This is a genomic window from Kitasatospora sp. NPDC057500 (assembly GCF_042802195.1).
Lineage (GTDB): Bacteria > Actinomycetota > Actinomycetes > Streptomycetales > Streptomycetaceae > Kitasatospora.
Window position 1 is genome coordinate 1 of record NZ_JBHVER010000029.1, and the last position, 54,638, is coordinate 54,638.

Annotated in this window: 43 protein-coding genes, 2 tRNA genes and 1 pseudogene; 37 read left to right on the top strand and 9 right to left on the bottom strand. The window is 74.1% G+C overall.

All coding sequences use genetic code 11. The features are described 5' to 3' along the window. Nucleotides 1-25 precede the first annotated feature (25 nt). The 4 genes from ACFU74_RS09335 to ACFU74_RS09350 all read left to right on the top strand — a co-directional run bounded on the left by ACFU74_RS09335 (nucleotide 26) and on the right by ACFU74_RS09350 (nucleotide 6,167). Nucleotides 26-1,357 (top strand): FtsW/RodA/SpoVE family cell cycle protein, encoded by a 1,332-nt coding sequence (locus ACFU74_RS09335; RefSeq protein WP_380754203.1) that lies wholly within the window; start codon nucleotides 26-28, stop codon nucleotides 1,355-1,357. 11 nt (nucleotides 1,358-1,368) lie between these two features. Beyond that, the gene (locus tag ACFU74_RS09340; RefSeq protein ID WP_380754206.1) at nucleotides 1,369-2,871 is read left to right on the top strand and encodes a penicillin-binding transpeptidase domain-containing protein; all 1,503 of its coding nucleotides are present in this window, start codon (nucleotides 1,369-1,371) and stop codon (nucleotides 2,869-2,871) included. 244 nt (nucleotides 2,872-3,115) lie between these two features. Further along, nucleotides 3,116-4,603: an amino acid permease gene (locus tag ACFU74_RS09345; RefSeq protein WP_380754208.1), complete on the top strand. Its 1,488-nt coding sequence runs from the start codon at nucleotides 3,116-3,118 to the stop codon at nucleotides 4,601-4,603. A gap of 124 nt (nucleotides 4,604-4,727) precedes the next feature. After that, a complete protein-coding gene (locus ACFU74_RS09350; protein WP_380754210.1) occupies nucleotides 4,728-6,167 on the top strand; it encodes a glycosyltransferase 87 family protein in 1,440 nt (479 codons plus the stop codon). A gap of 38 nt (nucleotides 6,168-6,205) precedes the next feature. Here the strand turns inward: ACFU74_RS09350 and ACFU74_RS09355 are convergent, their stop codons facing one another. Together ACFU74_RS09355 and ACFU74_RS09360 are read right to left on the bottom strand one after the other, a co-directional pair. After that, nucleotides 6,206-7,978 (bottom strand): penicillin-binding transpeptidase domain-containing protein, encoded by a 1,773-nt coding sequence (locus ACFU74_RS09355; protein ID WP_380754213.1) that lies wholly within the window; start codon nucleotides 7,976-7,978, stop codon nucleotides 6,206-6,208. A 202-nt stretch (nucleotides 7,979-8,180) separates the two neighbouring features. After that, a complete protein-coding gene (locus ACFU74_RS09360) occupies nucleotides 8,181-10,091 on the bottom strand; it encodes a dolichyl-phosphate-mannose--protein mannosyltransferase (RefSeq protein ID WP_380754215.1) in 1,911 nt (636 codons plus the stop codon). Between the two features lie 106 nt (nucleotides 10,092-10,197). Here ACFU74_RS09360 and rsmI point away from each other — a divergent pair, with 106 nt between their 5' ends. The 8 genes from rsmI to ACFU74_RS09400 all read left to right on the top strand — a co-directional run bounded on the left by rsmI (nucleotide 10,198) and on the right by ACFU74_RS09400 (nucleotide 18,935). Further along, complete coding sequence (gene rsmI / locus ACFU74_RS09365) at nucleotides 10,198-11,079, top strand: 16S rRNA (cytidine(1402)-2'-O)-methyltransferase (protein ID WP_380754218.1); 882 nt, start codon at nucleotides 10,198-10,200, stop codon at nucleotides 11,077-11,079. A gap of 278 nt (nucleotides 11,080-11,357) precedes the next feature. Further along, nucleotides 11,358-11,828, top strand: coding sequence for a hypothetical protein (locus tag ACFU74_RS09370; RefSeq protein ID WP_380754220.1), 471 nt, complete (start codon nucleotides 11,358-11,360; stop codon nucleotides 11,826-11,828). 106 nt (nucleotides 11,829-11,934) lie between these two features. Next, nucleotides 11,935-13,554, top strand: coding sequence for a methionine--tRNA ligase (gene metG / locus ACFU74_RS09375; protein ID WP_380754223.1), 1,620 nt, complete (start codon nucleotides 11,935-11,937; stop codon nucleotides 13,552-13,554). A 43-nt stretch (nucleotides 13,555-13,597) separates the two neighbouring features. Beyond that, nucleotides 13,598-14,476: a TatD family hydrolase gene (locus ACFU74_RS09380; RefSeq protein WP_380754225.1), complete on the top strand. Its 879-nt coding sequence runs from the start codon at nucleotides 13,598-13,600 to the stop codon at nucleotides 14,474-14,476. Nucleotides 14,477-14,546: 70 nt separating this feature from the next. Then, nucleotides 14,547-15,146 (top strand): Uma2 family endonuclease, encoded by a 600-nt coding sequence (locus ACFU74_RS09385; RefSeq protein WP_380754228.1) that lies wholly within the window; start codon nucleotides 14,547-14,549, stop codon nucleotides 15,144-15,146. Between the two features lie 28 nt (nucleotides 15,147-15,174). Beyond that, complete coding sequence (gene rsmA / locus ACFU74_RS09390) at nucleotides 15,175-16,044, top strand: 16S rRNA (adenine(1518)-N(6)/adenine(1519)-N(6))-dimethyltransferase RsmA (protein WP_380754231.1); 870 nt, start codon at nucleotides 15,175-15,177, stop codon at nucleotides 16,042-16,044. A gap of 10 nt (nucleotides 16,045-16,054) precedes the next feature. Further along, nucleotides 16,055-16,990: a 4-(cytidine 5'-diphospho)-2-C-methyl-D-erythritol kinase gene (locus ACFU74_RS09395; protein WP_380754234.1), complete on the top strand. Its 936-nt coding sequence runs from the start codon at nucleotides 16,055-16,057 to the stop codon at nucleotides 16,988-16,990. Nucleotides 16,991-17,090: 100 nt separating this feature from the next. Continuing rightward, on the top strand, nucleotides 17,091-18,935 hold the full coding sequence (locus tag ACFU74_RS09400) for an ABC-F family ATP-binding cassette domain-containing protein (RefSeq protein ID WP_380754237.1): 1,845 nt from the start codon (nucleotides 17,091-17,093) through the stop codon (nucleotides 18,933-18,935). A gap of 22 nt (nucleotides 18,936-18,957) precedes the next feature. Here ACFU74_RS09400 and ACFU74_RS09405 read toward each other — a convergent pair whose 3' ends face one another. After that, nucleotides 18,958-20,946 carry an FUSC family protein gene (locus tag ACFU74_RS09405; RefSeq protein ID WP_380754240.1) on the bottom strand — a complete coding sequence of 663 codons (1,989 nt, stop codon included), beginning with the start codon at nucleotides 20,944-20,946 and terminating at the stop codon, nucleotides 18,958-18,960. A gap of 414 nt (nucleotides 20,947-21,360) precedes the next feature. Here ACFU74_RS09405 and ACFU74_RS09410 point away from each other — a divergent pair, with 414 nt between their 5' ends. The 9 genes from ACFU74_RS09410 to ACFU74_RS09450 all read left to right on the top strand — a co-directional run bounded on the left by ACFU74_RS09410 (nucleotide 21,361) and on the right by ACFU74_RS09450 (nucleotide 31,803). Continuing rightward, complete coding sequence (locus ACFU74_RS09410) at nucleotides 21,361-21,912, top strand: hypothetical protein (RefSeq protein WP_380754243.1); 552 nt, start codon at nucleotides 21,361-21,363, stop codon at nucleotides 21,910-21,912. Nucleotides 21,913-21,952: 40 nt separating this feature from the next. Next, nucleotides 21,953-23,635, top strand: coding sequence for a WXG100 family type VII secretion target (locus ACFU74_RS09415; protein WP_380754246.1), 1,683 nt, complete (start codon nucleotides 21,953-21,955; stop codon nucleotides 23,633-23,635). Between the two features lie 100 nt (nucleotides 23,636-23,735). After that, nucleotides 23,736-25,109, top strand: coding sequence for a type VII secretion-associated serine protease mycosin (mycP, locus tag ACFU74_RS09420; RefSeq protein ID WP_380754249.1), 1,374 nt, complete (start codon nucleotides 23,736-23,738; stop codon nucleotides 25,107-25,109). Between the two features lie 123 nt (nucleotides 25,110-25,232). Beyond that, nucleotides 25,233-26,567 (top strand): MFS transporter, encoded by a 1,335-nt coding sequence (locus ACFU74_RS09425; RefSeq protein WP_380754252.1) that lies wholly within the window; start codon nucleotides 25,233-25,235, stop codon nucleotides 26,565-26,567. Between the two features lie 64 nt (nucleotides 26,568-26,631). After that, nucleotides 26,632-26,704: transfer RNA gene (locus ACFU74_RS09430), tRNA-Thr, on the top strand. A 218-nt stretch (nucleotides 26,705-26,922) separates the two neighbouring features. Next, nucleotides 26,923-27,591, top strand: coding sequence for a LuxR C-terminal-related transcriptional regulator (locus ACFU74_RS09435; protein ID WP_380754255.1), 669 nt, complete (start codon nucleotides 26,923-26,925; stop codon nucleotides 27,589-27,591). Between the two features lie 195 nt (nucleotides 27,592-27,786). Then, a complete protein-coding gene (galE, locus tag ACFU74_RS09440) occupies nucleotides 27,787-28,749 on the top strand; it encodes a UDP-glucose 4-epimerase GalE (RefSeq protein ID WP_380754258.1) in 963 nt (320 codons plus the stop codon). A gap of 320 nt (nucleotides 28,750-29,069) precedes the next feature. Then, nucleotides 29,070-30,086: a LuxR C-terminal-related transcriptional regulator gene (locus ACFU74_RS09445; RefSeq protein ID WP_380754261.1), complete on the top strand. Its 1,017-nt coding sequence runs from the start codon at nucleotides 29,070-29,072 to the stop codon at nucleotides 30,084-30,086. A gap of 88 nt (nucleotides 30,087-30,174) precedes the next feature. Next, a complete protein-coding gene (locus ACFU74_RS09450) occupies nucleotides 30,175-31,803 on the top strand; it encodes a polysaccharide biosynthesis protein (protein ID WP_380754263.1) in 1,629 nt (542 codons plus the stop codon). Nucleotides 31,804-31,831: 28 nt separating this feature from the next. Here the strand turns inward: ACFU74_RS09450 and ACFU74_RS09455 are convergent, their stop codons facing one another. Further along, nucleotides 31,832-32,326, bottom strand: coding sequence for a MarR family transcriptional regulator (locus tag ACFU74_RS09455; protein ID WP_320435994.1), 495 nt, complete (start codon nucleotides 32,324-32,326; stop codon nucleotides 31,832-31,834). A gap of 110 nt (nucleotides 32,327-32,436) precedes the next feature. Here ACFU74_RS09455 and ACFU74_RS09460 point away from each other — a divergent pair, with 110 nt between their 5' ends. Beyond that, a complete protein-coding gene (locus ACFU74_RS09460; RefSeq protein WP_380754266.1) occupies nucleotides 32,437-33,231 on the top strand; it encodes a trans-aconitate 2-methyltransferase in 795 nt (264 codons plus the stop codon). A gap of 25 nt (nucleotides 33,232-33,256) precedes the next feature. Here ACFU74_RS09460 and ACFU74_RS09465 read toward each other — a convergent pair whose 3' ends face one another. Beyond that, entirely contained in the window at nucleotides 33,257-33,859 is a 603-nt protein-coding gene (locus ACFU74_RS09465) for a TetR/AcrR family transcriptional regulator (protein WP_350551889.1), read from the bottom strand. 173 nt (nucleotides 33,860-34,032) lie between these two features. After that, the gene (locus ACFU74_RS09470) at nucleotides 34,033-35,103 is read right to left on the bottom strand and encodes a fatty acid desaturase (RefSeq protein WP_380754269.1); all 1,071 of its coding nucleotides are present in this window, start codon (nucleotides 35,101-35,103) and stop codon (nucleotides 34,033-34,035) included. Nucleotides 35,104-35,346: 243 nt separating this feature from the next. Here ACFU74_RS09470 and ACFU74_RS09475 point away from each other — a divergent pair. The 8 genes from ACFU74_RS09475 (at nucleotide 35,347) to ACFU74_RS09510 (ending at nucleotide 41,767) form a co-directional block, all read left to right on the top strand. Beyond that, nucleotides 35,347-35,420, top strand: a tRNA-Gln gene (locus tag ACFU74_RS09475). A gap of 171 nt (nucleotides 35,421-35,591) precedes the next feature. Further along, on the top strand, nucleotides 35,592-37,061 hold the full coding sequence (gene glmU / locus ACFU74_RS09480) for a bifunctional UDP-N-acetylglucosamine diphosphorylase/glucosamine-1-phosphate N-acetyltransferase GlmU (RefSeq protein ID WP_380754272.1): 1,470 nt from the start codon (nucleotides 35,592-35,594) through the stop codon (nucleotides 37,059-37,061). A gap of 203 nt (nucleotides 37,062-37,264) precedes the next feature. Continuing rightward, nucleotides 37,265-38,242: a ribose-phosphate diphosphokinase gene (locus ACFU74_RS09485; protein ID WP_380754275.1), complete on the top strand. Its 978-nt coding sequence runs from the start codon at nucleotides 37,265-37,267 to the stop codon at nucleotides 38,240-38,242. Between the two features lie 285 nt (nucleotides 38,243-38,527). Then, nucleotides 38,528-39,118 carry a 50S ribosomal protein L25/general stress protein Ctc gene (locus tag ACFU74_RS09490; RefSeq protein WP_380754278.1) on the top strand — a complete coding sequence of 197 codons (591 nt, stop codon included), beginning with the start codon at nucleotides 38,528-38,530 and terminating at the stop codon, nucleotides 39,116-39,118. 108 nt (nucleotides 39,119-39,226) lie between these two features. After that, nucleotides 39,227-39,808, top strand: a complete 582-nt coding sequence (pth, locus tag ACFU74_RS09495; RefSeq protein WP_380754281.1) for an aminoacyl-tRNA hydrolase — start codon at nucleotides 39,227-39,229, stop codon at nucleotides 39,806-39,808. Nucleotides 39,809-40,039: 231 nt separating this feature from the next. Further along, nucleotides 40,040-40,312: a hypothetical protein gene (locus ACFU74_RS09500; RefSeq protein WP_380754284.1), complete on the top strand. Its 273-nt coding sequence runs from the start codon at nucleotides 40,040-40,042 to the stop codon at nucleotides 40,310-40,312. A 119-nt stretch (nucleotides 40,313-40,431) separates the two neighbouring features. Further along, nucleotides 40,432-40,968, top strand: a complete 537-nt coding sequence (locus tag ACFU74_RS09505) for a SigE family RNA polymerase sigma factor (RefSeq protein WP_380754287.1) — start codon at nucleotides 40,432-40,434, stop codon at nucleotides 40,966-40,968. A 424-nt stretch (nucleotides 40,969-41,392) separates the two neighbouring features. Continuing rightward, entirely contained in the window at nucleotides 41,393-41,767 is a 375-nt protein-coding gene (locus tag ACFU74_RS09510; protein ID WP_380754290.1) for a hypothetical protein, read from the top strand. Between the two features lie 66 nt (nucleotides 41,768-41,833). Here ACFU74_RS09510 and ppc read toward each other — a convergent pair whose 3' ends face one another. Beyond that, nucleotides 41,834-44,632, bottom strand: coding sequence for a phosphoenolpyruvate carboxylase (gene ppc, locus ACFU74_RS09515; RefSeq protein WP_380754293.1), 2,799 nt, complete (start codon nucleotides 44,630-44,632; stop codon nucleotides 41,834-41,836). Between the two features lie 276 nt (nucleotides 44,633-44,908). Between ppc and ACFU74_RS09520 the strand changes: the two genes are divergently transcribed. Continuing rightward, nucleotides 44,909-46,186, top strand: a complete 1,278-nt coding sequence (locus ACFU74_RS09520) for a sensor histidine kinase (RefSeq protein ID WP_380754296.1) — start codon at nucleotides 44,909-44,911, stop codon at nucleotides 46,184-46,186. Nucleotides 46,187-46,197: 11 nt separating this feature from the next. Here ACFU74_RS09520 and ACFU74_RS09525 read toward each other — a convergent pair whose 3' ends face one another. Then, the gene (locus tag ACFU74_RS09525; RefSeq protein WP_380754314.1) at nucleotides 46,198-46,689 is read right to left on the bottom strand and encodes an SUKH-3 domain-containing protein; all 492 of its coding nucleotides are present in this window, start codon (nucleotides 46,687-46,689) and stop codon (nucleotides 46,198-46,200) included. A gap of 144 nt (nucleotides 46,690-46,833) precedes the next feature. Next, complete coding sequence (locus tag ACFU74_RS09530) at nucleotides 46,834-47,298, bottom strand: YwqJ-related putative deaminase (protein ID WP_380754299.1); 465 nt, start codon at nucleotides 47,296-47,298, stop codon at nucleotides 46,834-46,836. Nucleotides 47,299-47,688: 390 nt separating this feature from the next. Here ACFU74_RS09530 and ACFU74_RS09535 point away from each other — a divergent pair, with 390 nt between their 5' ends. From ACFU74_RS09535 to ACFU74_RS09560, 6 genes and pseudogenes are all read left to right on the top strand, one after another. After that, nucleotides 47,689-48,852: a Gfo/Idh/MocA family protein gene (locus ACFU74_RS09535; protein ID WP_380754301.1), complete on the top strand. Its 1,164-nt coding sequence runs from the start codon at nucleotides 47,689-47,691 to the stop codon at nucleotides 48,850-48,852. Further along, entirely contained in the window at nucleotides 48,849-49,829 is a 981-nt protein-coding gene (locus tag ACFU74_RS09540; RefSeq protein ID WP_380754304.1) for an NAD-dependent epimerase/dehydratase family protein, read from the top strand. Before ACFU74_RS09535 ends, ACFU74_RS09540 begins: the two co-directional genes overlap by 4 nt. 69 nt (nucleotides 49,830-49,898) lie before the next feature. Beyond that, on the top strand, nucleotides 49,899-51,047 hold the full coding sequence (locus ACFU74_RS09545) for a DegT/DnrJ/EryC1/StrS family aminotransferase (protein WP_380754306.1): 1,149 nt from the start codon (nucleotides 49,899-49,901) through the stop codon (nucleotides 51,045-51,047). Nucleotides 51,048-51,111: 64 nt separating this feature from the next. Continuing rightward, nucleotides 51,112-52,227, top strand: a complete 1,116-nt coding sequence (locus ACFU74_RS09550) for a DegT/DnrJ/EryC1/StrS family aminotransferase (protein WP_380754309.1) — start codon at nucleotides 51,112-51,114, stop codon at nucleotides 52,225-52,227. 155 nt (nucleotides 52,228-52,382) lie between these two features. Beyond that, nucleotides 52,383-53,384 (top strand): SMI1/KNR4 family protein, encoded by a 1,002-nt coding sequence (locus tag ACFU74_RS09555; protein ID WP_380754311.1) that lies wholly within the window; start codon nucleotides 52,383-52,385, stop codon nucleotides 53,382-53,384. Nucleotides 53,385-53,453: 69 nt separating this feature from the next. Beyond that, nucleotides 53,454-54,638, top strand: a pseudogene (locus tag ACFU74_RS09560) (hypothetical protein); the annotation flags it as partial.

The following is a 54,638-nucleotide window of genomic DNA, read 5'->3' on the forward strand; positions in this document are numbered from 1 at the left end:
TGGACGGTCCGTGGCGACTCCCCCCGTGACGAGGACCGCCGGCCGGCCGCGCCGGACCGTGCCGGCCCGGCGCAACACCGAACTCGCGCTCGTCCTGGCCGCCGTGCTGGCCGCGGTGCTCGGCTACGCCGCGGTGGGCCTGACCATCGACGGCACGGTGCCCGCCGACGCGGGCCAGTACGGGGCCGCGCTCGGCGTGCTCGCGCTGCTGGCGCACGGCGCGGTCCGCTGGAAGGCGCCGTACGCGGACCCGCTGCCGCTGCCGATCGCGCTGCTGCTGAACGGCGTCGGACTGGTCGTCATCTACCGTCTCGACCGGGCCACCCCGGGCGATGCGGCGTCCGCCCAGCTGCTCTGGTCCGCGCTCGGGGTGGGCCTGTTCATCCTGGTGCTGCTCCTGCTGCGGGACCACCGGCGGTTGCAGCGCTACGCCTACATCGGGGCGCTGGCGGCCCTCGTCCTGCTGGTGCTGCCGGTCTTCTTCCCACCGGTGTACGGCTCGCGGATCTGGATCACCGTCGGGCCGCTCTCGCTCCAGCCGGGGGAGTTCGCCAAGGTGCTGCTGGCGGTGTTCTTCGCCGCCTACCTGGCGGTGCACCGGGACGCGCTGGCGCTCACCGGGAGGCGGGTGCGGCGGTTCAGGCTGCCGCCCGGGCGGGTGCTCGCGCCGGTCCTGGTGATCTGGGCGGCCTTCGTCGGGGTGCTGGTGCTGGAGACCGACCTCGGCACCTCGCTGCTGTTCTTCGGCCTCTTCGTGGTGATGCTGTACGTGGCCACCGCGCGGACCGGCTGGATCGTCATCGGGCTGTTCCTGGCCGCGGTGGCGGCGGTCGGGGTGGGGTGGCTCTCGCCGCACGTGCACAGCCGGGTCGACGACTGGCTGGACCCGCTCGGCTCGATCGCCGAGGGCCGCGGCGCCAACCAGATCGCCCAGTCGCTGTTCGCCTTCGCCTGGGGCGGCGAGCTGGGCACCGGGCTGGGCAACGGGCACTCGGCGCTGATCGGCTTCGCCGCGAAGTCCGACTTCATCCTCGCCACCATCGGCGAGGAGCTGGGGCTGGCCGGGCTGTTCGCGGTGTTCCTGCTGTACGCGCTGCTGGTCTCGCGCGGGTTCCGGACCGGGATCGCGCTGCGCGACCCGTTCGGGCGGCTGCTGGCGATCGGGCTGGCGGCGCTCGTCGGCCTCCAGGTGTTCGTGGTGGCGGGCGGGGTGCTCGACCTCATCCCGCTGACCGGGATGACCCTGCCGTTCGTCGCCCAGGGAGGCTCCTCGGTGGTGACCAACTGGATCGTCGTCGCGCTGCTGGTGCGGATGAGCGACCTCGCCCGGCGGCCGGTCCCCGGGGAGGCGCGGTGAGGCGGCGGCGGGTGACGGGCCGGGCCGGTGACGGGCCGCAGGGGCTGCCGGGGATCGCCGTCACCGGGCGCCGGGCCGGCACCTTCTGCCTGCTGCTGATCGTGGCGCTCTGCGCCCAGGCCACCCGGGTGCAGGTGTTCCGGGCGGACGGGCTGAACCACAACAGCGCCAACCAGCGGCTGGTCATCGAGCGCTACTCGCAGCCGCGCGGCGGCATCCTGGTGGGCGCCGACCCCGTCACCGGCTCGGAGGCCACCGGCGGCCGGTTCGACTTCAAGCGCACCTACACCGACGGGCCGCTGTTCGCGGCCGTCACCGGCTACTCCTCGCAGACCTACGGCAACACCCAGCTGGAGGGCACCGAGGACGCGCTGCTCTCCGGCACCGACGACCGGCTGTCGGGCTGGGCGGTGTGGGACGCGGTGGCCCGGCGGCAGAACCCCGGCGGGAACGTCCGCACCACCATCGACCGGGCCGCCCAGGAGGCGGCGGTGCGCGGCCTCGGCGGGCAGCAGGGCGCGGTCGCCGCGATCGAGCCGGCCACCGGGCGGATCCTGGCGCTGGCCTCCACCCCCGCCTACGACCCCGGGAGCTTCGCCGGGACCTCCGCCGAGGACCAGGAGGCCTGGAACCGGTTGCAGGCCGACCCCGACCGGCCGATGCTCAACCGGGCACTGCGCCAGACGTACCCGCCCGGCTCGACGTTCAAGGTGGTGACCGCGGCGGCGGCGCTGGAGAGCGGCGTGGTCGTCGACATCGAGGCGCCGACCGACGCGCCGTACCCCTACGTCCTGCCGGGCACCGGCACGCCGCTGGTCAACGACACCCCGGCCTGCGACGAGCCCGGCCTGTCGCTGGACACCGCGATGACGCTCAGCTGCAACAGCGTGCTCGGGTACCTCGGGGTGCGGGTCGGGCTGGAGCGGATGGCCGCGACGGCGGAGGCGTTCGGCTTCAACGAGTCCCGGCTGGACACCCCGGTGCGGGCGGTCCGCTCCGTCTTCGACACCCGGATGGACGACTCGCAGTTGGCGCTCTCCTCGATCGGCCAGTTCGACACCGCCGCCACCCCGCTGGTGATGGCGATGGTCGCGGCGGGGGTGGCCAACAACGGCACCGTGATGCGTCCACAGCTTGTGGACGGACTGACCAGGAGCGACGGCGCCACCGTGCAGCTGATGCGGCCCGCCGTGTTCCGGCAGGCGATGAGCCCGGGCACCGCCGGGCAGGTGCGGCGGCTGATGACCGACGCGGTGGAGAACGGCACCGGGCGCGCCGCCCGGATCCCCGGCGCGGTGGTCGGCGGGAAGACCGGCACCGCCGAGCACGGGGTGGACAACAGCGGGACGCCGTACGCCTGGTTCATCGCCTGGGCGGGCCCGGCCGGCCCGGACGCGGTGCCGCCGGTGGCGGTCGCCGTGGTGATCGCGGACAGCGAGGCGGCCGAGGTGACCGGAGGCGGCCTCGCGGCCCCGGTCGCCCGTGCGGTGATGCAGGCGGTGCTGGCCGGGTGAGCCCCTTACCGGCCGCTCCGGCCTGCCGGGCTAGCCGTTCGACGGAAGATGCGCCGTCTGCGAAGTGTCCGGTTTGTGCATGCTGGTGCGACGGTTCGTACAATGCGCTCCGCCGGACTGTTCGTTTGCGACACTGGTCTTTTCGCGGGGTACTGCCCATCTTTGTTCGGTTGGTCCCCGATGACACCCCTCGGCGCGTCGAGTGACCGGCCGCTAGGAACCCCCGCTCAGAAAGACCCTCGTTTTGGCCAGCAACACGCTCGGCTCACGCCTCCTCAGGCGCAAGCCCGTCACCACCCTGATCGCCGAGGCCGAAGGCCGCGACGGCCTGCCCGCCGGTGCGCCCGAGGAGGGCGGACGTTCCGGCATCCACCTGCGCCGCACGATCGGGCTCTGGCAGCTGTCCGCGATAGGAATCGGCGCCACCATCGGCACCGGCATCTTCTTCGTGCTGACCAGCGCCGTGCCGTCGGCCGGCCCCGCCGTCATCCTGTCCTTCGTGATCGCCGCGGTCACCGCCGGCCTCACCGCGCTCTGCTACGCCGAGATGGCCTCCGCGATCCCGGTCTCCGGGTCGTCGTACTCCTACGCGTACGTCACCCTCGGCGAGGGCGTCGCCTTCGCGGTCGGCATCTGCCTGCTGATGGAGTACGGCGTCTCGGCGTCCGCGATCGCGGTCAGCTGGGCCGAGTACCTCAACAAGTTCCTCGACCTGGCCTTCGGCTTCCAGCTCCCCGAAGTGCTCACCGGCGCGCCCGACGAGACCCACTGGTTCAACCTGCCGGCACTGCTGCTGGTCGCCATGGTCTGCTTCCTGCTGATCCGCGGCGTCAGCGAGTCGGTCAAGGTCAACGCGGCCATGGTGGCCATCAAGGTCCTCATCCTGCTGCTCTTCGTGGGCGTCGCGATGACCGGCTTCCACTCCGGCAACCTGACCCCGTTCATGCCGCTGGGCATCGGCGGCGTCCAGGTCGCGGCCTCCACCATCTTCTTCTCCTTCATCGGCCTGGACGCCGTGTCCACCGCCGGCGAGGAGGTCAAGAACCCCCGGCGCACCCTGCCGACGGCGATCATCATCTCGCTCGTCGTGGTCACCCTGCTGTACATCCTGGTGGCCCTCGCGGGCGTCGGCGCCCAGCCGTGGGAGAAGTTCGAGGGCCAGGAGGCGGGCCTCGCCCAGATCCTCCAGGACATCACCGGGCAGAGCTGGCCGGCCATGCTCTTCGCGGTCGGCGCGATCATCTCGATCTTCTCGATCACCCTGGTGGTCATCTACGGCCAGACCCGGATCCTGTACTCGATGGGCCGTGACGGCATGCTGCCCAAGCGCTTCGCCGAGCTGTCGCCGCGCACCGGCACCCCGGTCTGGAACACCATCGTGGTCGGCCTCGGGGTCGGTGCGCTGGCCGCCTTCGTCCCGCTCCGGGTGCTCGCCGACATCACCAGCCTGGGCACCCTGATCGCCTTCTCGGTGGTCGCGATCGGCGTGATCGTGCTGCGCCGCACCCAGCCCGACCTGCCGCGCGGTTTCAAGGTGCCGGGCTACCCCGTCGTGCCGCTGATCAGCGTCGGCTTCTGCGCCTACCTGATCAGGGGCCTGCACACGGACACCTTCGTGGCGGGCGGGATCGCCCTGGTGCTCGCGGTGGCGGTGTACTTCGGCTACAGCATCAAGCACTCCAAGCTGGAGCGGGCGGACCGGCAGGCCGAGGCCGGCACCAGGGTCGGCTGAGCGCGGTGCGCCGTCGACGGGGCCGTCCGGGGGAATCGCACCCCCGGCGGCCCCGTCCGGATCGGTGCGGACCGGCTTCGCCGACTTGGCGACAGCGCGCCGCCCCCGGCCATAACCTTCCACCATGGTGAGCACCCGCACGCCCGGTCATTCCCGCCCGCGCGGCCGCTTCACCGGCCGGGGCGCGACCCCGACGACCCCGGCGCCGGTCGTTTCCCGGGCCGTTCCCCCCACTGTCTCCCCGGCCGTCTCCCGGGCTGCTTCCCGCGACCGGGCCCGCCGTCCGTTCCCCCGCCAGCGCGGCCGCCGCGGCCCGGCGCGCTCCTCCGGCCGGCTGAAGCCGACCGCACTGGCCGCGCACCGGGGCGTCCAACTGCTCGGCTGCCTGGTCGCCGCCGGCTGGGCGGCCGGCTTCCCGCTCGTCTCCGACCTGCCCAACCAGCGGCTGTGGGGCACCCTCGCCGCGCCCGCCTACCTGCTCGCCGGGCTGTTCTGCGTGGTCCTGCCGCGCCGCGTCGCCGCCCGGGCCGCGGCGGCGACGGCCCTGCTGGGCGCCGCGCTGGTGCCGCTCGTGGTCCTGGTGCTCCAGGGCCGCCACCAGTCCGAGGTGATGGTGGTGGAGCGCTCCGCACACCTGCTGTTCAACACCGGCAGCCCGTACCTGCCGCACCCGGTGGTGGTCACCGACTACAACCCCTACCTGCCGGCGATGTCGCTGTTCGGGGTGCCGCACACCCTCCTCGGCGAGGGCACCGCCCTCGCACGGCTGGCCGGCGACGCCCGGGTCTGGTTCGCGCTGGCCTTCGCCGCCTGCCTGCTGGCGAGCTGGCGGCTGCTGCGGCCCACCCGGGACCGCGCGCCGCTGCTGCCCCTGGCCGTGCTCACCGCCTCGCCGCTGGTCGCGCTGGCGCTGGTCGGCGGCGGGGTGGACCTGCCGCTGATCGGGCTCTGCTGTCTGGCCATGGCGCTGGCCGAACGGGACCGGACCGTCGCCGCCGGGCTGGTGCTCGCCCTGGCCGGGAGCCTGAAGTGGACGGTCTGGCCGGCGGTGCCGGTGGCCGTGCTGCTGCTCTGGCGGCTCTACGGGCGGCGGCCGGCCGCCCGGGCCGGGCTGACCGCGCTCGGGGCGGCGTCCGCCGTCATGGTGCCGTACGTCCTGGCGCGGGCCGATGAGCTGCGCGAGCAGGTGGTGCGCTTCCCGCTCGGGCTGACCGCGATCCAGACGCCGGCCGGCAGCCCGCTGCCGGGCAAGGTGCTGGCCGGGTTCGGGCCCAACGGGCACATCGCCTCGCTGGTGCTGCTGACCGTCGGCGGGCTGGGGGTGACGGTCTGGCTGCTGGCCCGGCCGCCGGTCTCCGCGATCGCCGCCGCCGACCTGCTGGCCGGCGGGCTGGCGGTCGCCTTCATGCTGGCCCCGGCCGGGCGGTTCGGCTACCTGGCACTGCCGGCCGTGCTGATGATCTGGCCCCGGCTGGCCGCCCGGCGGTGGAGCGCCCGCCCGCCCGTCCCGGCGGCCCGCCCGCCGGCACACGCGGAGCCCGCCCTGCCGACGACGGCGCGGTAGGACGGGCCCCGCCCCGGAGGCGGGCGGGCGAGTGGCTGTCAGCGGTTGCCGGCGGCCTTGATGATCGAGGCGACGGCGGGGCCGGCGGCGTCCACGCCGTGGCCGCCGCCCTCGACCTCGGCGGCGACCGCGAGGTCGCCCCGGTAGGCGGTGAACCAGCTGTTGCTGGTGGCGATGCCGGTGGCCTCGGCGGAGCCGGTCTTGGCGCCCGCGTTGTCGGAGATCCCGGCCATCACGTCCTTGGCGGTGCCGCCGGTGGCGGTGGCGGCCATCATCTGGCGGAGCTTGCCGGCGACGTCGGGGGTCATGTCGCGGGCGGCCTTCTGCTGCGGCAGTTCGGCGACCAGCACCGGCTGCTTGAAGGTGCCGCTCTGCACGGTGGCCGTGATCGAGGCGATGGCCAGCGGGTTCATCTGGACCTTGCCCTGGCCGATCGACTGCATGGCCTGCTCGTCCTTGTTGGTGCCGGCGTCCGGGATCACCGCGTCGAAGCTGGGCAGACCGGTCTGCCAGTTCAGGCCGATGCCGTAGACGTCCTTGGCGGTGGTGGTCAGCGCGCCCGGCTTGAGGCTGGCCAGGCCCTGGTCGATGAAGGCGGTGTTGCAGGACATCATGAAGTCCTGCTGGAGGGTGTTGTTCGGGAACGGGTCCGGGAACGAGTTCGGGATCTTCTTCGGGTTGCTGCTCAGGACCGGGCAGGGCACCGGGGTCTCCGGGTTGATGCCGGCCTCCAGCAGGGCGGTGGAGGTGAGGATCTTCAGCGTCGAACCCGGGGCGAGCTGGCCCTGGAAGGCCCGGTTGAGACCGGTGACCGGCGCGTTGGCGAAGGCCAGGACCTGGCCGGTGCTCGGCTCGATGGCGACGATCGAGCCCTTCTTGCCGCCCAGGTCGGTCATCGCCTTCTCGGCGGCGGCCTGGAGGTTGGCGTCGATGGTCAGCTTGAACGGCTTCGGGGGCTTGGGGTCGACGATGGTGAACAGCCGGTCGGGGGTGCTGTTCTGGTCGGCCGGGTTGGTGATCACCACACCGGTGCCGCTGTCGCTCTGGTCCTTGTTCTGGTCCGCGAGCAGCTTGGCGACCTTGGCCTGCACCGTGGCGACCAGCGGGGTGATCGAGGGGCTGTTCAGCGCCTTGTTGTTGCGGTCCACCACGTTGCCCGCCAGCGGGGGCAGCGGCTGGACGGAGATCGTCTCGCCCGCGGCCAGGTGCGGGTGGATCACCGAGGGGGCCCAGTGCACGGCCGGGGTGTCGTCGCTCATCTTCACGACGCCGAGGAAGCCGCTGTAGTCCCAGACCCGGTTGGTGCCCTCGAACTCGGCGCGGGCCTTGAAGCCCATCAGCGTCCCGGTCGGGGCGGCGGACGCGGTGGCGGAGGGCGAGGCGGAGACGGCCAGGGGGTCGGTGGCGGTGTTGCTCGGCGTGGCGGGGGCCGTGGTCTTGGCGGGGGAGGGGGTGCCGGTCGCCGAGGCGAACGCCGCCGGGGTGGCCGGGCCGGCCGGCGCCAGGGTGAGGGCGCTCGGCTTCACCTGCTCCTGGAACGCGGTCAGCGCGGTGGTCGCGGCCGCCGGGTCGTCGGTCAGCGACGCCGCCTTGGCGATGTCGCCGGCCGCCCAGGCCTCCAGGAAGTCCTTGGCCCCGGCCGCGGCCTGCTCGGCGGTCGGCGGCTCGGCGACCACGGTGCGCTGCTTCTTGGCCGCCGGCGCGTCCTTGTCGTCCGAGCCGCCGACGAGGCTGTACGCCCCGTAGCCGCTGGCGGCGAGCATGGCGACGGCCACGCCGGTGATGATGCCGGTCTTCGCGCCATTGCGCATGGTGAGGTTCCCCCAAGGGTCAGGCGATCGGGCCGCAGCCGGAGGGTGGCCGGATGCGCGTTCGGAGCCCAGCCTAGGCAGCCGGGCTCCGTGCACCGACGAAGGGACCGGGTCTTGTGACGGTTCTGGTACGTGCCGCACACCACTCCGGTACCCTTCGCCGCCCCGTCCCGTCCCGCCCTCGGGCCGACGGCGGGACGCGTCAGATCCAGGTGTTGAACCACATCCGTCGGCGCCAGTCCTCCATCGGGATCGTCTCGCCGGTGTACAGGGGGTGGAAGAAGAGGAAGTTCCACATGATCAGCAGGACCACCAGGCCGCCCGCCGCGGCGCCGATGATCCGCCGGTCCCTGGAGGCCCCGGGCGGTCCGATGATCGCGCCCACCAGCATGGTCACGGCGAGCACCAGGAACGGGACGAAGCAGACCGCGTAGAAGAGGAAGATCGTCCGCTCCTGGTAGGCGAACCACGGCAGGTAGCCGGCGGCCAGGCCGCAGAGCACCGCGCCGGCCCGCCAGTCGCGCCGGGCCGCCCACCGCCACAGGCAGTAGACCAGGGCGATCACGCCGGTCCACCAGAGCAGCGGGGTGCCGATGCCCAGCACCTCGCGGGCGCACTCGTTCACCTCGCAGCCGGCCGCCCCCAGCTTCGGGGACTCGTAGAAGAAGGAGACCGGCCGGCCCAGCACCAGCCAGCTCCACGGGTTCGACTCGTAGGTGTGCGGGTCGCTCAGGTGGGTGTGGAAGTCGTAGACCGTCGAGTGGTAGTGCCAGAGCGAGCGCAGGCCCTCCGGGATCCACGGGTAGTCGGTGGAGCGGCCGACCGCCCAGTCACGGCCGTAGCCGCCCTGGTTGGGCACGGTGCTGCTGGCGAACCAGCCCCACCAGGAGGTGATGTAGACGACCACCGAGGTCACCACGATCGAGACGAAGGCGGGCCCCGCGTCCCGGGCCAGCGTCCACAGGTACGGGCGCTCGGCGCCGGCCAGTCGGCGCGATCCGACGTCCCACAGCACCGTCAGCAGGCCGAAGGCGGCCGCCACGTACAGGCCGCTCCACTTGGTCGCGCAGGTCAGGCCGATGCAGACGCCGGCCGCGATCCGGTACGGGCGCCAGCCCAGGTTCATCCGGCGGGCGAACTCCGGGTCCGGGAGGCCGCCGCGGGCTTCGAGGCGGGCGGCGATCCCGGCCCGGGTGCGGTCGCGGTCCAGCAGCAGGCAGCCGAAGGCGGCGAGGATCCAGAACATCACCACCAGGTCCAGCAGCGCGGAGCGGCTCATGACGAAGTGCAGGCCGTCCACCGCGAGCAGCAGGCCCGCCACGCAGCCCAGCAGGGTGGAGCGGAACAGCCGGCGGGCGATCCGGGCCACCATCAGCACCGAGAGGGTGCCGAGCAGGGCCACCGCGAACCGCCAGCCGAAGGGATTCATCCCGAACAGCTGGATGCCGGCGCCGATGATCCACTTGCCGACCGGAGGGTGGACCACGTAGGAGGGGTCCGGCCGGTACGGGGCCGGTTCGCCCGCCATGATCTTCTCGTTGGCGCCGTCCGGCCAGCTGATCTCGTAGCCGCCGTGCCAGAGCGCGTAGGCGTCCTTGGCGTAGTACGTCTCGTCGAAGACGACCGCGTTCGGCGTGCCGAGGTCGCTGAACCGCAGCGCGCCGGCGAACAGCGCCACCGCGAGCGGGCCGAGCCAGCCGGCCCAGCGGACCAGCCAGGACCAGAGCGGCTCCGGCAGGGACAGGCCCACGCGGAGCAGCAGGGGGGAGGGCGGCACCCGCTTCGGGGTGACGCCCGGGCCGTCCGGCATCGGCGGGACCAGGCGCTCGGCCAGGGTCGCGGCGGGCGGCGGCGCGTAGCCGAAGCGGGCCAGGCCGCGCAGCCAGGCAGGGCGGGGCGGCGGGGGTATGGAGCCGCCGTCGCTCCCTCCTCCGCCGTCGCCGCCGTCGCCGCCGGGCCCGCCCGGCGGGTCGTCGGGACCCGCGGTGCCGTCCGGGTCGCGGGGGCCGGGCAGGGCGGGTGACGGCTGGTCCGTCAGGACCGGCACGCCGACGTCACCCCGCGCGGTGTGGTCTGTACCAGTGGGCGTCTGCGCCGCCGTGTCGCCGTTCATCAGCCACATCGTAGGGGCGCATCGTGAGCCTGCCGAGGCTCCCTTCGAAGCTGCCCGAATCGTCACCAAAAGCGCCCGGCGGCCGGTTGCTGGAAGGATGGGGTCCGTGACAGGAGTACTCGTACTGGCAGGCACCCCCATCGGCGACGTCGCGGACGCCCCGCCCCGGCTGGTCGCCGAGCTGGCCACCGCGGACGTGATCGCGGCGGAGGACACCCGGCGGCTGCGCCGGCTCACCCAGGCGCTCGGGGTGACCCCGGCCGGGCGGGTGGTCTCCTACTTCGAGGGCAACGAGGTCGGGCGCACCCCCGAACTCGTCGAGGCGCTGCTCGGCGGGGCCCGGGTGCTGCTGGTGACCGACGCCGGGATGCCGTCCGTCTCCGACCCCGGCTACCGGCTGGTGGCCGCCGCCGTCGAGGCCGGCGTCAAGGTGACCGCGGTGCCCGGGCCGTCCGCGGTGCTCACCGCGCTGGCGCTGTCCGGGCTGCCGGTCGACCGGTTCACCTTCGAGGGCTTCCTGCCGCGCAAGAGCGGCGACCGGTCCCGGCAGCTGGCGTCGGTCGCCGCCGAGCCGCGCACCATGGTGTTCTTCGAGGCCCCGCACCGGATCGCCGAGGCACTCGCCGCGATGGCGCAGGCGTTCGGCCCCGAGCGGCCCGCGGCCGTCTGCCGCGAGCTGACCAAGACCTACGAGGAGGTCCGGCGCGGGCCGATCGGCGAGCTGGCGGCCTGGGCGGCCGAGGGCGTCAAGGGTGAGATCACGGTGGTCGTGGCGGGTGCGCCGCCGGCCGCGCCGCAGGAGCTGACCCCGGCCGAGCTGGCCCGGCTGGTGGCCGTCCGGGAGGAGGCCGGCGAGCGCCGCAAGGAGGCGATCGCGGCGGTCGCGTCCGAACTGTCGGTGCCCAAGCGGGAGGTGTTCGACGCGGTCGTGGCGGCCAAGAACGCCGCAGCGGGAGGCGTCGGACGGGCGGCCGGCGAACCGTCCTGAGGTGGCCGCGACAAGCTGCTGAGCTGCGGGTACGCACCGTTCGTCGACGATGTGCCGCAGCGCTCGCGGGCGCGTACCGTGGAGAGAAGGCCCCGGGTAAACACCCGTCGAGCTGAAGCTTCGGTCGAGGTTTCCGGAGAGGACCCACCCTTTCGTATAGGGATTCCCAACCCGCCTCCAAGTCTTCACAAGACGGGCATCGCCCGGGGTGTTCCGGGCATTTCCTGGGATGGAAAGACCCAGCCGGGCGAGCGCCCGGCGGGCGCTGGGAGACGGCTATGAGCGAGACGATCGGTAGCCCCCGCGGCGGCAACGCCCTGAGCGACCCCGGCCCGAGCGGCACCGGCCGGGCAGGCCGGACGCACACTCCCGTCGAGACCGTCCGGGAGGCCTACTCCTTCGCGTGCCTGAGCTGCGGGTACGGCTGGGAGCAGGCGTACGACATCGAGCACCGCACGGCCCGGGACGGGCATGTGGTCGTCGAGTACCACGCCAACGGAGTCCGGGTGCCGTCGCCGCTGCTGAAGCCGACCTGCCCGGGCTGCGGCGGCCACACCGTGCGGATCATGCGCGAGGGCCGGGTGGGAGCTGCCGACCAGTCCTGGCAGCACGCCCCCGGGTACGCGGGGCACGCCGAGCCGCCCGCCGCGGCCGGGATGTCCGGTTCGGCGCGGACGGCGGCCACGCCGGTGCGGACCGCCCCGGCCGGCGGCCGCTGGGCCCGGTTCTGGGCGCGGATGCGGGGCTGAGGGGCGGCCGGGCCGGAGCGACGGCGGCCCGCCGGTCCGGGCGGCCCCCGGACCGGCGGGCCTCGCGGTCGGGGGGCGGGCACCGGCCCGACTAAGCTTGCGGACCATGGCCGCCACTGCAGAGCACAGCACCACCGGGGGCACCACTCCCGCGTACTACGTCACCACCCCGATCTACTACGTCAACGACCGCCCCCACCTCGGCCACGCGTACACCACCGTGGCGGGCGACGTGCTGACCCGCTGGCACCGCCAGCGCGGCGAGAAGGTCTGGTACCTGACCGGCACCGACGAGCACGGTCAGAAGATCCTGCGCACCGCCGAGGCCAACGGCGTCACCCCGCAGGAGTGGTGCGACAAGCTGGTCGAGGAGGCCTGGAAGCCGCTCTGGCAGCACCTGGAGATCGCCAACGACGACTTCGTCCGCACCACCCAGGAGCGGCACACCGCCCGGGTGCAGGAGTTCGTCCAGGACCTGTACGACAAGGGCGAGATCTACAAGGGCGGCTACTCCGGCCCGTACTGCGTCGGCTGCGAGGAGTACAAGCTCCCCGCCGAACTGCTCGACGGCGCCACCGAGGGCGAGAAGCTCTGCCCGATCCACAAGAAGCCGGTCGAGTGGCTGGAGGAGGAGAACTACTTCTTCCGCCTCTCCGCGTACGGCCCGAAGCTGCTGGAGTTCTACGCCGAGAACCCCGGCTTCATCGCCCCCGAGACGGCCCGCAACGAGGTGCTGCGCTTCGTCGAGCAGGGGCTGCAGGACCTCTCCATCTCCCGCTCCACCTTCAACTGGGGCGTCCCGCTGCCCTGGGACGAGAAGCACGTCCTGTACGTGTGGGTGGACGCGCTGCAGAACTACATCACCGCGGCCGGCTACGGCGCCGACCCCGAGCGGTTCGCCGAGCTGTGGCCGGCGTCGGTGCACCTCGTCGGCAAGGACATCCTGCGCTTCCACGCGGTGATCTGGCCCGCGATGCTGATGGCCGCGGGCCTGCCGCTGCCGAAGCGGGTCGTCGCCAACGGCTGGCTGATGGTCGGCGGCGAGAAGATGTCCAAGTCCAACCTGACCGGCATCGCCCCCACCGACCTCACCTCGCACTTCGGCGTGGACGCCTACCGCTACTACTTCCTGCGGGCGATCCCGTTCGGCACCGACGGCTCGTTCTCCTGGGAGGACTTCACCGCCCGGTACACCTCCGAGCTGGCCAACGACTTCGGCAACCTCGCCTCCCGGGTGGCGGCCATGGTCGGCAAGTACTTCGACGGCGCGCTGCCGGCCGAGGCGGCGCCGGGCGAGGCCGAGCGGGCCGTCGCGGAGGGCCTCGCGGCGGCGGTGGCGACGGCCGACCGGAAGATCGGCGAGGAACTGGACTTCGCGGGCGGGCTCGCGGCGGTCTTCGACTTCGTCAAGCAGGTCAACGGCTACCTCACCGAGCAGGAGCCGTGGAAGGTCGCCAAGGACGACTCGGCCGAGGGCCGGGACCGGCTGGCCACCATCCTCTACACCGCGGCCGAGTCGCTGCGGGCAACCGCCGTGCTGCTCAACCCGGTGATGCCGAGTACCGCCGAGAAGCTCTGGGCCTCGCTGGGCGCCGAGGAGGGCCTCGGCGCGCTCGCCGCGCAGACCGTGGCCGAGGCGGCGCGGTGGGGCCGGCTGCCCGTCGGTGCCACCGTCACCAAGGGCGAGATCCTGTTCCCCCGCCTTGAGGAGAAGCCGGCCTCCTGAGGCCGACGGAGTCCGGCCCTCCGGGGCCGGAGAAGGACGACTGATGCCGAAGAAGGACGACGACCGGTCCACCCCGCCGCCGCTGCCCGCCCCGCTGGCGGTGGCGGTCGCCGACTCGCACACCCATCTGGACATGCAGTCCGGCACCCCCGAGGAGGGCCTCGCCAAGGCCGCCTCGGTCGGCGTGGCCACCGTCGTCCAGGTCGGCTGCGACGTGCCCGGCTCGCGCTGGGCCGCCGACCTGGCGGCCCGGTTCGAGCAGGTGCACGCCGCCGTCGCCCTGCACCCCAACGAGGCGCCGCGGATCTTCCTCGGCGACCCCGACGGCTGGTCCGGGCAGCGGCGCGAGCCCGGCGGGCAGGGCGCGCTGGACGCGGCGCTGGCCGAGATCGACGACCTCGCGGCGCTGCCGCAGGTCGTCGCGGTCGGCGAGACCGGCCTCGACTACTTCCGCACCGGGCCGGAGGGCGTGGAGATCCAGAAGGAGTCGTTCCGCCGCCACATCGCGATGGCCAAGCGGCACGGCAAGGCCCTGGTGATCCACGACCGGGACGCCCACGAGGACGTCGTCGCCGTCCTGCTGGAGGAGGGCGCCCCGGAGCGGACCGTCTTCCACTGCTACTCCGGCGACGCCGAGATGGCCAAGGTCTGCGCCGAGCACGGCTGGTACCTCTCCTTCGCCGGCCCGGTCACCTTCAAGGCCAACCAGCCGCTGCGCGACGCCCTGGCCGCCACCCCCCTCGACCGGATCCTGGTCGAGACCGACGCCCCCTTCCTCACCCCCCACCCCTACCGCGGCCGCCCCAACGCCCCGTACCTCATCCCGGTCACCGTCCGCTCGATGGCGGACACCCTGGGCCTGTCGGAGGACGAGCTCGCCGGGGCGATCGCGGAGAACACGGCCCGGGCCTTCGGGTACTGATCCGGTCGAACGAACGTCGGGTTCCGGAGGAACGGTTCGGCACTCGTGACGGCTGCCTAGGCTGGCTAGCATGAGTGCAGTGAGGGAGGTGGCGATGACCGCCGAGCCGATCGACTGGATGAACCCGCCGTCCCAGGGCTGGACGTACGAGCAGGTCAGGGAAATCGACCTGCCGTTCGATTGGGATCTGGTGGACGGAGCCGTCGTGGTCCGAGGGATGACCAGGTGGTGGCATGATCAGGTGCGGGATCAGCTACTGATCGCGTTGTCCGGTGCGCGCACCGCACCTCATGTCGTCAATGTCGAGCGCTGTGTGCTGCTCGACGACTACAACACCGCCAAACCCGATGTTGTGGTCGCCGACAAGTCCGGCCTCGACTTCTTCGAGCTGGAGTGCATCCCGCCCGCGTCGGTGGTCCTGGCGGTCGAGGTGGTTTCACCTGGTTCCCAGGTTGCGGACCGGTTCCGCAAGCCCGGGCAGTACGCCGACAAGGGCATCCCGTACTACTGGCGGGTCGAGCGCAGCCTCGACGACCTCCCGATCGTCCACGAGTTCCACCGGGACGAGGAGAAAGGCGTCTACCTTCCCGTCGCCCAGCACGAGGGCATGCTGCGCACCACCGTCCCCTACCCCGTCGAGATCGACCTCGCGGCGGTCGTCGAGCTGTGAGGGGGCCGCGCGCCCGTATCCTTGGCGGGTGAGCACCACCGATCCCACCCCTGACAGCAATCTGCTCGGCGCCGCGGACATCCGGGCGCTGGCGGACGCGTTCGGCGTGAAGCCGACCAAGCAGCGCGGGCAGAACTTCGTCATCGACGGCAACACCGTGCGGCGGATCGTCCGGGCCGCGGAGGTGACCGGGGAGGACGCGGTGGTCGAGGTCGGGCCCGGGCTCGGGTCGCTGACGCTCGCGCTGCTGGAGACCGCCCGGCACGTCACCGCCGTGGAGATCGACCCGGTGCTGGCGCGGCACCTGCCGGACACCGTCGCCGCCCGGATGCCCGGCAGGGCCGACGCGTTCGACCTGGTGTTCAGCGACGCCATGCTGGTCACCGAGCTGCCCGGCCCCGCGCCGACCGCGCTGGTCGCCAACCTGCCGTACAACGTGGCCGTGCCGGTGCTGCTGCACATGCTCGCCACCTTCCCCAGCATCGAGCGCACCCTGGTCATGGTGCAGAGCGAGGTCGCCGACCGGCTCGCCGCCAAGCCCGGCAACAAGGTGTACGGCGTCCCCTCGGTCAAGGCCAACTGGTACGCCGACGTGAAGCGGGCCGGGGCCATCGGCCGCAACGTCTTCTGGCCCGCCCCCAACGTCGACTCCGGACTGGTCTCGCTGATCCGCCGCGAGCCGCCGCAGACCACCGCGAGCCGCGAGGAGGTGTTCGCGGTCGTCGACGCCGCGTTCGCCCAGCGCCGCAAGACCCTGCGGGCCGCGCTGGCCGGCTGGGCCGGCTCCGCGGCCGGCGCCGAGCAGGCGCTCGCCGCCGCCGGGATCGACCACAGGCTGCGCGGTGAGATGCTCACCGTCGAGCAGTTCGCCGCCATCGCCGAGCACAAGCCGGAGTAAGGGTCTTCCAGTGAGCGTCACGGTCCGCGTACCCGCCAAGGTCAACGTCCAGCTCGGGGTCGGCGGACTGCGCGCCGACGGCTTCCACGACCTCGCCAACGTCTTCTTCGCGGTCGCCCTCGGCGACGAGGTGACGGCGACGGCGGGCGAGCCCGGCACGGGCGTCACCCTCGGCTGCACCGGGCCGGACGCCGACGCCGTCCCGCTGGACGACAGCAACCTCGCCGCCCGCGCCGCCCGGCTGCTGGCCGCCCGGCACGGCCTGGCCGCGCCCGACGTCCGGCTGGACATCGCCAAGGCCATCCCGGTGGCCGGCGGCATGGCAGGCGGCAGCGCCGACGGCGCGGCGGCACTGGTCGCCTGCGACGCGCTGTGGGGGCTGAACACCCCCACCGAGGTGCTGCTGGAACTGGCCGCCGAACTCGGCTCCGACGTGCCGTTCGCCCTGGTCGGCGGCGTCGCCCTGGGCCGCGGCCGGGGCGAGATCCTGGAGCCGCTGCCCGTCACCGGCAGCTACCACTGGGTCTTCGCGGTCGCCGACGGCGGCCTGTCCACCCCCGCCGTGTTCCGCGAGTGCGACCGGCTGCGCGAGGAGGACGGCACCGGCTCCAGCGACACCGAGGTGCCCACCCCCGACGCCGACCCCGCCCTGCTCGCCGCCCTCGCCGACGGCGACGCCGTCGCGCTGGCCGCCGCGCTCGCCAACGACCTCCAGCCGGCCGCCCTGTCGCTGCGCCCGGCCCTCGCCGACACCCTCCGGGCCGGCACCGAGGCCGGCGCGCTCGGGGCGCTGGTCTCCGGCTCCGGGCCGACCTGCGCCTTCCTGGCCAAGGACGCCGACGCCGCCGAGGCCCTCGCCGCCGCGCTGCGCGCCTCCGGCAGCTGCCGGGCCGCGCACGCCACCCACGGCCCGGTGCCCGGCGCCGCCGTGGTCGCGGAGGCGTGACGGCCGATCGATCGGGCGGGTACCGGGGGCGGGCCCACTAGGCTGGGAGGCTCCGGGCTCCGCCCGAGCCCGGACCGTCGAACCCAGGAGCGCAGCACACGTGGCCGTCAACCTCGCCACCATCGAGTCCGTCACGAAGGTCTACGGCACCCGGGCCCTTCTGGACGGGGTCAGCCTCGGCGTCAGCGAGGGCGACCGGATCGGCGTCGTCGGACGCAACGGTGACGGCAAGACCACCCTGATCCGGATGCTCGCCAAGCTGGAGGAGCCCGACGGCGGGCGGATCACCCACGCCGGCGGCGTGGAGATGGCCGTCCTCACCCAGCACGACTCGCTGGACCCGACCGCCACCATCCGGCACGAGGTCATCGCCGACCGGGCGGACCACGAGTGGCTCGGCGACGCCCGCATCCGCGACATCATCGAGGGCCTCTTCGGCGGCCTCGACCTGCCCGGCTTCCCCGACGGCCTGGACACCGTCATCGGCCCGCTCTCCGGCGGCGAGCGCCGCCGGATCGCCCTCGCCCGGCTGCTGCTCGGCTCGCCCGACCTGATCGTGCTCGACGAGCCCACCAACCACCTCGACGTCGAGGGCATCGCCTGGCTCGCCCGGCACCTCCAGAACCGCCGCTCCGCGCTCGTCTGCGTCACCCACGACCGCTGGTTCCTCGACCAGGTCTGCACCCGCATGTGGGACGTCCAGCACGGCTCGGTGCACGAGTACGAGGGCGGCTACTCCGACTACGTCTTCGCGCGTGCCGAGCGCTCCCGGATCGAGGCCACCGAGGAGCAGAAGCGCCAGAACCTCGCCCGCAAGGAACTCGCCTGGCTGCGCCGCGGCGCCCCCGCCCGCACCTCCAAGCCCCGCTACCGGATCGAGGCCGCCAACGCGCTGATCGCCGACGTCCCCGAGCCGCGCGACAAGAGCGAGCTGATGAAGTTCGCCAACGCGCGCCTCGGGCGCACCGTCTTCGACCTGGAGGGCGTGACGGTCAAGGCCGGCCCCAAGCTGCTGCTGGAGAACCTCACCTGGCAGCTCGGCCCCGGCGACCGGATCGGCCTGCTCGGCGTCAACGGCGCCGGCAAGACCTCGCTGCTGCGCGCGATGCGCGACGCCTACGCCTCCGAGGGCGACGTCCAGCCCGCGTCCGGCGTCGTCAAGGTCGGCAAGACGGTGCGCCTCGCGTACCTCTCCCAGGAGGTCGCCGAGCTGGACCCGGCCACCCGGGTGCTGCAGGCCGTCGAGCAGGTCCGCTCCCGGGTCGACCTCGGCAAGGGCCGGGAGATGAGCGCCGGGCAGCTCTGCGAGCAGTTCGGCTTCGGCAAGGACAAGCAGTGGACGCCGGTCGGCGACCTGTCCGGCGGCGAGCGGCGCCGGCTCCAGCTGCTGCGGCTGCTGATGGACGAGCCCAATGTGCTGTTCCTCGACGAGCCCACCAACGACCTCGACATCGAGACGCTCAACCAGCTGGAGGACCTGCTCGACGGCTGGCCCGGCTCGATGGTCGTCATCAGCCACGACCGCTTCTTCATCGAGCGGACCACCGACGTGACGTACGCGCTGCTCGGCGACCGGCGGATGCGGATGCTGCCGAACGGCGTCGACGAGTACCTGGAGCGGCGCGCCGCGATGGCCGCCGCCGCAGCCGCGGCCGCTTCCGCCGGTGCGGCCGCCGCCTCGGGCGCGGCGGCCCCGGCGGCCGGCGGGGAGGCCGGGGCGTCCGCGCTGTCCGGCGGGGACCTGCGGGCGGCCAAGAAGGAGATGCAGAAGCTGGAGCGGCAGATCACCAAGCTGGACGAGAAGGAGTCCAAGCTGCACGCCCAGCTCGCCGAGCACGCCGCCGACTTCTCCAAGGTCGCCGAGCTGGACGGTCAGCTGCGGGCGGTCCGGGAGGAGAAGGAGGAGCTGGAGATGAGCTGGCTGGAGCTGGCCGAGCAGGTCTGAGCCCCTCGCCGGGAGCCTCCGGTCAGGTGTGTCGGCCGGGAGTCCTCGATCGGGACCCTGCCCGGGAGCCGCCGTCGGCGAGGAGCGCGTCCAGCTCGTCCGCCGCACGGCCCAGCGCGCTGCGCGTCGGGTCGTGCGGGCGGGTCGGACGCGCCGCCGCCCGGGTGGGCGGACGGTGCGCGCGGGCCGCGGCCGTCAGCTCCTCCAGCGCCCGCCCGACCCGCTCCACCTCCACCGGGTCCGGCACCCGTCCGCCGTAGCGGCGCTGCGCCGCGAACGCCGCCACCGCGCCGCTCAGCCGCTCCAGGGCGGCGGTCGCCGGCAGCCACTCGGCGGCCAGCCGACCGGTCGGGGGCGGCTCGGCGAGCCCCTGCTCCACCTCCGCGCGGGCGTCGGCCAGCGCGCGGTAGGCGGTGCGGCGCAGCCAGACCTCGGCCTCGGGCCGCGGGTCGTCCGGCTGGGTGACCGAGCGGAGGTAGGCCTTGAGCGCCGTCGTCGCGGTCAGCAGGCGCGGCCCGATCCGGTGCCGCGGCCGTTCCGGCCACAGCAGGTGGCCGAACAGCAGCACGATCGCGCTGGCCAGGGCGGTGTCCAGCACCCGCGGCCAGAACTCGGCCGCCCCGTCCTGCCCGCCCAGTTGCAGCAGGACCAGCGCCATCGGCGTCATGACCACGGTGTTCAGCCCGTAGTGCGCGGCCGTCGCGTACGGCAGCAGCGCCACGCAGAGCGCGGCGATCGCCACCAGCGCCCACGGGCTGGCGGCCAGGGCCAGCACCGCCGCCGTCACCGCCACCCCCAGCACCGTCCCGACCGAACGGCTCACCGAGCGCAGGAACACCGAACCGAGGTCCGGCTTCAGCACGAAGGCGATCGTCATCGGCACCCAGTAGTCCTTGCTCAGCGGCAGGGCGGCGGTCACCGCCGCGCCGACCGCGATGCACAGCGCGAGCCGCGCCCCGTACCGGGCCGCGCCGGGCGACACCAGCCGTACCCGCAGCCGCCACGGGTCCGGCGGCGGGACCGGCGCCGTCCCTGGCGCCGCCTCCCGGCCCGCCACCGTCCCGGCGGCCGCGCGCAGTGCCTCGTCCAGGGCCCGCCGTGACGGTGTGTCCGGCGCCCAGCCGGGCACCGCGACCTCGCCGCCGCCGCGCTCCACCGCCCGGGCCAGCAGGCCGGGGACGGCGGCGACCTCGGGCGGCACCGGCCGTCGGGCCCAGAGCAGGCCGGTGGCGGCCTCGGTCGCGGCCAGCGCGGCCCGGTACATCTCGTGGGCGCGGTGGGAGCGGCGGTGGCGTGGGGGTGGGAGCACGTCCTGAAGGCGGTTCAGACGGTCGGTCAGCACCTGGCGGGCGGCCGCGCCGCGCGACGTCCCGAGATCGGCGAGCATCGCGCCGAGCGCGTCGTAGGCGGCGGCGAGTGCCCGGACGACCGGGTCGGCACCGGGCGCCCGGCGGCCGCGCGGCGGCAGGCCGGGGAGCGGAAGGCGGAGTAGTGGCAGGCGGAGGAGAGGCAGGCCGAGGAGCAGCACCAGCGCGGCGCCCGTCGGCAGCAGCGGCGCCGCCGCCCACCACGGGTCCGGCAGCGGCATGCCGCTGCCGAGCGCGGCGGACACCAGCAGCAGCAGTCCCGCCGCCGATCCGCGCGGCCCCGTCGCGCTCAACGCCCCGGAGACGAACGCCGTCAGGGTGAGCGCCGCACCCAGCGCGAGCGGACCGGCCTGCGCCTGCTGGAGCGCGGTGCCCACCAGCATCCCCGCCGCCGACGCGGACACGGCGGTGGCGATCCGCCGGGCCCGCAGCCGCACCGGCTCGTCCCGGTCGTTCATGGTGGCGTGCATCGCCCCGAGCCCCGCGAACACCCCCAGGTCCACCCGGTGCGCCAGCACCCCGGCGCCCAGCGCCACCGCCATGCCGAGCGCCGCCCGCACCATCGCCGCGACCGGCGGCACCGGCCTCGCCGGACGTACGGCCCGCGCCCACCACGGGGCGTCTGCGACGGGGTTGCGGCTCACGGGGGACCATCCGATCCGCGGCGGGGCCGCCGACCCGTCGGCGCGGTAGCGGACCGTGCGGGCGAGGGGCGGCCAGGGTCGCTGCTGTGCGACGCTGCGCGGCAGATGAGGTCGTGTCCGGCACGACCGGACCCGGCCAGTCTAACGGCCACCGCCGGGCCCCACGTGTCAAGTTCGTACCGATCGCGTACGGGCGGGCCATGGGCTCTGCCGGTCCGACGGCGGCGATGGCTACGATGAACGAGGCGCCGCCCGTCCCAAAGGGCGGACGGTTTCGCCGGGCGGGACGGTGCGGGGCCCACACCCCGGATCCGTCCGGACCGGACGAGCAGGCTGTAGGACCGAGTAGTTGACGGTGTGTCGCGGTGCGGCGACCTGCGGGTCGCGCCGCGTACGGGGGAGAGGTGGATTGCTGTGCCAGGCGAGGCTGGACCGGGTGGCGCGGGCTGGGCGGACGGACCCAACGGCGAGGTGAAGCCGTGGACGCTCGACAACAGTTGGATCGGCCGCGTGGTCGGCCAGGTCCAGGTCGACGTCAGCGCCACCGCGCTGGTGGCGGCGTTCGGATCCAATGACGTCAAGATCGAGCTCGACACGCTGACCGCGTTCAAGAAGAAGGTCGACGCGCTCCTGGCCTCGCTGGAGGGCTCGGAGGCGGCTCAGCACAAGATCAAGGAACAGAAGCTGACCGCGGGAAACCTCGGCACCGGCTTCCACGAGTCCACGGACCTGATGGCCGCGTACGACCGGACCCACGCGGCGATAGCGCAGCTCTCGAAGGCGTTCGCGGAGCAGATCGACAAGATGAGCCAGGCGGTCGCGCAGACGGCGGGCAGCTACGGCAGCAACGAGGAGCACCAGACGACGGCGGTCAACGCGGTCGCGAAGAACGCGGACGTCTACACCCCGGCCGCCGGGCCCAACGGGCCGGCGCCCAAGCAGGGTGGCGGCGGGGGATTCGCGTGACGGTCCGGGGAACGGGTTTCGGCGATACGGGGAGTAACTGATGGCAGGTGGGACCAACTTCGAGGGGATCCAGCACGTCCAGCTCAAGTCGATGGTGTCCGGCAGCGACCCGTCCAAGGTGACCAGCCGCGGCAACCAGCTCAAGGACGCCGGACGCGTACTGGACGACCTCAGCCGGGCACTGGCCGCCCATGTCGGGCAGATCCAGTGGGAGGGACCGGCCGCCGAGAACTTCAAGACGTGGGCCGGCAACCTGAACAAGTCGGCCGCCATGATCAGTGAGTACTCCAAGGGTGCCGGCGACGCGATGGTCCAGGCCGGCGAGGCCCTGAGCGGCGCCAAGACCGGTGTGCCGGAAGTGCCCGCCAAGGACGTCGACATGGTGAAGCGGCACGCCGCGCAGCCGTGCCTGCGGCCCTCGCCGTTGAGCATCACAGGGTTCGGCAATCCGACGGCGATGACCGACGCGATCATGAAGAAGGAGGACCCGACCTGGGTCTCCTCCGCTGAGGCCTCGGCGGCGCAGAAGCGGGTGGACACCGCGCACCAGGAAGCCATCCACCAGATGGAGAAGCTGGGGCAGGCGTACGAGGCGGCGACCGCCAAGCTGAACGGGCTCAAGTTGCCCGAGTTGCCAGGTGCGGGCGGGGACAAGGACGGCGTCGGCGGCAGTGAAGACGTCTGGGTCGGGGGTGGCGGCCAGACCGGATCCGGCGGCTCTGGACGGACTCCGAGCGTTGGTACCGGACGCAGCGGTGGAGGTTACAGCCCGACTGCCGGCGGCGAATACGGAAGTGGCGGTGGTTCCGTGACGCCGCGTTCGCCGGTGTCGATGCCGGATTCCCCCAAAGCTCCGGGCCACGGTACGCCGAACCTGCCCCATGGTGGCTGGGTGCCGCTGCCGAGCGACCCGAACACGCCCGGGGCAGTGGTTCCGCCGGCCACCTTCCCCGGAGACCGTCCCAGCACCGGGCTGGACAGCCTGCCGACGGTACCGACGCTGCCCGGGCAGACCGGTCCCGTCGGGCCGGCCGGTGGTGGCCCCGTGTCGCCGTACCCCCAGGGCGGCGCTCCCGGGCACCCGGGACTGCCGGGCGGCGGGCCGGGACAGTTCCCCGGCGGCGGGCCGATCCCGATGGGCGGCACCGGGCCGTTCACCAGCGGGACCACGCCGCTGAAGGGCGGCGGCGGTTCCGTTCCCGTGAACCGGACCGGCCCCTTCGGCGGCGGGAACCTGCCGGCGAAGGGCGGTGCTCCGGTACCGACCAACGGCGGGACCGTCTTCGGGGCGCGCGAGGCGGCCCAGGGGCGGGCGGCCGGTGGGCCGGGTGGCGGCGGTGGCTTCGGCGGTCCGGGCGGCGGGATGCACCCGGGCGGCGGAGGCCACGGTGGCGGTGCGGTCGGCGGTTCGCGCGGACGGGGCTACAGCTCGACCGGTGGCGGTGTGGTCGGTGGTGTGGTCGGCGGTGCGAAGAGCCCGACATCCGGTGGGGAGTTCACCCCGGGTGGCAGCGGCCTGCGCAACCGGGCGGCCGCGGCCGGGGCGGCGGCCGCCGAAGGCGCGGCGCGACCGGGCCAGAACGGCATGATGGGCCCGGGCATGATGGGCGGCGCGGGGGAGCGGCGCGAGCGTGACCGTCGCCAGCGGGCCGACTACCTGCACGAGGACGAGGAGACCTGGACCAGCGGTACTCCGAAGAGCAATCCGAGCGTGATTGAGTAGTGCGGAACGACTGCCCGGCCGCTGGGCCCACACCCGGTGGCCGGGCATTCCTGCGCGAGGCGGAGCCTCTGCCCGACGGGGAAGTGACGAGGGAGCAGTAATGCGGCGGACGAACGTACGGGTGCGCGGGCGGGGGTTCGCCGCGATGTTGCTGGCTGCGGGGGTGGTTGCCGTATCGGGGGCAACCCCGGCCGCAGCGGAGTCGATCCGCGAGAACCAGTGGCACCTCGATGCGATGAAGGCGCCGGAGATCTGGAAGATCAGCAAGGGCCAGGGCGTCACTGTGGCGGTGATCGACAGCGGCTTCAAGTTCGATCACCCAGACCTCGCAGGGCAGTTGCTGCCGGGCAAGGACTTCAGCGGGCTCCCCGGTGGTGTCGGGTCGTTCACCGAGAGCCATGGGACTGAGATGGCGGCGCTGATTGCCGGTTCCGGCAAGGGGATGGGTGGAGGAGGCGCCTACGGGCTGGCTCCCGGCGCCAAGGTGCTTCCGATCAAGATTCGGAACAATGACAACGCCACGAATGTGACCAGCTCGGACTTCCTGAAGCAGATCGATCAGGGCATCATCTACGCCGCCGATCAGGGGGCGAAGGTCATCAGCATCTCGCAGGCGAGGTCAGCCGTTTCGGTGACGGCGGAGGACCTGGCCGAATTGAAGGCGGCCGTCGATCACGCGGCTGCCAAGGGCGCGTTGGTCGTGGCTGGGGTCGGGAACTCGGCGCAGAGCGGCAACCCGATCGAGTATCCGGCGGCGTCGCCCGGTGTCATCGGCGTCGGAGCCGTGGACCGGAACGGCACGGTCACAGCGGAATCGGAGCAGGGTCCGCAGGTGGATCTCGCCGCTCCGGGAATCGAGATGTACAACGCCTGCACGGGCGCGTCCGGCTACTGCAAGGGGCACGGTACGTCCTACTCCACGGCGATCGTCTCCGCCTCGGCTGCACTGTTGTGGTCCGTCCACCCTGATTGGAGCGCCAATCAGATCGCCCGGGTCCTGATCAACACCGCCGGGAAGCCGACGGACGGATCCAATCGGAACGACATCGTCGGATACGGCATCGTCCGGCCGCGGGTGGCTCTGACGGAGCCGGGGGATCCGGGGCCGGCGGATGTGTATCCGATCCAGGAGCAACCGGTCGGGCAGCCCGCGCCGACAGCTTCCTCCGCTCCTTCGGCGACTCCGTCCGCCTCCGCTTCGGCGCCCGCATCCGCTGCTCCGGTGCCGGCGCCCGGGGAGACGGGTACGCCGGTACCGCAACAGCAGCCGGTGGGTGAGAAGGATTCCGGCAGCGGGAGCGTCGTGCCCGTCGTGGTGGCCGTGGTCGTGGGGCTGGTCCTGGTTGCGGCGGTGGTCGTCGTGGTCGTGCGGCGGCGGGCCGCGAGGCCGCAGCAAGCGGCGGCGGGCGTGGTGCCGCCCCCGCCGTCGTACGGGCCGCCGAATCCGCCGAGCGACAACCCGTACGCCAGGTAGGGCCGCGCGCGGGGACGTGACGCGGAGCGGGCGGCGCTGGGGGGCGCGGGGCGAGGGGCGGGGCGCGGGTGTCACTCGGGTGGGCGCTGTTGGGGGTGGGGCGGGGTCGTCAGGGTTGGGGGTATGGGTGCGACGGGGCAGATGCGGCGGGCCGCTGCGGCGGCGTTGATCGGTACGGCGATCGAGTTCTACGACTTCTTCATCTACGGGACGGCGGCGGCGCTGGTCTTCGGGGAGGTGTTCTTTCCCGAACTGGGGACGGTGGGGGCGCTGTTGGCGGCGTTCTCGGTGTACGCGGTGGCGTTCCTGGCGCGGCCGTTGGGGGCGGTGCTGTTCGGGCACTTCGGTGACCGGCTGGGGCGGAAGACGACGTTGGTGGTGTCGCTGCTGCTGATGGGGTTGTCGACGGCGGCGGTGGGGGTGCTGCCGGGCTTCGAGGTGTGGGGGTGGTGGGCGCCGGCGGTGCTGGTGGTGCTGCGGGTGTGCCAGGGAGTGGGGCTGGGCGGGGAGTGGGGCGGGGCGGCGCTGCTGGTGGCGGAGAACGCGCCGGCGGGGCGGCGCGGGCACTACGGGGCGTATCTGCAGTTGGGGCCGACGACCGGGTTCGTGCTGGCCAACGGGGTGTTCCTGGCGCTTCAACTCGGGCTGGACGAGGGGGCGTTCCGGTCCTGGGGCTGGCGGGTGCCGTTCCTGGCGTCGTTGGCGCTGGTGGCGGTCGGGCTGTTCGTTCGGCTGCGGCTGGAGGAGACGCCGCTGTTCCGGGGCGAGGCGCGGAGCGGGGCCGAGCGGGCGCCGGTGGTGGAGGTGCTGCGCGGGCACTGGCGGACGGTGCTGGTGGGGTGCGGGGCGATCACCGTGGGGTACGCGCTGTTCTACCTGACCACCACGTACGCGCTGGCGTACGCGACGACGGGGCTCGGGGTGCCGAGCACGGTGGTGCTGTCGATGCTGCTGGCCGGTGCGGCGGGCAAGGCGGTGACGGTGTGGCTGAGCGCGCGGCGCAGCGACGGGTGGGGGCGGCGCCGGACGCTGCAGGGGGCGACGGTGCTGGCGGCGGTGTGGGGACTGGTGCTGTTCCCGCTGCTGGAGACGGAGCGGCGCGGGCTGATGTTCGTGGCGCTGGCGGGGGCGATGGTGGTGCTGGGGTGCCTGCTGGGGCCGCTGGCGGCGTTCCTGCCGGAGCTGTTCCCGACCCGGGTGCGGTACACGGGGGCGGCGCTGACGTACAACCTGGGCGGGGTGGTGGGCGGGGCGACGACGCCGCTGATCGCGACCAGGCTGACCGAGGCGTACGGGACGGCGGAGCCGGTCGGCTGGTACCTGGCGGCGTGGGGTGCGGTGGCGCTGATCTGCCTGCGGATGCTGCCGGAGACCAGCGGAACGGACCTCGCGGTGGCCGGTGTGCCGCGCAGCCGCAAGGCCGGGACCGATTTCCCAATCGGCCCCCCGGCCGTGTAATGTCTTCCTTGTTCGAGCGGGCGGCGGAGCGGAAAGCGAAGCCGGAAGCGAGAACAGGGAACAGGCCCCTATAGCTCAGTCGGTAGAGCGTCTCCATGGTAAGGAGAAGGTCTGCGGTTCGATTCCGCATGGGGGCTCGGTCAGGACCTCCGCCTTCGGGCGGGGGTCCTTTTCGTTGTGCCCACGTGCCCGAGCGCCCGCGGGCCGCATGCTCGGGCGCCCGCGTGGCCGGGTGGTGAGACGGTCCGCTGAGACGCTCTGGCAGGTCGGGTACGGAATGCGCTCTGATGGTGCGTCATCGGCCGCGTTCCCCAGCCGGGCGGGGCTGTGGGCGGACGCCGACCTGGAGGGTCTCATGGGTGTGCGCCTCGTCGTGGTGGACGACCACCGGCTGCTGGCGGAGGCGCTGGCCACCGCGCTCCAACTGCGCGGTCACCGGGTGCTCGCGGTGGGCTCGCCGGCCTCGGCGGCGGCCGATCTGGTGGCGGGCCGGCGGCCGGAGGTGTGCCTGCTGGGAGTGGCCGCGCCGGGGGAGCCGGGGGCGTTCGACGGGCTGCGGCGGATCCGCCGGGAGCGGCCCGAGGTGGCCGTGATCGTGCTCGGTCCGGTCGGCGAACTGCGGGGCGTGGCGGGGGCGTTCGCGTCGGGTGCGGCCGGGTACGTGCCGAGCGACGAGCGGATCGAGGTGGTCGAGCGGGCGATCGCACGGGCCCGGGCCGGCGAGGCGGCGGTCGCGGTGGAGGTGCTGCGGGGCGCGTTCGACCAGTTGCTGAGACCGGCGGCCGAGCCGGACGACGAGGCGGTGCGGCTGCTGCGGCTGCTGACCCGGCGGGAGGTCCAGGTGCTGGCCCGGATCGCGGACGGCGAGGACACCGCGGCGATCGCGGCGGGGATGCGGATCGCGGCGAGCACGGCCCGTACGCACGTCCAGCGGGTGCTGATGAAGCTCGGCGCGCGAACCCGGCTGGAGGCGGCGGCGGTCGCGGCGCGCACCGGTCTGCTGGAGCGGATGGCGCGCGGCTGACGGGAAGCCGTCGGGCGGGTGGACGCGGGTCGTGCGCCCGGGCGGAAGCGGGGCGAACCCGGGCGGAAGGGGCGGGCGGAGCGGCGTCCCGGATGGTCCTGAGCACCCCCGGCGGCCAGGGAGAATGGGCCGAAGTCGTACGAACGTCCCCGATGGCCCGCCGACGGCGGTCCATCGCCCGCTGGAGGTCGCATCATGAGTAAGTACCTGGTCACGGGTGGCGCCGGCTATGTCGGCAGTGTGGTCGCCGCCCACCTGCTGGAGGCGGGGCACCAGGTGACCGTCCTGGACGACCTCTCGACCGGCTTCCGCGAGGGCGTGCCGGCCGGTGCCGAGTTCGTCGAGGGCCGGATCCAGGAGGCCGGCAAGGTCCTGGACGCCTCCTTCGACGGGGTGCTGCACTTCGCCGCCTCCTCGCAGGTCGGCGAGTCCGTCGCGGACCCGGAGAAGTACTGGCGCAACAACGTCGCCGGCTCGCTGGAGCTGATCAGCGCGATGCGCGCGGCGGGCGTGCGCAAGCTGGTGTTCTCGTCGACCGCCGCCACCTACGGCGAGCCGGAGTCCGTGCCGATCGCCGAGACGGCCCGCACCGCGCCGACCAACACCTACGGCGCCACCAAGCTCGCCGTGGACCACCTGATCACCAGCGAGGCCGTCGCCCACGGCCTGGCCGCCGTCTCGCTGCGCTACTTCAACGTGGCGGGCGCGTACGGCGCCTACGGCGAGCGGCACGACCCCGAGTCGCACCTGATCCCGCTGGTGTTCCAGGCCGCCCTCGGCCAGCGCGAGCACATCGCGGTCTACGGCGACGACTACCCGACCCCGGACGGCACCTGCATCCGCGACTACATCCACGTCGCGGACCTGGCCGACGCGCACCTGCTGGCGCTGGACGCCGCCAAGCCGGGCGAGCACCTGATCTGCAACCTGGGCAACGGCAGCGGCTTCTCGGTCCGCGAGGTGATCGAGTCGGTCAAGCGCGTCACCGGCCGGGAGATCCCGGTGGTGGTCTCCGGCCGCCGCGCCGGCGACCCGGCCGTGCTGGTGGCGTCCGCCGAGCGCGCCCACCAGGAGCTGGGCTGGACCCCGCGCCGCCCGAACCTGGACGACATCGTCGCCGACGCCTGGAAGTTCACCCTGGAGAAGAACGGCCTGTAGGCCCGCCGGCTCCGCCGCTGCACCGGGCGCCGCCCCCCGTACGGTCGAGGGGGCGGCGCCCCGGCGTTTCCGCGGCCGGTCGGCGGCGGTTCGTCGAGGCACCAAGTCACGCCAATTTCGCACCTCCTGACGAAACTTCACCAAACCCCCACCGAGCCAGCGCCCACCCCGTACGCTGATTCCGGTACCGGTGGGGGCCGGCACCTCGGCGCTTCCGGATATCCGGGAGGCGGTCGGCGCAGGAGCGCCCGGACAACGACGGCGGGACGTGGGGCGCCGTCCCGGACGCGGGGCCGGAGCTGAGCAGGGGGGAAGTCACGATGGGGCGGATCCGCGTCCTGGTGGTCGACGACCACCGGATCTTCGCCGAGGCACTGGCCGCGGCGCTCGCCGCCGAGCCCGATGTCGAGGTCGGCGCGGCGGGCAGCGCGGCCGCCGCGGAGCGCGCCCTGGAGCGTGCCGCCACCGAGGGGCGGGCGTTCGACGTCGTCCTGGTGGACGCCGATCTCGGGGTGGCCGAGGGCGGGGCCGTGGCCGCGCGCAAGCCCCGCCAGCCGGGAGCCGACCCGCCCGACGCGCTGCGCCGCCGCCCCGGACCTGCCGTGCCCTCGCCCCGCCGCCCGCCGACGGTCCCGGCCGCCGGCCCGCCCACGACGCCGGGCCCGGCCGGCTCCCCCGGAGGGGCGGCCCGCTACCCGGCCGCCGCGCGACCGGTCGGCCCGTACCAGGAACCGCACCCCGCGACGGCGACCCCGTCCACCACCCAGGCGCCCCCGGCGGCCGGGCCGTCCGCCGCCCCGGTGCCCGACGGCATCACCCTGCTGGCCCGGGTCCGCCGTCACCACCCCGGTCTGCGGGCGATCGTCCTGGCCACCGCCGACGACCCGCAGCGGGCCGCCCGCGCCCTGCACGCCGGCGCCACCGGCTGGGTGGCCAAGGAGAGCTCGCTGGCCCGCCTGCTGGCGGTGATCCGGGGCGTGCTGCGGGACGAGACCCATCTGCCGCCCGCGCTGCTCACCGGGGTGATCCGCGAGCTCACCACGGCCCGCCGGGACCGCACCGAGAGCGAGCGCCTGGTCGACACGCTCACCCCGCGGGAGAAGCAGATCCTGCGCTGCATGGTCGCGGGCCTCGGCCGGCAGGCCGTCGCCGAGCGGCTCTACCTCTCCCCGCACACCGTCCGCACGCACATGCAGAACGTCCTCGGCAAACTCGGGGTGCACTCCACCCTGGCCGCCGTCGCGGTGGCCCGCCGGGCGGGCGTCAGCCCGTCCGAACTCGCCGCCCCCAACGTCCCGCCGTCCGTCGCCACGTCCACCTCTCCCGGCGCCGGCTGATCCGCCCGTCCGTCACACCCAGGTACCGGCCCGGGGCCGTCCCCGCCGCCGGCTCAGGTCCGTCAGGTCAGGGAACTCCGGAGGACAGATGTCGCCGCACAGCACTTCCGCACGCCCGCACGCGGCCCAGCAGGGCGCGAACGAGGGCGCGAACGAGGCCGTGAGCGCCCCGGGCGCCCGCCCGGACACGCTGTCCGGGAGCTCCGATCCGGCCTCCGGCAGCCCCGCCGCACCGCCGACGGGGCTGCGCACCCTGGTGGTCGGTGCCGGGGCGGCCGGCACCGCGCTGGTGCGCGACCTCGGCCGGGCCCCGGAGTTCGGCCTCGCCCCGATCGGCCTGCTCGACGACGACCCGGCCAAGGCGGGCCAGACGGTGGGCGCCGTTCCGGTGCTCGGCACGCTGGCCGAGCTGACCGCCCTGGCCGTCGAGCACCGCGCCCACGTCGTCGCGCTGGCCATCCCCGGGCTCGACCCGCGCCGGGTCCGGGAGCTGGCCACCGCCGCCGCAGCGGCCGGCGCCGCCGTCCGCTACCTGCCGTCCTTCCTCGCCGCGCTGCGCCGCGAGGTGGTCGGCTCCGACATGCGCAGCCTGGACGTCAACCGGCTGATCGGCCGGCACGAGGTGCACGTGGTCTCCGCCGACGTCCGGGACGTGATCGAGGGCCGGCGGGTGCTGGTGACCGGTGCCGGCGGCTCGATCGGCAGCGAACTCTGCCGCCAGGTGCACGCGTTCAATCCCAGCGCGCTCTACATGCTCGACCACGACGAGTCCAATCTGCACCGGTTGCAGCTGGAGATCTGGGGCGAGGCGCTGCTGACCGACGAGTCGCTGGTGATCGCCGACATCCGGGACCGGCCGCGGATCCAGCAGATCTTCCGCGACCTCAAGCCCGAGGTGGTCTTCCACGCCGCCGCCCACAAGCACCTGCCGCTGCTGGAGCGCCACCCCAGCGAAGCGGTGAAGTCCAATGTGCTGGGCACCGACCACCTGGTGGAGGCGGCGCTGGCCACCGGCGTCGAGCGGTTCGTGCTGATCTCCACCGACAAGGCGGCCGACCCGACCTCGGTGCTCGGCGCGAGCAAGCGGCTGGCCGAGCTGATAGTCCGGGCGAACGCCCGGGACGCCCGAGCCCTGGGCACCGGGGTGTTCTCCGCGGTGCGGTTCGGCAATGTGCTGGGCTCGCGCGGCTCGCTGCTGTCGGTGTTGGCCGAACAGCTGCGCAGCGGCGGCCCGGTAACGGTCACCCACCCCGATGTCACCCGGTTCTTCATGACCATCGAGGAGGCGGTCGGCCTGGTGCTGGAGTCCGGCCGGATGGCGCGCGGCGGCGAGGTGTTCGTGCTGGACATGGGCGAGCCGGTGCGGATCGTCGACCTGGTGCACAACTTCGCCGAGCAGGTGCAGCTGGCCAGGGACGAGGTGGAGATCCGCTACACCGGGCTGCGGGCGGGGGAGAAGCTCAACGAGGCGCTGTTCTCGGAGGGCGAGGAGCGGCTGCCGACCGAGCACGCCCGGATCTACGCCACCGTCGCGGACGCCGCGGCCGGGCCGGAGGACCTGGCCGGCGGGCTGACCGGGCTGTACCGGGCGGCGGCGGTGAACAGCGACGACGAGGTGCGCCGCCGGCTGGCCGAGCTGTTGCCGGGCTACCGGACGCCGGAGCCGGCCCCCGCCCCGGTGCCCGCGCTGAGCGCGCCCTACCCGGACGGGTTCTGAGGCGGGCCCTGCGGGAGGCCGCCGGGCCCTACGGGATGTTGTCGAAGGGCGCGACCAGCTGCCGCAGCAGCCCGGCGAGCTCGCCCTGCTGGGCGGAGGTCAGCTGGGCGAGCAGTTCGCGCTCGTGCGCGAGCAGCCCGGCGAGCGCCTGGTCAGCGCGGTCGCGTCCGTCGTCGGTGAGCCGGACGAGGACGCCGCGCCGGTCGTCCGGGTCGGGCAGCCGCTTGACCAGGCCCTTGCCGGTGAGCCGGTCGATCCGGTTGGTCATGGTGCCGGAGGTGACCAGGGTCTGGGTGAGCAGCTGGCCGGGGGAGAGCTGGTACGGGGAGCCGGCCCGCCGCAGCGCGGTCAGCACGTCGAACTCCCAGGGCTCCAGACCGTGCTCGGCGAAGGCGGTCCGGCGGGCGCGGTCGAGGTGCCGGGCGAGCCGGCTGACCCGGCTGAGCACTTCGAGCGGTTCCACGTCGAGGTCGGGGCGTTCCCTGCGCCACGCTGCGACCAGCCGATCGACCTCGTCCTCCATGGCGATCAGTGTATCGGGGGTTGTGTCGATGTGAAGTCTCTTGACATCGAGAAGTCCAGTCCCGAAGCTGGCATGGATATCTTGATATCGAGATACTTGCGAGGCCGATCATGACCGCCCCCGTCTGGGACCCCGAGCAGTACCTGCGCTTCGCCGACGAACGGACCCGGCCGCTGCACGACCTGCTCGCCAGGGTGCCCGCCCTCCCGCACGAACCCGCCCCGACCGTCCTCGACATCGGCTGCGGCCCCGGCAACTCCACCGCCGTCCTGCGCCAGCGCTGGCCCGCCGCCCGGATCACCGGGATCGACAACTCCGCCGAGATGCTCGCCGCCGCCCGCAGCGGGGGCGAGCCCACCGCCGACTACCTGCTCGCCGACGCCGCGGACTACGACCCGGCGGGGGCCGCACCGGACGCCGTCGTCTCCAACGCGACCCTGCAGTGGGTTCCCGGGCACATCGAGCTGCTGCCGCGCTGGGCGGAGGCGCTGGAGCCCGGCGGGGTGATCGCCTTCCAGGTGCCCGGCAACTTCGGCTCGCCCAGCCACACGGCGCTCGCCGAACTGCGCGAGAGCCCCCGCTGGCGGGCCGTCCTCGGCGCGGAGGCCACCCGGTCCGGCGTCCACGAGCCCGCCGCGTACCTGGACGCGCTGGCGGGCGCGGGCTGCGACGCCGACGTCTGGGAGACCACCTACAGCACCCTGCTCACCGGGCCGGACCCGGTGCTGGAGTGGGTCAAGGGCACCGCCCTGCGGCCGGTGCTCACCCGGCTCGGCGACGCGGCCGAACGGGCCGCCTTCCTCGCCGAGTACGGCGCGCTGCTGCGCGAGGCCTACCCGGCCGGGCCGCACGGCACCGTCTTCCCGTTCCGCCGGATCTTCGCCGTCGGCGTGAAGCGGGCCTGAAGCGCTCGGGCCCGGGCCGGCGCCCTCAGGCCTTGCGCTCGCCGACCAGCTTGGGGTGCCGCTCCATCCCCTCCAGGCCGTGCCAGGCCAGGTTCACCAGGTGGGCGGCCACCTCGGCCTTCTCCGGCTTGCGCACCTCCAGCCACCACTGGCCGGTCAGCGCGACCATCCCCACCAGCATCTGCGAGTACATCGGCGCCAGCCGGGCGTCGAAGCCGCGCGCCTTGAACTCCAGGCCCAGGATGTCCTCCACCTGGGTCGCGATGTCGCTGATCAGCGAGGCGAAGGTACCCGTCGACTGGGCCACCGGGGAGTCCCGGACCAGGATCCGGAAGCCGTCCGTCGAGGTGTCGATGTAGTCCATCAGCGCGAACGCCGCCTGCTCCAGCAGCTCGCGCGAGTGCCCGCCGGTCAGCGCCCCGGTCACCATGTCGAGCAGCAGCTGCATCTCGCGGTCGACCACCACCGCGTACAGCCCCTCCTTGCCGCCGAAGTGCTCGTACACCACCGGCTTGGACACCCCGGCCCGCTCGGCGATCTCCTCCACCGAGGTGCCGTCGTAGCCGCGCTCGGCGAACACCGTGCGGCCGATCTCCAGCAGCTGCTCCCGGCGCTGCTTGCCGGTCATCCGCACCCGGCCGCCGCGCCGGCGCGGCGTGGCCGCAGCGGCGTCCGGCCCGGCGGCGGCACGCGGACGGGCCTGCGCCGGACCGGGCGCGGCGTCCGTCCGCGTGCTTTGGTGGCCGCCTGTGCTGTCTGCGCTGCTCCCGTTCACCCCTACATCATGCTGCAGGTGCGCCCTCATGCGGCGCGGCGGGCGGCGATCCGCTGCGCGTCCGGCCAGCGGACGTCCCGGACCCAGCCCGCCAGCTCGAACCAGCGGATCAGCCGGGCCGAGGAGTCGAGCTGTCCGCGCAGGACGCCGTGCCGGGCCGAGGTGGGGTCGGCGTGGTGCAGGTTGTGCCAGGACTCGCCGCAGGAGAGCACGGCCAGCCACCAGACGTTGCCGGAGCGGTCCCGGGAGCGGAACGGCCGGCGGCCGACCGCGTGGCAGATCGAGTTGATCGACCAGGTGACGTGGTGCAGCAGCGCCACCCGGACCAGCGAGCCCCAGAAGAAGGCGGACAGCGCGCCCTGCCAGGAAAGCGTGACCAGCCCGCCGACCAGCGGCGGCAGCAGCATCGACAGGGTGGTCCAGAGCCAGAACAGCCGGGAGATCCGCCTTATGGCCGGGTCGCGGACGAGGTCCGGCGCGTACTTGAGCTGCGGGGTCTGCTCCTCGTCGAAGAGCCAGCCCATGTGGGCCCACCACAGGCCCTTGAGCAGTGCGGGGACGGTCTCGCCGTAGCGCCAGGGCGAGTGCGGGTCGCCGTCCTTGTCGCTGTACCGGTGGTGCTTGCGGTGGTCGGCCACCCAGCGCACCAGCGGGCCCTCGATCGCCAGCGAGCCGGCCACCGCGAGGGCGAGCCGCAGCGGGCGGTTGGCCTTGAAGGCGCCGTGGGTGAAGTAGCGGTGGTAGCCGACGGTGATGCCGTGGCAGGTGAGGAAGTACATGACGGTGGCGATCGCGACGTCGGTCCAGCCGAGGCCCCACCCCCAGGCCACCGGGACGGCGGCGACCAGGGCGGCGAAGGGCACGGCGATGAACAGCGCGAGCGCGATCCGCTCGGCGGCGCCCTGCCGCTCCCCGCCGCGGGTGGCGGAGATCTGTCGCGCCCCGGTCCCGGCGTCCGGGACGGCGGAGGCGGGGTCGGAGGCGGAGGCGGGGTCGGGGGCGGCGGTGGCGGACGGGTCGGGGGCGTCGGGTCCGGGGGCGGAGGAGTCGAGGGGGCGCGCGGAATCGGCGTGCGCCTCGCCGGCCTGGATGGTCATGGGCGTCCCTTGCGGGGGAGAGGACGGAGGCTACGTTGGCGTAACCTACGGAATCGTAGGTTGCGCTCCGCCACCGAGGGAATACGCAGCCGGGCGGCGCTTGAGTGAATTCACCCGACTGGATGGATGACATCCGGTTCTCGGACGGGGCCCCGGCGGGCAGGCCGGAGGAGGTAGATGTGACGGCCCATTCCCCGTAGTCTTGGCGAAGCGCGTCCCCGGGAACGGGAACGGACGCGCCGGTCCCGGATCGTCTAAGGGCAGGACAGCTGGTTTTGGTCCAGCTTATGGGGGTTCGAATCCTCCTCCGGGAGCCATCTCAGGGCCGGTCGGCCCGGCCGGTGGCGCGGTCGGCGGGCGACGGTCCCCGGGGCCGGAGGAACGGTCATGCTCCGCGCACTATCCTCGAAGCGGCCAGGGCGCTGACGTGCGGGTCCCGCCGCTGGCAGCTCTGCCCTCCCGTGTAACCGAATGAGGAGCCTCCCCCCGTGAGTGCCAATTCGCCTGCCGCCGTTGTCGTCCTCGCCGCCGGTGGCGGGACCAGGATGAAGTCGAACAGCCTCCCGAAGGTGCTGCACGAGGTCTGCGGGCGGTCGCTGGTCGGCCACGCGGTGGCGGCGGCGGAGGAGTTGACGCCGCAGCAGCTGGTCGTGGTCATCGGGCACATGCGGGAGAAGGTGGCCGGGCACCTGGCGGCGCATCACCCGGGCGCCCGGGCCGTCGTCCAGGAGGAGCAGAACGGCACCGGGCACGCGGTGCGCACCGCGCTGGAGACGCTGGCGGCCGACGGGATCGAGCTCGACGGCACGGTGATCGTCACCACCGGCGACGCGCCGCTGCTGACCGGCGGGACGCTGAGCGCGCTGGCCGCGGCCCACGCCGAGCAGGGCAACGGCGTCACCGTGCTGACCGCGGTGGTGCCGGACCCGTTCGGCTACGGGCGGATCCTGCGCGACGGCGCGGACGGCGCGGTCGCGGCGATCGTCGAGGAGAAGGACGCCTCGGACGCCCAGCGGGCCATCGACGAGATCAACTCCGGCGTGTTCGCCTTCGACGCCAAGCTGCTGGTGGACGCGCTCGCCGAGGTCACCACGGACAACGCGCAGGGCGAGGAGTACCTCACCGACACCCTGGAGATCCTGCGCCGGGCCGGGCACCGGGTGGGCGCCGTGGTCGCCGCCGACTACCGCGACATCCTCGGCATCAACGACCGGGTGCAGCTCGCGCACGCCCGCCGGCTGCTGAACGACCGCCTGCTGGAGCGGGCGATGCGGGCCGGCGTGACCGTGGTGGACCCGGCGACCACCTGGTTCGACGTCCAGGTCTCCTACGAGCCGGACGCGGTGGTGCTGCCCAACACCCAGCTGCAGGGCACCACCCACCTCGGCGAGGGCTGCGAGGTCGGCCCGAACTCGACGGTCAAGGACACCCGGGTCGGCGCCGGCGCGCGTGTGAGCAACACCACGGCGGACGGCGCGGAGATCGGCGACCTCGCCACCGCGGGCCCGTACGCGTACCTGCGCCCGGGTGCCCGGCTCGCCCGCAAGGCCAAGGTCGGCACCTACGTCGAGGTGAAGAACTCGGAGCTGGGCGAGGGCGCCAAGGTGCCGCACCTCTCCTACATCGGTGACGCCACGATCGGCGAGGGCACCAACGTCGGCGCCGCCTCGGTCACCGTGAACTACGACGGCGTCAACAAGCACCGCACGGTGATCGGTGCGCACTGCCGTACCGGATCCGACAACATGTTCATCGCGCCGGTCACGGTGGGCGACGGCGCCTACACCGCCGCCGGCTCGGTGATCACCGGCGACGTCCCGCCCGGCGCGCTCGGCGTCGGCCGGGCCCAGCAGCGGAACATCGCCGGCTGGGTGCAGCGCAAGCGCCCGGGGACCGCGTCGGCGCAGGCCGCGACGGTGGCGACGGAGCGCGACGAACAGGCCGCGACGGAGGCCTGAGCGGGCGGGCGGAGGCCCGGCGCAAGGTCCCGGGGCGGACGGTTCGCGAGCGGGCGCGTAACCTTGGGGTCATACGTGCGCCATTGGGCCTACCGCCCGTGTCCAGGCGTACCGACAATTCCCCCGACCCCTCTCGCCGGCTGGCGGACGCCTGCCCGCGGTACGGACGGGATCGACGTCAGCAACGCGAGGAGACGGTGGCAGTGAGCGGGATCACGACGTCGGGCGAGAAGAAGCTGAAGCTCTTCTCCGGCCGTGCCCACCCGGAGCTGGCGAAGGAGGTGGCCGCGTCGCTGGGGACCGAACTGGTTCCGACCAAGGCCCTGGACTTCGCCAACGGTGAGATCTACGTCCGCTTCCTGGAGTCGGCCCGCGGCGCCGACTGCTTCGTGATGCAGAGCCACACGGCTCCCATCAACCAGTGGATCATGGAGCAGCTGATCATGATCGATGCTCTGAAGCGGGCCTCCGCTCGGAGCATCACCGCGATCCTGCCGTTCTACGGGTACGCCCGCCAGGACAAGAAGCACCTCGGCCGCGAGCCCATCTCCGCCCGTCTGGTCGCCGACCTGCTGCGCCAGGCCGGCGCCGACCGGCTGATGGCCGTGGACCTGCACACCGCGCAGATCCAGGGCTTCTTCGACGGCCCGGTGGACCACCTGTTCGCGCTGCCGCTGCTGGCCGACTACGTGGGCGGGCGGGTCGACCGCGGCAAGCTCACCGTGGTCTCCCCGGACGCCGGCCGGGTCAAGGTGGCCGACCAGTGGTGCGACCGGCTCGGTGCGCCGCTGGCGATCATCCACAAGCGCCGCGACATGACCCAGGCCAACACCATCCTGTCGGCCGAGGTCGTCGGTGACGTCAAGGACCGGGTCTGCGTCCTGGTCGACGACATGATCGACACCGCCGGCACGATCTGCGCCGCCGCCGACGCGCTGTTCGAGGCCGGTGCCGCGGACGTCCTGGTGGCCGCCACCCACGGCGTGCTCTCCGGCCCGGCGGCGGACCGTCTGAAGAACTCCCGGGTCAGCGAGTTCGTGTTCACCAACACCCTGCCGACCCCGGCCTCGCTCCAGCTGGACAAGATCACCACGCTGTCGATCGCCCCGTCCATCGCCGCCGCGATCCGCGAGGTGTTCGAGGAGGGCTCGGTCACCAGCCTCTTCGAGGGCGTGCACTGACCAAGCCCCGTGCGCGCGGCCCCGGTTCCGTAGGGACCGGGGCCGCCGCCGATTTCGCGAGAGGCCGTGACTCCGGTTAGACTCGTGAAACTGCTCGGCGAGGGATGCCGTGTGCCCGCACCGCGGGTGCCCGCTCCGTGATCGACGCGCTGCCGGTTCCGGAGTCCCGGACTTCCGGCAGAGGTCGTGCGCCGCCGAGTGACCCCCGAACGTTATGAGGGTGTGGTCCCGGCGGTTTTTCGCGTTGCCTGCACCCCCGCGCCAGCTTTCACGAGGAGTGCAGTCGTGTCCGAGATCCGCCTTGCCGCCGAGACCCGTACCGAGTTCGGCAAGGGTGCCGCCCGTCGCGCCCGCCGTGCCGGCTTCGTCCCCGGTGTCGTCTACGGCCACGGCCACGCGCCGGTTCACCTGAACCTGCCCGGCCACGACCTGATGATGGCCCTGAAGACCCCGAACGCCCTGCTGGTCGTGCCGATCGAGGGCAAGGACGAGTACGTGCTGCCGAAGGCCGTCCAGCGCGAGGCCATCAAGCGCACCATCGAGCACGTCGACCTGCTGCTGGTCAAGCGCGGCGAGAAGGTCACCGTCGAGGTTCCGGTCCACACCGAGGGCGAGCTGGCCCCGGGCGGCAACCTGCTGGAGCACGTCCTCCAGGCGCTGCCGATCGAGGCCGAGGCCACCCACCTGCCCGAGGCCGTCACCGTCTCGGTCGAGGGCCTGGAGGCCGGCGCCTCGATCCACGCCAAGGACATCGCCCTGCCGAACGGCGTCTCGCTGGCCGTCGAGGCCGACGCCGTCGTGCTCCAGGTGATCGCCGCCCAGGCCGCCCCGGCCGAGGAGGAGGCCGCCGAGGCCGAGGCCGGCGCCGAGGCCTGAGCCTCTCGCACAGTCTGAGACCGCTGCCCCGGTCGCTCCCGCTGGAGCGGCCGGGGCAGCGGCGTGTCCGGGATGATGGCGGTGAACATGACCACGAGGAGCGGTGGGATGAACGACGAGTCGTACGAGGGCCCCTGGCTGGTGGCCGGGCTGGGCAACCCGGGGGAGCAGTACGCCCGGAACCGGCACAACATCGGGTTCATGGTGGTGGACCTGCTGGCCCAGCGGATGGGCGCGAAGTTCAAGGCCCACAAGAGCCGGGCCCAGGTCGCCGAGGGGCGGCTGGCGGGGCGGCGCGTGGTGCTGGCCAAGCCGATGTCGTTCATGAACCTCTCCGGCGGGCCGGTCACCGCGCTGCGCGACTTCTACAAGGTCCCGGCTTCCGCGCTGGTGGCCGTCCACGACGAGCTGGACATCGACTACGCGACCCTGCGGCTGAAGCTGGGCGGCGGCGACAACGGGCACAACGGGCTGAAGTCCATCACCAAGTCGCTCGGCCCGGACTACCACCGGGTGCGGTGCGGGATCGGCCGCCCGCCGGGCCGGATGGAGGTCGCGGACTTCGTGCTGAAGGACTTCTCCGCCACCGAGCGCAAGGACCTGGAGTGGTTCGTGGACCGCTCGGCGGACGCGGTGGAGGCGCTGCTCTCCGAGGGCCTGGAGCGGGCCCAGTCGACCTACAACACCTGAGCCGGGGTCAGGGGCCCGCCTCCTTCCCCAGGGGAAGGACGGTGGTCCGGCCGGGCAACAGTCGTACAACTCTTGGGGGACCAAACCTGAATCCCTGTGAGAAATCTGTGCCGATCGGATAGCGTCAGGCCAGTACGCGAACGGGTTGGGGAGTTCTCGATGCGGAGTTTGCGGCCGGTCCGGCGCCTTCGGCGGATCCGGGTGGTTCGGCTGGGAAGGCTCGGACGGCGGGTGGGCACGGCGGGTGCGCTGGGCACCGCGGGAGCGCTCGGCGTTGCCGGGGTGCTGCTGGGCGGGGCCGGTGCGGCGTACGCCGACCCGATCGCGGAACCCGATCCGGGTGTGGTGTCCCCGGAGCCCGTCTCGGCGCAGCTCGGCCCGGTGCTCGGCGGTTCGGTCGGCGGTGACGCCGGCCTGCTGGCCGTCGGCGGCGGGCTGGTCGTCGCGGCCGGCGGCGCGGCCCTGTGGGTCAAGCGCCACCGGGCGGGCGAAGCGGGGCAGTGAACGGACTCTGAGGAGGGGCCGGGAACGGGGTCGACCCGTTCCCGGCCCCTCCGGTGTTCCGGCCGGTCTTTTTTCCGGGACGTGTCATCCGTCGGCGCCCGCCCGTGCGTCTGTTTGGCATGAAGCGCGAATCGATGCGGCCGGGGGGCTTCACCGAGGACACCCGGCGGGACGATCCGTTCGACGAGTTCGTCGCGGCGAGGTACCAGGCACTGCTCCGCGGCGCTTTCCTGATCACGGGGAACGTCCACGACGCGCGGGACCTGCTGCACGACGCCCTGTCCCGGGTGTACGTGCGGCGCGGCGCGATCCGCGACCCTGGCGCGGCCGAGGCGTACGTACGCCGGGCGATGGTCCGCACCCATGTGTCACGGTGGCGGCGGACCCGCCGGGAGGTGCTGACGCCGCTGCTGCCGGAGTCCCCGGTGGCCGCGGCGGACCCCCGGGACGAGGAGCTGGAGGCGGCGCTGAGGTCGCTGCCGCCCCGTCAGCGGACCGCGGTGGTGCTGCGGTACTACGTCGACCTGTCGGTGGCCCAGGTGGCCGAGGAGCTCGGCTGCTCGACCGCGACGGCCAAGACCCATCTGGCGCGCGCGATGAGGACGCTCCGGCAGGAGCTGGCACCGGTACGGGAGATGGTTTGTCATGACGGGTGAGAGGAGGGGGCCGGAGCCGGACGGGTTCGAGGATGAGCTCGTCGTCCGCCTCGACGCCCGGGCGGCAGTGGTGCGGGGGCGGCCGCCGGTGGCGGAACTCCGGTCGGCAGGCCGGCGCAGGGCGCGGCGGCGGGGGGTGGCGCGGTCGGTCGTGGCGGCGATCGCGCTGGTGCTGGGAGCCGGGACGGTGGCAGAGCTCGACGTCGGGGGTGGGGGACCGCCCGCCGCGTCCTCGTGGCCGGGGCCGTCCACGGCGTATCCCTTGGAGTGCAGGGGAGGGCCGGAGGCGCTCCGGCTGAGGCGGTGGACGGAGTTGACGGCGACGTCATCGGTCTGGTCGCCGCCGCCCGTCCGGTCGCCGGGGCCCTCGACGGGCATCGGCGCCGGGCGGGACATCGGCGATCTGTCCAAGGTGCATTCCGACGTGCTGGGATTCGGCGCGCAGTATCCGAAGCAGTTCTTCGGGACCTGTGAGGACCGGCTGACCGACGAGCTGTGGGTGATGCGTGTTCCGGGGGGCGATTTCGACCGGACGGTGCTGGACACCGTCCCGCACCTCGGGGTGACGATCCGCTTCACGGACGCGGTGGCCCCGCGCAGGTACCTGGTGGAGCTGGCGAGGCGGATCCAGCAGACCGACAGCGCCTACTGGGCGGCCAAGGGGGTGACCATCCAGAGCGTCTGGTTGTCCGAGGACGGTGGCGGGATCTCCGTGGTCACCGACCAGGCGGACGCCGCCCGGGCCGACATCCTGGCCCGCTACGGCGCGGAGGTCATCGAAGTACGACCGGTCCGCTGACCGGTACGGGGGAGGGCCCCGCGGCGTGTTCCCACGCCGCGGGGCCCTGTGACGTCCCGGGGCCGGTCAGCCGGTGTTGCGGAGGCCGGCGGCGATGCCGTTGACGGTCAGCAGCAGGGCGCGGGCCCGCAGCGGGTCCTCGTGGCGGCCGGTGGCGGCCTCCTCGCGCTGCCGACGCAGCAGTGCGACCTGGAGGTAGGAGATCGGGTCGAGGTAGGCGTCGCGGACCGCGAAGGTCTGCTTGAGCACCGGGTTGTGCTCCAGCAGCTCGTTCTCCCCGGTGAGGCGGAGCACCTCGCGCAGGGTGAGGTCGTGCTCGGCCTGGATCTGGTCGAAGACGTGGTGCAGTTCGGCGGGCACCAGCTGCTCGACGTAGTGGCGGGCGATCCGCAGGTCGGTCTTGGCCAGCGTCATGGCGACGTTGGACAGGAAGTTGCGGAAGAAGTGCCACTGGCCGTACATCTCGTCGAGCACGTCGCCCAGGCCCGCCTCGCGGGCGGCGGCCAGGCCGGCGCCGACGCCGTACCAGCCGGGGACGATCTGGCGGGACTGGGTCCAGCCGAACACCCACGGGATGGCCCGCAGGCCGTCCAGGCCGGCGCCGGAGTCGGGGCGGCGGGACGGGCGGGAGCCCAGGTGCAGCGAGGCGAGCTGGTCGACCGGGGTGGCCGCGAAGAAGTACTTCGGCAGGTCGTCCTGCTCGACCAGGGCCCGGTAGGAGGTGTGCGCGGCCTCGGAGACCCGGTCCATCGCGGCGTCCCAGCGGGCCAGCTCCTCGGGGGCCTGGCGCGGGGCGGTGTGCAGCGCGGAGGCGGCCAGCGTGGCGGAGAGGGTCAGTTCGAGGTTCTCCCGGGCCAGCGAGGGCAGCAGGTACTTGTCGGAGATGACCTCGCCCTGCTCGGTGACCTTGATCTCGCCCTCCAGGGTGCCCCACGGCTGGGCCAGGATGGCCTCGTGCGAGGGGCCGCCGCCGCGGCCGACGGTGCCGCCGCGGCCGTGGAAGAGCCGCAGCCGGATGCCGTAGCGGTGGGCGACGTCGCGCAGCCGGCGCTGGGCGCGGTGGATCTCCCACTGGGAGGTGGTGATGCCGCCGAACTTCGAGGAGTCGGAGTAGCCGAGCATGACCTCCTGGACGTCGCCGCGCAGCGAGACGAGCAGCCGGTAGGAGGGGTCGGAGAGCATCTCGTCGAGGATCCGGTCGGCCTGCTGGAGCTCGTCGGTGGTCTCCAGCAGCGGCACGATGCCGATCTTGGCGATCCCGGCGTGCAGGTCGATCAGGCCGGCCTCGCGGGCCAGCACGGTGGCGGCGAAGACGTCGTCGGCGCCCTGGCACATCGAGATGATGTACGACTCGACGATCTCGTCGCCGAACCGTTCGAAGCCCTCGCGGATGGTGGTGAAGACGCCGAGGGTCTTGGCACCGGCGGCGTCCAGCGGGGCCGGGGTGGGGGCGAGCGGGCGGCGCGAGCGCAGCTCCTTGGCGAGCAGCCGCTGGCGGTACTCGCGGGGCATGTCGGCGTAGCGCCAGGCCTCCTCGCCGAGCCGGTCGAAGAGCTGGCCGAGCGCGTGGTGGTGGGCCTCGGCGTGCTCGCGCACGTCCATGGTGGCGAGCTGGAGGCCGAACGCCTCGATGGTGCGGATGGCGCGGGCGAGCCGGCCGTCGGCGATCAGCCCGCCGCGGTGGGCGCGCAGCGAGTCCTGGATCATCCGCAGGTCGGCGACCAGCGCGCGGGTGCCGAGGTAGTCGCGGCCCTCGACGTGCGGGGTGCCGCCGGCCAGGCGCTCGCGGGTGTTCTCCAGCTTGAGCCGGATGCAGGTGGCCTTGAGGCGGTACGGCTCCTCGGCGTTCATCCGCTTGTAGCGCGGGCTCAGCTCGGGGAGCAGGTGGAGGTCGGTGTTGAGCGAGGCGAGCAGCTCGACGGAGGCGCCGGCCAGCCGCTCCGAGGTGGAGAGGGTGCTGCGCAGGTCGTCGATGGCGGCGAGGGCGTCCTTGATGCCGTACTCGTGCTGGAGGTTGAGGACGTCCCAGGTGACCTGCGGGGTGACGTTGGGGTTGCCGTCGCGGTCGCCGCCGATCCAGGTGCCGAAGGTGAGCGGGCGCACGCCGTCGGGCAGCTCCAGGCCGACCCGGGCGAGCTCCTCGTGCAGCTCCTCCAGGACCTGCGGGACGGCGTCGCGGTAGAGCTCGTCGAGGTAGTAGACGGCGTTGCGGGCCTCGTCGGTGGGCTCCGGGCGGGCGATGCGCAGCTCGTCGGTCTGCCAGAGCAGGTCGATGACCTCGGCGAGGCGGCGGTCGGCCTGGCGGCGGGCGGAGGAGGTCCGCGCCGGGTCGGCCTGGGAGAGGCCGGCGGCGATCTCCTCGCGGTGGATGCGGTCGAGCAGCTCGCCGATCCGGCGGAGCTTGTTGAGGACGCTGCGGCGGGCCGCCTCGGTCGGGTGCGCGGTGAAGACCGGGCGGACGGCGAGGTGGGCCAGGGTGTCGCCGAGGTGCTTGGGGTCGGCCTCGGCCAGCTGGTCGGCGGTCTGCGCGAGCAGCGAGCCCTCGCGGGCGCGGCGGGTGGCGAACTCGCGGCCGCGGTGCACCTGCTCGGTGACGTTGGCGAGGTGGAAGTAGGTGGAGAAGGCGCGCACCAGCTTGGCGGCGGTCTCCAGGTCGATGTCGGAGAGCAGTTCGGCGGTGGCCTCGCCGTTGGTGCGGCTGAGCAGCCGGACCTGTTCGACCAGGCCGAGCAGCTGGGGGCCTTCCTGGCGGACCAGCGTCTCGCCGAGCAGGTCGCCGAGGCGACGGATGTCCGCGCGCAATGCGGCGTTGTCGGCGACCACGGGGGTCGGGTTGTCCGCCTGGCTGGGGACCGGAGCGGTCACGGCTGGCTCCCTCGGGGTGGTGGGGTGTTCGGCAACGGCTCATCGTCACAGGGCCGCCCCGCGTGTGGCGGGTGTGACGCGTGCGGACCGCGCTGTCCGACGCGACCAGCATAGGTGTCGGCCGGGGCGCTGTCCGCGAAGTGGCCGGATGGCGGACAGGCATGCCCCGGGACCGTATGTGGTCTGGACCACTGTGGGAGGCCCGGCGGGCGGCCGCGCGTCCTCCCGGCGCGACCCGGTGGGGGCGGGCCCGGGGGGCGCCGTAGTCTGTGGGGCATGAGCAAGTCGCCTGGGGAGCGCACGCGGGACCGGTCGTCGTTCTTGTGGTGGCCGCGTCGGCGCAGCGCCCTCCTGGACGCCGGGCTCGCCGCCCTGGCGGCACTGGAGTGCGCGGCCAGCTCGATCACCTACATCGGCAGCCGGGTCCACCTCGGCGTGGCGGCCCAGATCGGGGTCGGGGTGTTCGCCGCGCTGGCCGGCGCCACCCTGGTGGTGCGCCGTCGCTGGCCGGCCGTCCCGGTGGTGGTCGCGCTGCTCGCGATGCCGGCCGTGCCCAGCATGGTGCTGCTGCTGGTGGCGCTGTACACGCTGGCCGAGACCTGGGAGTGGCCCTCGCGCCGCCGGCGGGTGGTGGCGCTCTCCGCGCTCGCCTACGCCGAGACGGCCGGCGTCATCCTGATGTCGATGGCCAATCCCGTCGACCCGGTGGTCGAGGTCGACCAGCCGCCGTTCTGGGGCCAGGTGGTGCTTTCGCTGCTGGTGGCGGCCGGCGCGACCGCGGCGCCGGTGGTGACCGGCCTGTACGTCGGCGCCCGGCGGCGGCTGATCGAGTCGCTCCAGGACCGCGCGCACGGCCTGGAGACCGAACTGGACCTGCTGGCCGAGCAGGCCAGGGAGCGCGCCCGCCGGGCGCGGCTGGAGGAGCGCACCCGGATCGCCCGGGAGATGCACGACGTCGTGGCGCACCGGGTCTCGCTGATGGTGGTGCACGCCGGGGCGCTGGAGCGGATCGCCGCCAAGGACCCGGAGAAGGCGGCGCAGAGCGCCAAGCTGATGGGCGAGGTCGGCCGGCAGGCGCTCAACGAGCTGCGGGAGATCCTGGGCGTGCTGCGGATGTCCGACGAGCGCGGGCCGGAGCCGGACTCGCTGGCCGGGCTGCCGCGGCTGGTCGACCAGTCCCGGGCGGCCGGGATGGCCGTCACCCTGACCGTCAGCGGCAGCCGGCAGGAGTTCACCGGCGAGGCCGAGCAGACCGCGTACCGGGTGGTGCAGGAGGGGCTGACCAACGCGCACAAGCACGCCGGCGGCGCACAGGTGTCGGTGCTGCTGGCGTACGCGCCGAACGGCGTGCGGGTCAGCGTGGTGAACGCCTGTCCGGGCGGCGAGCGGACCGCGGCCGCGCTGCCCAGCGGCGGCAACGGGCTGGTCGGGATGCGCGAGCGGGTGGTCGCGCTCGGCGGCACCTTCTCGGCGGGGCCGGAGCGGGACGGCGGGTTCCGGGTCGAGGCGGTGCTGCCGTCCCGGCTGGCGGTCCGCCAGGACCGGCTGGTCTAGCTCCCCCTCGCTCAGCCGTCCTCGGCGGTGCGCAGCCGTTCCGGGAGGGTGCCCAGGACCAGGGCCGAGATCGCCTGGTCGACGCCGTGGCCGAGGAACCACTCGCCGGTGTGGTCCAGGCTGTAGACCCGGCCCTCCTCGTCGATCGCCAGCAGCGCCTGCCCGTACGCCTCCTCGCCGAGCGGGGCGACCCTGGTGTCCAGGGCGCGGCCCAGGTCGGCCAGGGTGCGCGGCTGGTGCAGGCCGCACAGCGGGTCGACCAGGAACGGCGTGCGGGCCAGCTGCCGGCCGGGCCCCGCCAGGTCGAAGGCGAGGCCGCCGAACTCGGCCCAGGCCTCCACCGCGGCCGGGAACACCGCGTGCTGGACGCCGGCCGGGCTGCCGTACCCGACCAGGGTGTCGGCCCACTCCTCGGCCTGCCGGATCTGCCAGCGTCCGGGGTGCCAGCCGGCCGCCTTGAGCTCGGCGGCGACGTCGGCCGGGAAGCGCGGGCGGGTGCGCAGCGCGGGACCTCCGGACGGGGCAGGCGGCGCGGTCGGGGACGGGGAGGGGGCGGGCGGGTTCAGGACGGGCTCCGGTGGCTCGGGGACGGGGGACGGGCGGTGCGCCGTAACGGCCGGCGCGGGGGCGGCCGTACGGCGGACCGGTCAGCCGGCGGCGGCCGGGCCGACCACCACGCTCTGGACGGTGAAGTGCTCCAGCAGCGGCGCGCAGGAGCGGCACGGCGGCGCGTGGGTGCCGTGCGCGGGATCGTGCTCCTCGCGGATCCGCACGGTGGTCAGCCGGGCGCCCTTGAGCGCCTTGCGCGCCTCGTGCAGGCTCATCGGCTTGCGGGCGGCGCGCTTGGAGCGCCGGCCGTCCACCGCGGTCAGGTAGCGGGAGAGCAGGACCGCCTCCGGGCAGCGGCCGGTGAAGCGCTCGCGGTGCTCCGGCGGCAGTGCGTCGAGGAAGCCGCCGACCAGCGGGTGCAGCACGGGGAGGCGGTCTGACTTGTCGCCGGCCAGGGTCTGCACCTCGCCGCCCTTCAGTGACAGCGCGGCGGCGACGGCGGGCAGCAGGCTGTCGCGGTGGTGGCGCAGCACCGGCGGCCCGGCCGGTTCCCCGGTGGTCATGGCGCGTCGCCCTCCTCGTCGTCCCGCTCGTCGTCCGTCCGTCCGCCTCCCGCCCGGCCCTTCCGCCCGGCCCGGTGTGGCACGGCTGTCAGGGGCCAGCCTGTCAAATGACACTGACAACCGCACATCCGGGGGTCGGCGGGTGCGGCCGACCGGCGGGCGGGCACGCAATGTTGGCCGGATCCGCACGGCATCATCACCACTCGTCCCCGGGTTTCCCGAATCCGCCCCCGGGCCGTCGCGACGGCCGGTAGCGTTCCAGCAGCGAGTCCAAGGGGTCGGCCGGTCCGGTGGGGGTTTCCGGGGGGAAACGGCAACGCCGCTGCTCGCCATGGCCGTTGGGGCCGCCGGGGCCGGGGGGCTCCGATGCCTGGCAAGGGGGGTCTTGCGATGACGGAGAGGGAAACCGCCAACGAGGCACCGGGCGAGCACGTGCCCACCCCGGGCGCGCCGCCACCGCCCGCGCCGGTCCGCCGGATCGGGATCGCGGTGGTCGGGGCCGGCTACTGGGGCCCGAACCTGGTCCGCAACGCGCAGCAGACACCGGCGCTGCGCCTGCACTGGCTCTGCGACCTGGACGAGGCGAGGTCCCGCCGGGTGCTCGGCGAGTACAGCACCGTCCGCGCCACCACCTCCTTCGAGGAGGTGCTGGCCGACGACCGGGTCGCCGCGGTCGCGGTGGCCACCCCGGCCGCCGCGCACCACCGGCTGGTCCGGGCCGCGCTGGAGGCCGGCAAGCACGTCCTGGTGGAGAAGCCGATCACCACCTCCGCCGCGGAGGCCGCCGAGCTGGTGGCGCTCGCCGAGGAGCGCGGGCTGGTGCTGATGTGCGACCACACCTTCTGCTACACCCCGGTGGTGCGCCGGATCCGCGAACTGGTGCACGACGGGGAGATCGGCGACGTCCAGTTCTTCGACTCGGTGCGGATCAACCTCGGGCTGGTCCAGCCGGACGTCGACGTGCTCTGGGACCTCGCCCCGCACGACCTGTCGATCCTGGACTTCGTCCTGCCGCCGGGCGTCGACCCCGTCGGCGTCTCCGCCCAGGCGGCCGACCCGATCGGCGCCGGCCGGGCCTGCGTCGCCTACCTGACCGTCCGGCTGAGCAACGGCGCGCTGGCGCACTGCCACGTCAACTGGCTCTCGCCGACCAAGGTCCGCACCACGATGATCGGCGGCTCGCGGCGCACCCTGGTCTGGGACGACCTCAACCCGCAGGCCCGGCTCGCCGTCCACGACCGCGGCGTCGACCTCACCCCGCCCGACGAAGTGACCGACGCGATCCGCCACCGGGCGCTCATCTCGTACCGGGTCGGCTCGATGGTCGCCCCCGCCCTGGTCGAGCAGGAGGCGCTGCGCAACGTGATGGCCGAGTTCGCCGCCGCCATCACCGAGGGCCGCGCCCCGCTCACCGACGGCCGGGCCGGCCTGCGGGTGCTCCAGCTGCTGGAGGCGGCCTCGCTCAGCCTCGAACTCGGCGGTGCCACCGTCCCGGTGGGCATCGGCCTCGACTCCGCACTGTCCGAAGCTCAGGAAAGGGCCGCCACGCGGTGAACGCTGTACAGATCGAGGGCTCCCGCTGCCTGGTCACCGGGGGCGCCGGCACCATCGGTTCCACCGTGGTCGACCAGCTGATCGAGGCCGGGGCCCGCGAGGTGGTCGTGCTCGACAACCTCGTCCGCGGCCGGACGGCCAACCTCGGCCGCGCCGAGCGGATCGCCGCCCCCGGGCAGCTGCGGATGGTGGAGGGCGACATCCGCGACCGCGCGCTGCTGCGCCGGCTCCTCGAACCCGGCACCGACCTGCTGTTCCACCTGGCCGCGATCCGCATCACCCAGTGCGCCGGCGAGCCCCGGCTGGCGCTGGAGGTCATGGTGGACGGCACCTTCGACGTGGTCGAGGCCGCCGCCGAGGTTGGCGTCGGCAAGCTGGTCGCCTCCTCCACCGCCTCCGTCTACGGCCTCGCCGAGGTCTTCCCCACGCCGGAGACCCACCACCCCTACAACAACGACACCCTGTACGGGGCCGCCAAGGTCTTCAACGAGGGCCTGCTGCGCTCCTTCCACGCCATGGCCGGCCTGGACTACGTGGCGCTGCGCTACTTCAACGTGTACGGGCCCCGGATGGACGTGCACGGCCGCTACACCGAGGTGTTCATCCGCTGGATGGAGCGGATAGCCGCCGGGCAGCCGCCGCTGATCTTCGGCGACGGCGCGCAGACGATGGACTTCGTCTACACCGAGGACATCGCCCGGGCGAACCTGCTGGCCGCCGCCGCGCCCGTCACCGACCGGGTCTACAACATCGCCAGCGCGAGCGAGGTCTCGCTGCGCGGCCTGGCCGACGCGCTGCTCACCGCGATGGACCGCACCGACCTGGGCGTCGAGCACGGCCCGGCCCGGGGCACCGCTGGCGGTGTGGTCCGGCGGCTCGCGGACATCTCCGCCGCCGAGCGCGACCTCGGGTGGAAGCCCGAACTCGGCCTCGACGAGGGCCTGCGCCGGCTGGTCGCCTGGTGGCGCGAGCAGTAGCGCCCCCTCGTCCCCGTCCCCGACCGTCCCCGTCCCCGACCGTCCCTGAGCCACGTCCGGAGCGCGCCTGTGTCCAGCACCACCGTCCCGCCCACCATCCCGGTCATGGTGCCCTGGCTCGGCGAGGAGGAGGCCGAGGCCGCCGCCGACGCGGTCCGCTCGGGCTGGGTGGCCCAGGGCCCCCGGGTCGCCGCGTTCGAACGGGCCTTCGCCGGGCACCTGGGCGTCGAGCACGCCGTCGCCGTCTCCTCCTGCACCACCGCGCTGCACCTGGCGCTGATCGGCGCGGGGGTCGGGCCGGGGGACGAGGTGGTCGTCCCCTCGCTCTCCTTCGTCGCCACCGCCAATGCCGTCACCTACGTCGGTGCGGTACCGGTCTTCGCGGACGTCGACCCGGCCACCGGCAACCTCACCGCGGCCACCGTCGAACCGCTGCTCACCGGGCGGACCAGGGCGGTGATCGCGGTCGACCAGGGCGGGGTGCCGGTCGACCTGGACGGCATCAGGGCCGCCGTCGCCCCGCACGGCGTCACCGTCGTCGAGGACGCGGCCTGCGCGGCCGGCTCGGTGTACCGGGGCCGGCCGGCCGGCGCGGGCGCCGACCTCGCCGCGTACTCCTTCCACCCGCGCAAGCTGCTGACCACCGGCGAGGGCGGCATGGTCACCTGCCGGGACGGCGCGCTCGCCGCCCGGCTGCGGCGGCTGCGCGAGCACGGGATGAGCGTCTCGGCCGCCGACCGGCACGCCTCGGCGGGCGGGGCGAGCGTGCTGGAGACCTACGACGAGATCGGCTTCAACTACCGGATGACCGACGTCCAGGCCGCCGTCGGGCTGGTGCAGCTGCGCAAGCTGCCCGCCATGGTCGCCCGGCGGCGCGAGCTCGCCGCCCGCTACCGGGACCTGCTGGCCGGCACCGGACTGCGGCCGGTCGACGACCCGGAGCACGGCACCACCAACTACCAGTCCTGCTGGGTGCTGCCGCCGGACGGCGCCCCGGACCGGGCCGAGCTGCTGGCCCGGCTCGCCGCGGCCGGCGTCTCGGCCCGGCGCGGCATCATGGCCGCCCACCTGGAGGCCCCGTACAAGGGGGCCGCCCGGGTGCCGCTGCCCGCCACCGAACTGCTCACCCGGCGCTCGCTGATCCTGCCGCTGTTCCACACGCTGACCGAGGAGCAGCAGGACCGGGTGGCGGCCGCCCTGCGGGCCGCGCTCGGCTGAGCCCCGGCCGCACCTCCGTCCGTCGCCCGCCATGCCCACCGACCGGCCCAGGGGAGACCACAGGATGACCACCGACCAGCCCGTCCCGCTCGTCGACCTCGCGGCCGCGCACGCCGAGATCGAGGCGGAGGTCAGGGCCGGCTTCGACCGGGTGCTCGCCGGCGGAGGCTACGTCAAGGGACCGGAGGTGGCCGGCTTCGAGGAGGAGTACGCGGCCTTCTCCGACGCCCGGCACTGCGTCGGCGCGGCCAACGGCACCGACGCCCTGGAACTCGCCCTGCGCGCCCTCGACCTGCCGCCCGGCGGCGGCGTGGTGCTGCCCGCCAACACCTTCGTCGCCACCGCGGAGGCCGTCCAGCGGGCCGGTCTGCGCCCGGTGCCGGTCGACGCCGACCCCGACCACCTGCTGATCGACCCGGCCCGGGTCGCCGAGGTGCTCGCGGACGCGGTCGCGCTGCTGCCCGTCCACCTCTGCGGCCAGCTCGCCCCGATGGCGGCGCTGCTGGAGCTGGCCGACGGGCGCCCGGTGGTGGAGGACGCCGCGCAGTCCCAGGGGGCCCGCCAGGACGGCCGGGCCCGGTACGGCCGGATCTCCGCCACCAGCTTCTACCCGGGCAAGAACCTCGGCGCCTACGGGGACGCGGGCGCCGTCGTCACCGACGACGACGACCTGGCCGCCGCCGTGCGGCTGATCGGCGACCACGGCTCGGCGCGCAAGTACGTCCACGAGCGGTTCGGCTTCAACTCCCGGATGGACGCCCTGCAGGCCGTCGTGCTCCGGGCCAAGCTGCGCCGGCTGCCCGCCTGGAACGAGGCCCGGCGGGCCGCCGCCGCCCGCTACGACCGGATGCTGGCCGGGATCGAGGGGATCGTCACCCCGCGCACCGCGCCCGGCAACGAGCACGTCTGGCACCTCTACGCGGTCCGGGTCGGCGCGGGCCGCGGGCGGCGGGACGCGCTGCTGGCCGCGCTGAACGCGGCCGGGATCGGCGCCGGCGTGCACTACCCGGTGCCGGTCCACCTCCAGCCGGCGTTCCGGCACCTCGGCCACCGCGAGGGGGCCTTCCCGGTCGTCGAGCGGGCCGCGGGGGAGCTGCTGACGCTGCCGCTGTACCCGCAGATCACCGCCGCGCAGCAGGAGCGGGTGGTGGAGGCGCTGGCCAAGGCCCTGGCGGCCTGAGCCGGCGCACCCGCCGGCCACCCTCCGGCCGCCCACCCGCCGTCCACCGGTCACGCACGGGCGCGGCGGGCGGGGGGCCGGGCCGCGGGCGCACCCCCTACGCTGGTTGCCGACAAGCGCACCGAGAACATGCAGCAGCCAGTGGGGGCTCCCAGATGACGACAGGTCGGCCCGGCGTCGCCGCCGCACCGAACGCGGCGTACGCAGGTCAGGTGGTGCAGTTCCCGGACCCGGTCCGCGCGGAGCGGCACCCCGCCGGGGTCAGGGTGGACGAGCACGGCTACCCGGACTTCGGCCCGTACGCAGCCGCGGCGGCCGAGGTCGCCGACCCGCCGGTCGGCTTCGGCGTCGACGAGCTGCGGCTGACCGACTACGTCTCGGCCAACGCCGCGCTGTTCACCCAGGGCCACCCGCTCTGGGCCGACCTGGAGACCGCCGTCGCCACCCCGCCCGGTTGGACCTGGCACCACGCGGTCGGCGGCGCCGCGCCGGGCTGGCGGCGGATGGAGCTGGTCCCGGTCGAGGTCAAGGCGCTGCTGCGGCACCACGGCGGCCTGGCCACCTCCTCCGCCGACCATACGCGCCGCGGCACCCGGCCGTTGCAGGAGAAGCGGCCGGTGCACTTCTCGCTCGCCAAGGACGGCGGCGACCCGATCGGCGTCTCCGAGGACCTCGTGCAGCGCGCCGAGGAGCGGCTGGGCCACCGGCTGCCCGGCGCCTACCGGACCTTCCTCAAGCTCGGCGGCGGCCGCGCCCCGGTCGGCGTGGCGCTCGACCCGGAGCTCGGGCTGCTGCTCGACCAGCCGTTCCTGACGCTCGCCGAGGAGTACGGCACCGAGGACGTCGTCTACGCCAACAAGTGCCTGCGCGACCACCTCACCAAGGACTACCTGGGCATCGCCTACGCCCAGGGCGGCATCGTGGCGCTGAAGGTGCGCGGCGAGCGGGCCGGGTCGGTCTGGTTCTGCCTCTACGACGACGCCCGCGACTCCGGGGCGCCCGAGGCGGCCGAGGACCGGGTCGGGCGGCTGCTGCTGCCCTGCGGGGAGGACTTCGACGCCTTCCTGCTGCGGCTGGCGGGCAGTCCGGCGGAGCTGGAGACGGTCGCCGGGCTGATGGTGGACGGCGGCTTCGCCCGCGCCGTCCCGGTGGGCTGACGTGGCGTCCGCGGTGGTCGCCGAGGGTCTGGAACGAGCGGGGACGATGGGGACAGGGGTGAACCGGGCGTGGTGACGTACGCGCAGGCGCAGGAGCTCGCCGAGGAGTGGATCAACGGCGGGGTGCCGCAGGAGCGGCAGCGCGAGGTGCGGGTCCGGGAGTTCGACCTGGGCTTCGTCTGCTGGGCGGTGCAGCCCGGCGACGGCGCCGGCGGTGCCGAGGGGGAGGCCCGGCTGGTGATCGCCCGGGACTCCGGTGCGAGCACGCTCTGGCCCGCGCTGCCCGTCAACGAGGTGGTCCGGCAGTACGAGGAGGCCTACGGGCGGCCGGTGGCGGCCAACCCGGCCGGCGCGGCGCGGCCCGCGCCGGGGCCGGTCGAGGCGACGTCCTTCCTGCTCAGCCCGCCGCAGTGGCTCCAGGAGGCCGGCGAGGCGGCGCTCGCCGCGGAGGCGGAGCGGCTGGGGACGGGGGCGTCGGCGGCCGCCGAGCCTGCTGCGCCGCCGGTGCCGCCCGCAGCGCCGCCGGTGCCGCCCGCAGCGCCGCCGGTTCCGCCCGTGCCGCCGGCCCCGTCGGTGGGGCCGCCCGCCGTGCCGCCGGTTCCGGTGGAGGCCGGGGCCCCGCCGGCGCCCGCCGTCCTGACCACGCCGCCGGTCTCCGAGCGGCCCGCCGGGGACGCGCCGACCATGCTCGCCCCGCCGCCCGGCCACGACGAGCCGGCCGGCCCGCCCGCGCCGCACGCCGGCGTCGAGGCGGCCACCGTGCTGCTGCCGGACGGGCTGCGCACCAACGGCGCCGGGCTGCCCGGCGAGCCGCGGGCCGGTTCGGAGGCCGCCACCGTGCTGCTGCCGGAGGGCGGTCTGCCGGGGCTGGCGGGCCTGCCCGGCGCGCCCGTGCCCGGTGGTCCCGGCACGCCCGTGCCCGGCACGCCCGTCCCGCCGCAGGCCGCGGCGGTGGAGCCGGCGCCGACGCTGCTGGCGCCGCCGGACGGCCTGCCCGGTCTGGCGGGCCTGCCCGGCGCGCCCGGTGCACCCGGGCCCGGAGGTCCGGGGACGCCCGCGCCCGGGACACCCGTCCCGCCGCAGGGTGCCGCCGTCGACCACGCCCCGACCATGCTGGCCGCGCCGGACGGCCTGCCCGGCCTGGCGGGCCTGCCCGGCGCGCCCGGGTCCGGGGCCCCGGTGCCGCCGCCCGTCGACGCGCCGGCCGGCGGGCTGGGCCGCAACCCGGCCTCCGCCCCGCCGCCGCCTCCGCCC

Bases quoted from the DNA above. Each gene is read 5' to 3' on its own strand.
- ACFU74_RS09555 (WP_380754311.1), top strand. From the start codon at position 52,383: ATGACGACAGGTCGGCCCGGCGTCGCCGCCGCACCGAACGCGGCGTAC.
- ACFU74_RS09450 (WP_380754263.1), top strand. From the start codon at position 30,175: ATGTCGCCGCACAGCACTTCCGCACGCCCGCACGCGGCCCAGCAGGGC.
- ACFU74_RS09530 (WP_380754299.1), bottom strand. From the start codon at position 47,298: ATGACCACCGGGGAACCGGCCGGGCCGCCGGTGCTGCGCCACCACCGC.
- ACFU74_RS09465 (WP_350551889.1), bottom strand. From the start codon at position 33,859: ATGACCGGCAAGCAGCGCCGGGAGCAGCTGCTGGAGATCGGCCGCACG.
- ACFU74_RS09455 (WP_320435994.1), bottom strand. From the start codon at position 32,326: ATGGAGGACGAGGTCGATCGGCTGGTCGCAGCGTGGCGCAGGGAACGC.
- mycP (WP_380754249.1), top strand. From the start codon at position 23,736: ATGCGGCGGACGAACGTACGGGTGCGCGGGCGGGGGTTCGCCGCGATG.
- ACFU74_RS09380 (WP_380754225.1), top strand. From the start codon at position 13,598: ATGCCGAAGAAGGACGACGACCGGTCCACCCCGCCGCCGCTGCCCGCC.
- ACFU74_RS09370 (WP_380754220.1), top strand. From the start codon at position 11,358: ATGAGCGAGACGATCGGTAGCCCCCGCGGCGGCAACGCCCTGAGCGAC.
- ACFU74_RS09355 (WP_380754213.1), bottom strand. From the start codon at position 7,978: ATGCGCAATGGCGCGAAGACCGGCATCATCACCGGCGTGGCCGTCGCC.
- ACFU74_RS09360 (WP_380754215.1), bottom strand. From the start codon at position 10,091: ATGAACGGCGACACGGCGGCGCAGACGCCCACTGGTACAGACCACACC.
- galE (WP_380754258.1), top strand. From the start codon at position 27,787: ATGAGTAAGTACCTGGTCACGGGTGGCGCCGGCTATGTCGGCAGTGTG.
- ACFU74_RS09350 (WP_380754210.1), top strand. From the start codon at position 4,728: ATGGTGAGCACCCGCACGCCCGGTCATTCCCGCCCGCGCGGCCGCTTC.
- ACFU74_RS09550 (WP_380754309.1), top strand. From the start codon at position 51,112: ATGACCACCGACCAGCCCGTCCCGCTCGTCGACCTCGCGGCCGCGCAC.
- ACFU74_RS09445 (WP_380754261.1), top strand. From the start codon at position 29,070: ATGGGGCGGATCCGCGTCCTGGTGGTCGACGACCACCGGATCTTCGCC.
- metG (WP_380754223.1), top strand. From the start codon at position 11,935: ATGGCCGCCACTGCAGAGCACAGCACCACCGGGGGCACCACTCCCGCG.
- ACFU74_RS09520 (WP_380754296.1), top strand. From the start codon at position 44,909: ATGAGCAAGTCGCCTGGGGAGCGCACGCGGGACCGGTCGTCGTTCTTG.
- ACFU74_RS09470 (WP_380754269.1), bottom strand. From the start codon at position 35,103: ATGACCATCCAGGCCGGCGAGGCGCACGCCGATTCCGCGCGCCCCCTC.
- ACFU74_RS09505 (WP_380754287.1), top strand. From the start codon at position 40,432: ATGAAGCGCGAATCGATGCGGCCGGGGGGCTTCACCGAGGACACCCGG.
- ACFU74_RS09415 (WP_380754246.1), top strand. From the start codon at position 21,953: ATGGCAGGTGGGACCAACTTCGAGGGGATCCAGCACGTCCAGCTCAAG.
- ACFU74_RS09435 (WP_380754255.1), top strand. From the start codon at position 26,923: ATGGGTGTGCGCCTCGTCGTGGTGGACGACCACCGGCTGCTGGCGGAG.
- ACFU74_RS09535 (WP_380754301.1), top strand. From the start codon at position 47,689: ATGACGGAGAGGGAAACCGCCAACGAGGCACCGGGCGAGCACGTGCCC.
- ACFU74_RS09460 (WP_380754266.1), top strand. From the start codon at position 32,437: ATGACCGCCCCCGTCTGGGACCCCGAGCAGTACCTGCGCTTCGCCGAC.
- ACFU74_RS09425 (WP_380754252.1), top strand. From the start codon at position 25,233: ATGGGTGCGACGGGGCAGATGCGGCGGGCCGCTGCGGCGGCGTTGATC.
- pth (WP_380754281.1), top strand. From the start codon at position 39,227: ATGAACGACGAGTCGTACGAGGGCCCCTGGCTGGTGGCCGGGCTGGGC.
- ACFU74_RS09385 (WP_380754228.1), top strand. From the start codon at position 14,547: ATGAGTGCAGTGAGGGAGGTGGCGATGACCGCCGAGCCGATCGACTGG.